The organism is uncultured Gulosibacter sp. (assembly GCF_963509965.1).
Classification (GTDB): Bacteria; Actinomycetota; Actinomycetes; order Actinomycetales; family Microbacteriaceae; genus Gulosibacter.
The window spans coordinates 1-57,671 of record NZ_CAUPDE010000002.1 but is presented as its reverse complement, the minus strand read 5'-3'; the positions used below and the strand labels follow the sequence as shown (position 1 = coordinate 57,671).

Annotated in this window: 49 protein-coding genes and 1 CRISPR repeat array (1 of these 50 running past the window's edge); of the genes, 25 read left to right on the top strand and 24 right to left on the bottom strand. The window is 62.5% G+C overall.

What is annotated here, in order from left to right:
• Both RQ865_RS02250 and purM read right to left on the bottom strand, forming a co-directional pair.
• Positions 1-471 carry the start of an FAD-dependent monooxygenase gene (locus RQ865_RS02250; RefSeq protein WP_311477145.1) on the bottom strand. The gene continues 678 nt to the left of window position 1, outside the view, so 471 of the gene's 1,149 nt are visible here — the first part of the coding sequence; the start codon lies at positions 469-471; its stop codon lies off the left edge, out of view.
• Positions 472-655: 184 nt separating this feature from the next.
• Entirely contained in the window at positions 656-1,759 is a 1,104-nt protein-coding gene (purM, locus tag RQ865_RS02245; RefSeq protein WP_311477143.1) for a phosphoribosylformylglycinamidine cyclo-ligase, read from the bottom strand.
• A 516-nt stretch (positions 1,760-2,275) separates the two neighbouring features.
• Here purM and RQ865_RS02240 point away from each other — a divergent pair.
• Together RQ865_RS02240 and RQ865_RS02235 are read left to right on the top strand one after the other, a co-directional pair.
• Entirely contained in the window at positions 2,276-3,055 is a 780-nt protein-coding gene (locus RQ865_RS02240) for a DsbA family protein (RefSeq protein ID WP_311477141.1), read from the top strand.
• 6 nt (positions 3,056-3,061) lie between these two features.
• Positions 3,062-3,898, top strand: coding sequence for a cytochrome c biogenesis CcdA family protein (locus tag RQ865_RS02235; protein WP_311477139.1), 837 nt, complete (start codon positions 3,062-3,064; stop codon positions 3,896-3,898).
• Between the two features lie 32 nt (positions 3,899-3,930).
• Here RQ865_RS02235 and RQ865_RS02230 read toward each other — a convergent pair whose 3' ends face one another.
• On the bottom strand, positions 3,931-4,758 hold the full coding sequence (locus tag RQ865_RS02230) for a hypothetical protein (protein ID WP_311477138.1): 828 nt from the start codon (positions 4,756-4,758) through the stop codon (positions 3,931-3,933).
• Positions 4,759-4,762: 4 nt separating this feature from the next.
• On the bottom strand, positions 4,763-5,560 hold the full coding sequence (locus RQ865_RS02225; RefSeq protein WP_311477136.1) for a tyrosine-protein phosphatase: 798 nt from the start codon (positions 5,558-5,560) through the stop codon (positions 4,763-4,765).
• A 145-nt stretch (positions 5,561-5,705) separates the two neighbouring features.
• Between RQ865_RS02225 and purF the strand changes: the two genes are divergently transcribed.
• Positions 5,706-7,169: an amidophosphoribosyltransferase gene (gene purF, locus RQ865_RS02220; protein WP_311477134.1), complete on the top strand. Its 1,464-nt coding sequence runs from the start codon at positions 5,706-5,708 to the stop codon at positions 7,167-7,169.
• Between the two features lie 304 nt (positions 7,170-7,473).
• Here purF and RQ865_RS02215 read toward each other — a convergent pair whose 3' ends face one another.
• The 6 genes from RQ865_RS02215 to RQ865_RS02190 all read right to left on the bottom strand — a co-directional run bounded on the left by RQ865_RS02215 (position 7,474) and on the right by RQ865_RS02190 (position 13,206).
• Positions 7,474-8,244, bottom strand: a complete 771-nt coding sequence (locus RQ865_RS02215; RefSeq protein WP_311477132.1) for an amino acid ABC transporter ATP-binding protein — start codon at positions 8,242-8,244, stop codon at positions 7,474-7,476.
• Between the two features lie 19 nt (positions 8,245-8,263).
• The gene (locus RQ865_RS02210; protein ID WP_311477130.1) at positions 8,264-9,211 is read right to left on the bottom strand and encodes an amino acid ABC transporter permease; all 948 of its coding nucleotides are present in this window, start codon (positions 9,209-9,211) and stop codon (positions 8,264-8,266) included.
• Positions 9,212-9,237: 26 nt separating this feature from the next.
• On the bottom strand, positions 9,238-10,209 hold the full coding sequence (locus RQ865_RS02205) for an ABC transporter substrate-binding protein (protein ID WP_311477129.1): 972 nt from the start codon (positions 10,207-10,209) through the stop codon (positions 9,238-9,240).
• Positions 10,210-10,211: 2 nt separating this feature from the next.
• Positions 10,212-11,804 (bottom strand): amidohydrolase, encoded by a 1,593-nt coding sequence (locus tag RQ865_RS02200; RefSeq protein WP_311477127.1) that lies wholly within the window; start codon positions 11,802-11,804, stop codon positions 10,212-10,214.
• 546 nt (positions 11,805-12,350) lie between these two features.
• On the bottom strand, positions 12,351-12,815 hold the full coding sequence (locus tag RQ865_RS02195) for a hypothetical protein (protein WP_311477125.1): 465 nt from the start codon (positions 12,813-12,815) through the stop codon (positions 12,351-12,353).
• 28 nt (positions 12,816-12,843) lie between these two features.
• The gene (locus RQ865_RS02190) at positions 12,844-13,206 is read right to left on the bottom strand and encodes a sterol carrier family protein (RefSeq protein WP_311477123.1); all 363 of its coding nucleotides are present in this window, start codon (positions 13,204-13,206) and stop codon (positions 12,844-12,846) included.
• A gap of 108 nt (positions 13,207-13,314) precedes the next feature.
• Here RQ865_RS02190 and purD point away from each other — a divergent pair, with 108 nt between their 5' ends.
• Positions 13,315-15,573, top strand: a complete 2,259-nt coding sequence (gene purD, locus RQ865_RS02185; RefSeq protein WP_311477121.1) for a phosphoribosylamine--glycine ligase — start codon at positions 13,315-13,317, stop codon at positions 15,571-15,573.
• 239 nt (positions 15,574-15,812) lie between these two features.
• Here purD and RQ865_RS02180 read toward each other — a convergent pair whose 3' ends face one another.
• Positions 15,813-16,994, bottom strand: a complete 1,182-nt coding sequence (locus RQ865_RS02180; RefSeq protein WP_311477119.1) for an AI-2E family transporter — start codon at positions 16,992-16,994, stop codon at positions 15,813-15,815.
• A 146-nt stretch (positions 16,995-17,140) separates the two neighbouring features.
• Between RQ865_RS02180 and purS the strand changes: the two genes are divergently transcribed.
• Positions 17,141-17,497 carry a phosphoribosylformylglycinamidine synthase subunit PurS gene (gene purS / locus RQ865_RS02175; RefSeq protein WP_311477118.1) on the top strand — a complete coding sequence of 119 codons (357 nt, stop codon included), beginning with the start codon at positions 17,141-17,143 and terminating at the stop codon, positions 17,495-17,497.
• Positions 17,497-18,192 (top strand): phosphoribosylformylglycinamidine synthase subunit PurQ, encoded by a 696-nt coding sequence (gene purQ, locus RQ865_RS02170; protein ID WP_311477117.1) that lies wholly within the window; start codon positions 17,497-17,499, stop codon positions 18,190-18,192. The genes purS and purQ overlap by 1 nt, the downstream gene beginning before the upstream one ends.
• A gap of 49 nt (positions 18,193-18,241) precedes the next feature.
• Here purQ and RQ865_RS02165 read toward each other — a convergent pair whose 3' ends face one another.
• Positions 18,242-19,213, bottom strand: a complete 972-nt coding sequence (locus tag RQ865_RS02165; protein WP_311477115.1) for a helix-turn-helix transcriptional regulator — start codon at positions 19,211-19,213, stop codon at positions 18,242-18,244.
• 53 nt (positions 19,214-19,266) lie between these two features.
• A complete protein-coding gene (locus tag RQ865_RS02160) occupies positions 19,267-19,596 on the bottom strand; it encodes a hypothetical protein (protein WP_311477114.1) in 330 nt (109 codons plus the stop codon).
• Positions 19,597-19,890: 294 nt separating this feature from the next.
• Here RQ865_RS02160 and RQ865_RS02155 point away from each other — a divergent pair, with 294 nt between their 5' ends.
• The gene (locus RQ865_RS02155) at positions 19,891-20,325 is read left to right on the top strand and encodes an OsmC family protein (protein WP_311477113.1); all 435 of its coding nucleotides are present in this window, start codon (positions 19,891-19,893) and stop codon (positions 20,323-20,325) included.
• A gap of 172 nt (positions 20,326-20,497) precedes the next feature.
• Here the strand turns inward: RQ865_RS02155 and RQ865_RS02150 are convergent, their stop codons facing one another.
• Complete coding sequence (locus RQ865_RS02150) at positions 20,498-21,202, bottom strand: peroxiredoxin (RefSeq protein ID WP_311477112.1); 705 nt, start codon at positions 21,200-21,202, stop codon at positions 20,498-20,500.
• A gap of 228 nt (positions 21,203-21,430) precedes the next feature.
• Between RQ865_RS02150 and RQ865_RS02145 the strand changes: the two genes are divergently transcribed.
• Entirely contained in the window at positions 21,431-21,925 is a 495-nt protein-coding gene (locus RQ865_RS02145) for a DUF3817 domain-containing protein (protein WP_311477110.1), read from the top strand.
• A gap of 127 nt (positions 21,926-22,052) precedes the next feature.
• Entirely contained in the window at positions 22,053-24,350 is a 2,298-nt protein-coding gene (gene purL / locus RQ865_RS02140) for a phosphoribosylformylglycinamidine synthase subunit PurL (RefSeq protein WP_311477108.1), read from the top strand.
• Between the two features lie 516 nt (positions 24,351-24,866).
• Here purL and RQ865_RS02135 read toward each other — a convergent pair.
• Positions 24,867-26,021 (bottom strand): heparan-alpha-glucosaminide N-acetyltransferase domain-containing protein, encoded by a 1,155-nt coding sequence (locus RQ865_RS02135; RefSeq protein WP_311477106.1) that lies wholly within the window; start codon positions 26,019-26,021, stop codon positions 24,867-24,869.
• A 113-nt stretch (positions 26,022-26,134) separates the two neighbouring features.
• On the opposite strand from RQ865_RS02135, the gene RQ865_RS02130 reads away from it, so the two are divergent.
• Positions 26,135-26,983 (top strand): aspartate dehydrogenase domain-containing protein, encoded by an 849-nt coding sequence (locus RQ865_RS02130; protein ID WP_311477105.1) that lies wholly within the window; start codon positions 26,135-26,137, stop codon positions 26,981-26,983.
• Here the strand turns inward: RQ865_RS02130 and RQ865_RS02125 are convergent.
• A complete protein-coding gene (locus RQ865_RS02125) occupies positions 26,980-27,987 on the bottom strand; it encodes a LacI family DNA-binding transcriptional regulator (protein WP_311477103.1) in 1,008 nt (335 codons plus the stop codon). The genes RQ865_RS02130 and RQ865_RS02125 overlap by 4 nt on opposite strands.
• A gap of 110 nt (positions 27,988-28,097) precedes the next feature.
• Here RQ865_RS02125 and RQ865_RS02120 point away from each other — a divergent pair, with 110 nt between their 5' ends.
• The 11 genes from RQ865_RS02120 to cas2e all read left to right on the top strand — a co-directional run bounded on the left by RQ865_RS02120 (position 28,098) and on the right by cas2e (position 40,481).
• Complete coding sequence (locus RQ865_RS02120) at positions 28,098-28,337, top strand: hypothetical protein (protein WP_311477101.1); 240 nt, start codon at positions 28,098-28,100, stop codon at positions 28,335-28,337.
• The gene (locus RQ865_RS02115; protein WP_311477099.1) at positions 28,334-29,857 is read left to right on the top strand and encodes a sodium:solute symporter family transporter; all 1,524 of its coding nucleotides are present in this window, start codon (positions 28,334-28,336) and stop codon (positions 29,855-29,857) included. Before RQ865_RS02120 ends, RQ865_RS02115 begins: the two co-directional genes overlap by 4 nt.
• The gene (locus tag RQ865_RS02110; RefSeq protein WP_311477097.1) at positions 29,854-30,972 is read left to right on the top strand and encodes a class II histone deacetylase; all 1,119 of its coding nucleotides are present in this window, start codon (positions 29,854-29,856) and stop codon (positions 30,970-30,972) included. The genes RQ865_RS02115 and RQ865_RS02110 overlap by 4 nt, the downstream gene beginning before the upstream one ends.
• A gap of 408 nt (positions 30,973-31,380) precedes the next feature.
• Positions 31,381-34,191, top strand: coding sequence for a CRISPR-associated helicase Cas3' (cas3, locus tag RQ865_RS02105; protein ID WP_311477095.1), 2,811 nt, complete (start codon positions 31,381-31,383; stop codon positions 34,189-34,191).
• Positions 34,192-34,365: 174 nt separating this feature from the next.
• Positions 34,366-36,003 carry a type I-E CRISPR-associated protein Cse1/CasA gene (gene casA, locus RQ865_RS02100; protein WP_311477094.1) on the top strand — a complete coding sequence of 546 codons (1,638 nt, stop codon included), beginning with the start codon at positions 34,366-34,368 and terminating at the stop codon, positions 36,001-36,003.
• Positions 36,000-36,647, top strand: a complete 648-nt coding sequence (gene casB / locus RQ865_RS02095; protein ID WP_311477091.1) for a type I-E CRISPR-associated protein Cse2/CasB — start codon at positions 36,000-36,002, stop codon at positions 36,645-36,647. The genes casA and casB overlap by 4 nt, the downstream gene beginning before the upstream one ends.
• 23 nt (positions 36,648-36,670) lie before the next feature.
• The gene (gene cas7e, locus RQ865_RS02090) at positions 36,671-37,789 is read left to right on the top strand and encodes a type I-E CRISPR-associated protein Cas7/Cse4/CasC (protein ID WP_311477089.1); all 1,119 of its coding nucleotides are present in this window, start codon (positions 36,671-36,673) and stop codon (positions 37,787-37,789) included.
• Positions 37,782-38,480 (top strand): type I-E CRISPR-associated protein Cas5/CasD, encoded by a 699-nt coding sequence (gene cas5e, locus RQ865_RS02085; protein ID WP_311477087.1) that lies wholly within the window; start codon positions 37,782-37,784, stop codon positions 38,478-38,480. Before cas7e ends, cas5e begins: the two co-directional genes overlap by 8 nt.
• Positions 38,477-39,157 (top strand): type I-E CRISPR-associated protein Cas6/Cse3/CasE, encoded by a 681-nt coding sequence (cas6e, locus tag RQ865_RS02080; protein ID WP_311477085.1) that lies wholly within the window; start codon positions 38,477-38,479, stop codon positions 39,155-39,157. The genes cas5e and cas6e overlap by 4 nt, the downstream gene beginning before the upstream one ends.
• Entirely contained in the window at positions 39,154-40,080 is a 927-nt protein-coding gene (gene cas1e, locus RQ865_RS02075) for a type I-E CRISPR-associated endonuclease Cas1e (protein ID WP_311477083.1), read from the top strand. The genes cas6e and cas1e overlap by 4 nt, the downstream gene beginning before the upstream one ends.
• Entirely contained in the window at positions 40,077-40,481 is a 405-nt protein-coding gene (cas2e, locus tag RQ865_RS02070; RefSeq protein WP_311477082.1) for a type I-E CRISPR-associated endoribonuclease Cas2e, read from the top strand. Before cas1e ends, cas2e begins: the two co-directional genes overlap by 4 nt.
• Positions 40,482-40,498: 17 nt before the next feature.
• A CRISPR array of direct repeats spans positions 40,499-43,394; the repeat unit is 28 nt; unit sequence GTGCGCCCCGCGTAAGCGGGGATGAGCC.
• A 193-nt stretch (positions 43,395-43,587) separates the two neighbouring features.
• On the opposite strand, the gene RQ865_RS02065 is transcribed toward cas2e, so the two are convergent.
• The 8 genes from RQ865_RS02065 to RQ865_RS02030 all read right to left on the bottom strand — a co-directional run bounded on the left by RQ865_RS02065 (position 43,588) and on the right by RQ865_RS02030 (position 53,336).
• Positions 43,588-44,484, bottom strand: coding sequence for a HAMP domain-containing sensor histidine kinase (locus RQ865_RS02065; RefSeq protein ID WP_311477080.1), 897 nt, complete (start codon positions 44,482-44,484; stop codon positions 43,588-43,590).
• A 146-nt stretch (positions 44,485-44,630) separates the two neighbouring features.
• A complete protein-coding gene (locus tag RQ865_RS02060; protein ID WP_311477078.1) occupies positions 44,631-44,840 on the bottom strand; it encodes a hypothetical protein in 210 nt (69 codons plus the stop codon).
• A 164-nt stretch (positions 44,841-45,004) separates the two neighbouring features.
• Complete coding sequence (locus RQ865_RS02055; RefSeq protein WP_311477077.1) at positions 45,005-47,044, bottom strand: D-alanyl-D-alanine carboxypeptidase; 2,040 nt, start codon at positions 47,042-47,044, stop codon at positions 45,005-45,007.
• Entirely contained in the window at positions 47,037-47,882 is an 846-nt protein-coding gene (locus tag RQ865_RS02050) for a serine hydrolase (protein WP_311477076.1), read from the bottom strand. The genes RQ865_RS02055 and RQ865_RS02050 overlap by 8 nt, the downstream gene beginning before the upstream one ends.
• Positions 47,879-49,549, bottom strand: a complete 1,671-nt coding sequence (locus RQ865_RS02045) for an ABC transporter ATP-binding protein (protein ID WP_311477075.1) — start codon at positions 49,547-49,549, stop codon at positions 47,879-47,881. The genes RQ865_RS02050 and RQ865_RS02045 overlap by 4 nt, the downstream gene beginning before the upstream one ends.
• Positions 49,549-50,460 carry an ABC transporter permease gene (locus tag RQ865_RS02040; RefSeq protein WP_311477074.1) on the bottom strand — a complete coding sequence of 304 codons (912 nt, stop codon included), beginning with the start codon at positions 50,458-50,460 and terminating at the stop codon, positions 49,549-49,551. Before RQ865_RS02040 ends, RQ865_RS02045 begins: the two co-directional genes overlap by 1 nt.
• Positions 50,457-51,500, bottom strand: coding sequence for an ABC transporter permease (locus tag RQ865_RS02035; protein ID WP_311477073.1), 1,044 nt, complete (start codon positions 51,498-51,500; stop codon positions 50,457-50,459). The genes RQ865_RS02040 and RQ865_RS02035 overlap by 4 nt, the downstream gene beginning before the upstream one ends.
• A gap of 9 nt (positions 51,501-51,509) precedes the next feature.
• Positions 51,510-53,336: an ABC transporter substrate-binding protein gene (locus tag RQ865_RS02030; RefSeq protein WP_311477072.1), complete on the bottom strand. Its 1,827-nt coding sequence runs from the start codon at positions 53,334-53,336 to the stop codon at positions 51,510-51,512.
• Between the two features lie 447 nt (positions 53,337-53,783).
• Between RQ865_RS02030 and RQ865_RS02025 the strand changes: the two genes are divergently transcribed.
• Genes RQ865_RS02025 through RQ865_RS02010 form a run of 4 tightly spaced genes read left to right on the top strand, consistent with a single transcriptional unit; the run spans position 53,784 to position 57,584 of the window.
• Positions 53,784-54,449, top strand: coding sequence for an SIS domain-containing protein (locus tag RQ865_RS02025; RefSeq protein WP_311477070.1), 666 nt, complete (start codon positions 53,784-53,786; stop codon positions 54,447-54,449).
• Between the two features lie 53 nt (positions 54,450-54,502).
• Positions 54,503-55,591, top strand: coding sequence for a dipeptidase (locus RQ865_RS02020; protein ID WP_311477068.1), 1,089 nt, complete (start codon positions 54,503-54,505; stop codon positions 55,589-55,591).
• 2 nt (positions 55,592-55,593) lie between these two features.
• The gene (locus tag RQ865_RS02015) at positions 55,594-56,310 is read left to right on the top strand and encodes a type 1 glutamine amidotransferase (protein WP_311477066.1); all 717 of its coding nucleotides are present in this window, start codon (positions 55,594-55,596) and stop codon (positions 56,308-56,310) included.
• Positions 56,307-57,584 carry an FAD-binding oxidoreductase gene (locus RQ865_RS02010; RefSeq protein WP_311477064.1) on the top strand — a complete coding sequence of 426 codons (1,278 nt, stop codon included), beginning with the start codon at positions 56,307-56,309 and terminating at the stop codon, positions 57,582-57,584. The genes RQ865_RS02015 and RQ865_RS02010 overlap by 4 nt, the downstream gene beginning before the upstream one ends.
• Positions 57,585-57,671: the final 87 nt, after the last annotated feature.

Genomic DNA, 57,671 nt, shown 5'->3' with positions numbered 1-57,671 from the left:
GCTGCGAATACCGTCGGCTGCAACTACAAGGTCGAACTGTTCATCGCGATCGTTGGCTGTCACTTGCGGCGTGCCGTCAGCCGCGACGAGCGCGGCAGAACCGGTGCGCACCGTGCCTGGCCGAAGATGCACCAATAGTTCATGGTGCAACGCCGCGCGATGCACACTGCGCATCGTCGCCGCCGCGGTTACGGGCACCGATAGCAACCAGGATGCAGTCGCCTCGCCTTGCGAGCGACGCAAGACGGCGATTGAGCCGCCGGTGATGCCATCCCGCGCGATGTTACGAACCGCATCACCCAGTCCCACCAGGTCAAGCGCCTCGAAGGCGTTATTGAAGAGCGTGAGCCCAGCACCTGCCGGATTCGGTTCATCCCGGCGCTCAAACACCGTGACCTCGTGGCCGTCGGCCTGCATCCCGGCTGCAGCGACCAGCCCGGCAATCCCGGCGCCGATTACAGCGATACGCATCGCCACCCCTTTCACACGCATGTATCTATCTCCGCAAGCACATTCGCGCGCGCTTCACACGCACTCACACGCATTTGTATGTCTCCGCGTCAATTGTGTGTGTTCTGCCACATACAAATGACGCGAACCCACACACGAAGCGCGGGTAAGAGCGCGCGGGACACCGAGCGCGTGGCGCGGCGAACTAGTTGGCGTAACTGCCGACGAGGCGCACCGCGCCGCCGTCGACACCCTTGGCGCCCTGAATAAACCCGTCAAACGAGCGCTCGGCGAACGAAACCTCACCGGCGATCCAACCGTCAAGTCCCTCGTCCCGGCAGGCCGCAAGCACCGCATCCGCCTGCGACACCGAGACGACCGCGAACATCCCAACCCCAAGGTTCCAGGTGCCCTCGACCGACTCGAGCGATGCATCCGCAAGATCACAAAGCACGCGGAACACCGGCAGCGGCGACCAGCGTGACCGATCGAGCTCCACCCACGAGCCCTGCGGCAGCACGCGCGCGAGATTCGCAGCGATGCCACCACCGGTCACGTGCGAAAGCGCGTGAATAGCACCGTCAAGCTCGGGGCGCGCCAGCACCCGCACCAGCTCGCCGGTGTAGAGGCGGGTCGGTTCAAGCAGTGCCTCACCCCAGCTGGTGCCGAAGTCGGCGGCGTGATCGCGATAGTCGATGCCGCGGTCGGCGATGATGCGGCGGATGAGCGAGTATCCGTTCGAATGCGGGCCGGATGCGCCGAGAGCGAGCACCACGTCGCCGTCGCTGACGCGCTCGGCACCGATCACGCGATCGGCCTCAACCACACCCGTTGCGGCGCCGGCAACATCGTAGTCGTCGGCGCCGAGGAGACCCGGATGTTCTGCGGTTTCGCCGCCGGTGAGCGCGGTGCCGGTGGCGGCGCAGGCCTTGGCGATTCCCTCAACGATCGCGGCGATGCGTTCGGGAACCACACGCCCGCACGCGATGTAGTCGGTCATGAATAGCGGCCGGGCACCAACCACGATGATGTCATCGACGACCATGCCGACGAGGTCTTGCCCGATAGTGTCGTGCTTGTCGATCGCCTGCGCGATCGCCACCTTGGTGCCCACCCCGTCGGTGGATGTGGCCAGTAGCGGGCGACGCATCCCAGTGAGCGCTGACGCGTCGAACATGCCGGCAAATCCGCCGACGCCGCCAAGCACTTCTGGCCCGTGGGTAGCCTTCACCGCCGCTTTCATCAGCTCAACTGCACGGTCGCCCGCGGCAGTGTCAACACCGGCCGATGCGTAGAGGTCGTCGCTCATGTTCTCTAGCCTAGGCGGTTTGCGCGGCGGTCGGCGGCTGCTGCCGGCGCGCATGCCCTGCCTAGCCTGCCTGCATCCCTGCCCCGCCGCATCCCTGCCCGGCCGCATCCCTGCCCGGCCGCATCTCCGCTGCCTGCATCCCTGCCCCGCCACCCCCTGCTGCTGCAGATTTTTGTTTCCTGGCCTCAGATTTTTGTTTCCTGTTTTTTGTTTTTTGACTGCAAAATCGGGCTTTGAAACGTTTCACCTCAGAGAAACCCCCGATTCTGCAGCCAGGAAACAAAATTCCGCAGGGCGCCTGCAGCCAGGAAACAAATTTCGCAACGGGGATGCAGCCAGGAAACAAAAATCGGCAGGGGATCTGTAGGCACGGGGCAGGCCCAGGCAGAGACAACAGAACAGGACCCGGCCAGGCAGGCACAGCAGAACAGGGCCCGGCCGGTGGGGCTGGGCTTGCACTGATGCGGCTGCAATAATGCAGGTTGGTTTGGGTCGGTACCTGGAGTGGATGCGAGCGTGAAGTTCTCGAATCGTGAAAAGTGGCTGGTCGGCGCGATTGTGGCGGTGGCACTCATCGCCGTGTTCGCGATTTTTGCTCGCCCCGCTGGGCCCGGCAGCGAAGTCGCGCAAGAACGCGCCATCAACAACCAGCAGCCCACAGTCGCCCAAACCGCACCGCAAGACCAGGCAACAGGCCAAGATCCGGCCGACCAGCAAGTGCAACAATCCGACCTGTCTGCAGGCCTCGCCCGCCGCGATGCCGACGACTACACGGCAATCGGCGACGTGGATGCACCGCTGGTGATGATCGAATACAGCGACTACCGCTGCCCCTACTGCGCGCTCTACGCCACCGAAACCCAACCCGAACTCATCAAAAAATACGTCGACACCGGCAAACTGCGCATCGAATGGCGCGACACCCCCATCTTCGGCGAGCAGTCGCTCGACGCCGCGGTAGCCGCCCGCGCCGCCGGCGAACAGGGCATGTTCCTCGAATACAACCGCGCCATCTTCAACGAATCGACCGGCAGCGGTCACACCGAGCTACCCCGCGAGCGCCTCGTCGAAATCGCCAAAGAGGTCGGCATCCCCAACCTCGAAAAATTCGCAGCCGACCTCGACTCACCACAGCTGCTGCAGCTCGTGCAGGCCGACTACGAAGAAGCCGTGATGATCGGCGTGAACTCAACTCCAACGTTCCTGCTCAATAGCGGGGCGCTGCGCGGCGCCTATCCGCTTGAAACTTTCGAGCAGGTCATCGATGAAGAGCTCGCACGGCTGGGTGTGGAGTAGCACTGGATGATCGACATCGGTTTCGCAGGCGCGCTAGTTGGCGGTGTGCTGTCGCTGCTGAGCCCGTGTTCGGTGATGCTGCTGCCCGCGTTTTTCGCAACCACCTTCGCCGATCCGCGCACGCTGCTGGCGCGTGCGGGCCTGTTTACGCTGGGCTTGCTCACCTCGCTCGTGCCGCTGGGATTGTTCGCGGGGGCGGTTGGCGGCCTGCTGCTGCAGCATCGCGGTAGACTGATCGCGGTCGCAGTGTTCATTTTGTTGGCGCTCGGGCTCGTGCAGGTGCTCGGCATCCAGCTGCCCGGGTTCAGCCGCGGCGGCACCGATTCGACCTCGGGCGCGGCGATGTTTCTGCTCGGCGCGGTGTACGCGGTTGCGGGCGTGTGTGCGGGCCCGATTCTCGGGTCGGTGCTGACCGTCGCCGCCACCGGTGGGTCGGCAATCTATGGCGGGATGCTGCTGGCAATTTACGCGCTCGGGATGGCGTTGCCGCTGATTGTGCTTTCGCTGTTGTGGCGGCCGCTCGGCCCGCGGCTGCGCCGCTGGCTGCGCCCGCGTGAGCTGCGCATCGGTAAGTGGCGCAACGACTGGGCGTCGATCATTTCGGGCTTGATCGCGATCGGTTTCGGCGTCTTATTGTGGTGGTCGAACGGCACCGCGAACCTGCCCGCCTTCCTGCCGATCGGCACACAGCAGCAGATCGAGGTTGGTGCGCTGGATGCGACCGCGGGTGTTTCGGATCTTGTGGTCGTGTTGGTTGCGGCGGCAGTGGCGTTTGGTGCGGTGCTTATTGCATCCCGAACCCGGCGGGCTGAAGCGGTTGCTGAAGAGTCGACGGATGCGTAACACCAGCCGGCCATCAGCAGACCGGGCTACCGCTAGCTGGTTAGACCCGCGAGGTCGCTTTCGGTTGCGAGCCGGATTTCGGTGACCTGCGCCCGCACGTCGCGCGTCCATCCGGGAAGCGTGACTTCGTGGGGTGTGCGCAGCCGCAGCGCGTGGGTGCATTCGCCCCGCATCGGAAGTCGAAGCACACCGCCGCGCACCTCGTTACTGGTAACCGACGTGTCGAGCTGTTTTGCTACGGCGCTGATATTCCTGAGCGGGATGCGCGCAATCTCGCGCGTGCCCGACCGCAACACGAGTTCATCCCGCGTGACATAGTGCGGAAATTGGCGCGGTACGAGCATTTGCCCGAGCACGAAGATGATCGCGTACGCCTCAAACAGGTGGATGATCAGGCGCAGCTGTAACCACGGCACCACCAGTTCAATAACGGCGGCTTCGATCGCGACGACCACAATCATGGCGGCGAGAAACACATCCACCCCGCGGCGAGGATGCACGGGCGTCGCGGCTGCGGGGACGATCGGTTGTCGCCGCAATATTGTGCCCGCGAGGGCGCGCAGGCCGGTGAATTCGAGCAAAAAGAAGCGACGCACACTGCCCGGGATGACTCGCCTGACCACCAGCTGCCATGACTGTCGCACGGTGCGTCCGCCCTCGCGGGTGCGCACAAAGTAGATGCTGATACCGGCGGCGGTGAGCCAAGCCACATCGAAGACGAAGGCTTCTACGATGAGCGCGCGCGGGCCGAGGTCGGTGGTCGCGAGCAGTGTGAGCGTCACCGCACTGAGCACGCCAGCGAGCAGCAGCGCGGCACGAACCACGCCGGTGGCCCGGTCGATAGTGCGCAGATTGCTCATGATGTCATGATGCCGGATGCGACAGGTAGTCGCCAATTAGCGGCGCCGCCAGCCGCTCGAGTTCAGCATCCGTGAGGCCAGCGCGACGCATGACATCCCAGGCATCAAACCCGTCGAGCTGTTCGAGCACGGCCGATTCGACCGTGAACCCGAGCTCGGCGAGCCGCTCGGCAATGTGCGGGCCGTGATCGGGAAACCCCATGCGCGCGAAAAACGGCGCCAGTTCGGATGCGGTGAGCGCGTAATCTGCGGCGATCGCCTCGGGTTCGACACCGGCGAGCGACAGCAGCACCGCGGTGATGAGCCCGGTGCGATCGCGGCCGATGGCGCAGTGATACACGACCCCGCCGGGCGCGGTCGCCATTGTGCGCAGCACAGCAACCACCCGATCGGGTGTTTCTTCGAGCACCGGGCGGAAAAAGCGCGGGGTCCCGGCACGGTGTTCGGCGCGCATCCGATGCCAGAACTTGCTCGCCCGGATGTCGTCAAGCGGCACCCGCACCCCGAACATCCCCTCGGGCAGCTCAGCTTCGGGGCTCGGTGGCACCCGACCGGCGTTAGCGCGCTCATCATCCGGGGATCGCGGCTCGAGGCGAGTTTCGAAGTCGTTGCGCAGATCGAGCACCGTGCGAAATCCCTCGTCGTAGGCCGCGCCGAGGCCCGATTCGGTGGCGTAACGCAGATCGGCTGAGCGCACGTAGGCGCCGAACCGGGTGGTGCCACCATCGCGCAGCGGCAGCCCGCCAAGGTCGCGTGCGTTGTAAAAACCTTCCCAATTTCGGATGCGTTGCTGGTGCGCCATGCCGACATTGTCCGGGATGCAGTTAGCCGTGGCCTGGGTGCGCGGCGCGGCGATGCGTGCATCCGCGCGCGGCAAAGGTGACAGAATGGTGAACGGCGTTTCGCTGAATCTCTGAATCTCTGACTTCGAGGGAGCACCCCCTACCGTGTGTGGCATCGTCGGTCACGTTTCGACCAGCCCCGTCAACCAGCAAATCTACGACTCGCTACTGCTGCTGCAGCACCGTGGGCAAGACTCGACCGGGATCACCACCCTCGAGGGCAACACCCTGCACAGTGTGAAATCGAAGGGGCAGGTGCGTGAGGCATACCGCACCCGCGATATGCGTTCGCTGCTGGGCGACATGGGGCTGGGCCATGTGCGCTACGCCACCAGCGGCTCGGCCTCGCGCGAGGATGAAGTGCAACCGTTCTACGTGAACGCCCCCTACGGTGTGGTGCTGGTGCACAACGGCAATCTGACGAACACTCGCGAGCTCAGCGACGAACTGTTTCGCATCGACCGCCGCCACCTCAATAGCGACTCCGACACCGAGCTGCTGCTGAATGTGCTCGCCAATGAACTGCAGCGCACGATGAGCTCGGTGCACGCCGACCTCACCCCCGACGACGTGTTTGATGCGGTCGCGGGGGTGCACCGCCGCGTTGAAGGTTCGTATGCCGTGATCTCGCTGATCGCCGGGCGCGGGATGCTCGCCTTCCGCGACCCGTTCGGCATCCGCCCACTGGTGCTAGGCCACCGGCTCGACGATAACGGCCGCGACGAGTGGGTGGTTGCATCCGAGTCGCTCGTGATTGATGCCGGCGGCTACGAGCTGGTGCGCGAGGTGCGGCCCGGTGAGGCCGTGTGGATCACCACCGCCGGCAAGCTCTACAGCCGCGAATATGACGGCCCCACCCAGTTGGCGCCGTGCTCGTTTGAATATGTGTATTTGGCGCGCCCCGACTCGACGATGAACGGTATTTCGGTGTACAACTCGCGGTTGCGGATGGGTGAAAAGCTCGCCCGCAAGGTAGAGCGCGAGATTCGGCTTGACGATATCGACGTGGTCATGCCGATTCCCGATTCGGCGCGCCCTTCGGCGATGGAGCTCGCGCGGGTGCTCGGCCTCGACTATCGCGAGGGTTTCTACAAGAACCGCTATATCGGCCGCACGTTCATCATGCCCGGCCAGAAGGTGCGCAAGAAGTCGGTGCGCCAAAAACTGAACGCGATGCCGGTCGAGTTCGAGGGCAAGAATGTGCTGCTGGTTGACGACTCGATCGTGCGCGGCACCACATCGAAAGAGATTGTTGAGATGGCGCGCGCTGCCGGCGCGAAAAAAGTGTATTTTGCTTCGGCTGCGCCGCCGGTTCGTTACCCGCACGTGTACGGCATCAATATGCCCACCCGCGGTGAGCTGGTGGCGTCGGCCCGCACGGTTGAAGAGGTGCGTTCGGTGATCGGGGCGGATGCGCTGGTTTACCAGGATGTGGACGATCTGTTCGCGGCGATCACCGAGGGCACCGATATTCAGCAGCTCGATATGTCGTGCTTCACCGGCGACTACGTCACCGGCACGGTGACCCCGGAGTATCTCGCCTGGCTCGAGAACTCGCGCAAGTCGTAGCGCGGGCGCGCGCGGCGCGCTGGATGCGCTGGGCACGGGGCGCCCCGGCACTCCGGGCGCCCCGGCATCTGTGTGGCTTAGCGTCATTTGTATGTGGCAGAACACACACAGATGACGCTAAGCCACACAAATCCCGCTGATACGCGGCCCCAGAGGCCTGCATCCCGACGACACGGACACACAGCACACGGCAGCGGTGCCAGAACCCGCAACACCGCGAACAACTGGCACCGCCACACACTTCTGGCACCCGCATACCGGTGCCATTTGTCAGCCACGGTGCCAGAACCGCGGAGGCAGCGAGTTAGCGCACCGCTTCGATGAAGTTTTGGATGCGAATCGACTGCGTTTGTGTCAGCAGCTCTTCCGGCGAGCGCTTTTCAACCACGGTGCCCTCATCAAAGAACGCGAGCGAGTCTCCCACCTCACGCGCGAATCCGATTTCGTGGGTGACCACGACCATCGTCATCCCGGCAGCGGCGAGCTCCTTCATCGTGCCGAGCACCTCATCCACCAGCTCGGGGTCGAGGGCACTCGTGGGCTCGTCAAACAGCATCAACTCAGGATCGAGCGCCAGCGCCCGGGCAATCGCCACGCGCTGCTGCTGACCACCAGAAAGCTGATGCGGCATCTTCTCGGCGTGCGAGCCAAGCCCAACGCGCTCGAGTTCCTGCATCGCCCGCTCACGGGCCGCCGACTTGCTCATCTTTTTCACGTGGATCAGGCTCATGGCCACGTTCTCCAACGCATCCACGTGGTTGTAGAGGTTGAAGCGCTGGAAAACCATGCCGATCCGTGAACGGAAATCGGCAAATTCCCGGTCGCTCCACTCTCGGGCCCGCCCATTTTCGAGCGTGTAGCCCACCTCTTGGCCATCGACAGTGATGCTGCCCTCATCAATGAATTCGAGTCCATTGATGGCGCGCAGGAAGGTTGATTTACCCGAACCCGAGGGGCCGATGATCACGCTCACCTCGCCGCGGTGCACATCAAAGTCGATGCCGCGCAGCACTTCCACCTCGCCAAAGCTCTTGCGCACACCCCGTGCGCGCACCAGAACCTCATTTGCAGTCATGGTTATTGTCCTCTCGAGGTTATTTCACGTTCCGAGCCGGCATCTTGATGGGGCCGGTCACCAGGTCGATGAGGCGCCCCTGGGTGCCGTTGCCGCGCGCAATCCGCACGCGATCCTTGCCGAAGCGCCGCTCGAGACGCGACTGCAGGTAGGTGGCGATGGCGGTCATCAGCATGTACCAGAGGCTGGCCACGATCAGCAGCTCAATAATCATGTTGTTCTGCTTGTAGATCTTGCTTGCCTCCGACATGAGGTCGTTGCCGGCCACCACGATGATGAGCGAGGTGGTCTTGAGCATCGAGATGAACTCGTTCGCCGTCGGCGGGATCACGATGCGCAGGGCTTGCGGCAACACGACCAGGCGCATCGCTTGACCACGGGTCATTCCGCCAACGAGTGCGGCTTCGGTCTGCCCCTTGTCGACGGCGAGGATACCGGCGCGCACGGTTTCGGCGAAGTAGGCCGCCAGGTTCAGCCCCAGGCCCAGCACCGCTGCGGTTGCTCCCGAGATGACGTCGTTGGTGTCCCAGCGGTAGCCGATCAGGGTCCACGGAATTTGGATGGTGATATACGGCAGCAGGAACGCCAGGTTGAACCAGAAGATCAGCTGCACCAGCACCGGGGTGCCGCGGAAAAACCAGATGTATGCCTCGGCGATCCACTTCAGCACCGGATTGTGCGAGAGCTTCATCACGGCAATGACCACGCCGAGCACCAGGCCGAGTGCGGTAGCCGTGATGCTGATCCAGATCGTGACGCCAATACCGCGCAGGATGCGACCGTCGAAGAGGTACTGGCCCACCGCATCCCAGTGGATACGTTCGTTAAAGAGAATGATCGAAGCAACCCAAATCACCACCAGGATGGCAACAATTGCGGTTACCCAGCGCCAAGGATGCGCGCGGCGTTCGATCGCGAATTCGGAGCCGTCATCAGTAGTGAACGGCGCTGTGCGTCGATTCGGCATGAGTGCCCTTTCTGCCACGGATGCGGCTAGTTATTGCCGCCGTTGATGGTTGCGGTTTCGATCGCCATTTCGTCGACTTCCCAGGCGGCGAGAATTTTGGCGTAGGTGCCGTCGTCGATGAGTTCCTGCAGCGCTTCCTGCAAAACCTTTGCGAACTCTTCGTCATCATTACCGACACCGATACCCCAGATGCTCTCGTCGCCCTCGATGGCAACCGAGTCGAGCTTGTTCTCGGGGTTGGATGCGTGCCACTGCGCCACCGGGTAGTCGGTCACGGTGGCGTCAGCGCGGCCACTCTTCAGCGCCAGGTTGACGCTCTGGTCGCCGTCGAAACGCAGCACCTCGTAGGCGGGTTTACCAGCGTCTACGCATTCCTGTGACATTTCATCAACGAGCGCGGCGCTCGAACCTGCATCAACCACGGCGAGGGTCTTGCCGCACAGGTCCATCGGGCTTTGCACGCCCAGCGGATTACCCTCAGCGACGAGGAAGGCGTTGCCCGACTGCACATAGTCGACGAAGGTCATGCTCTGACGGCGTTCTTCGTTGTCGGTCATCGAGCTGATCACCGCGTCGAAGCGGCCGGCGAGAATACCCGGAATCTGCGCGTTGAACTCCTGGTCTTCAATGCTCATTTCAAGGCCGAGTTTGCGCATCAATGCCTGGGCGATCGCCGGGTCGACCCCGATGATGTCTTTGCCATTGTCGGTAAATAGCTCCATTGGCGGGTAGCCCACCGACGTGGTCCACTTCACGCCGTTTGCGCGGTACTCCTCGGGCACCTTGGCGCGCAGCTCTTCGTTGGGTTCAATACCCTCAATGATCGACTTGGCTCGTTCGTCGTCGGGCACCGGTAGGTAATTGACCTGCGAGAGGTCTCTCGAAGCGGCCTGTTCCACCTCCCACAGCCACTGTCCACCGCATCCGGTGAGCGCAGTGGTGACCGAGAGCATTCCGGCGGCCGCCACGAGCGCGCGGGCACGCATCCTATTCATCATTTTCACTCCTCATTGAGTTGGTAAACGACCTCACCATCCACCACGGTCTGCTGCACACGGATGCGCCACAAATCGCCGGGTGAACAGGTGAACGGGTCAGCGTCAAGCGTGACGAAGTCGGCGTATTTGCCCACTTCGAGAGTGCCGAGCCGGTCGCCGAGGCCGAATGCGTCGGCTGCGCGGCCGGTGTAGCTATCAACCGCATCCGCAACACTGACGCGCTCTTGCGGTTCGCGACCCTCGGGAGGTTCGCCGTCGCGGCGCTGTCGAGTAACTGCCGCGTGGATGCCGTACAGCGGCGCAACCGGCTCGATGGGCGCATCCGAACCGAATGTCACCAGCGCCCCGCGCTCCATGAGCGTGTGCCAGGGATAATGATGCGTGGCCCGATCACCTAGCAGGGTGACACTGAGCGGGTAGTCGCCGGTGCAGTGAATCGGCTGCATGGATGCAATGACATTCAGCTGCTTGAAGCGGTCAATATCCGAATCGATGATGTGCTGGGCGTGTTCGATGCTGTTGCGCAATCCGTGCTGCCGCGTGATTTCGGCCGTGGCTTCATAGGCGTCGAGCACATTGGTGTTGGCGCGGTCTCCGATGGCGTGGGTGCTGACCGCGATGCCGTTGCTATTGGCGCGGGCCACATCCACTGCCAGATCGGTCGAGCCGGTCACCTCGACACCGCAATTGCATTCATCGCCCTCATAGGGCGCGTGCATGAGCGCGGTGTGTGATCCGAGAGCGCCGTCGCTGAAAAGCTTCACCGAGCCGGTCACCACCCAGCGGTCGCCGTCGCCAGTGCGGCGTCCCTCGGCGATGGCGCGGTCGAGGGCGGTTACCGGGATGCCCTTACGCACCCGCACGCGCAGGCGATCTGCGGCAGCCAACTGCAGGTATCCATCCCGCACCTGTTCGCCATCGAGGTCGGTGATCGCGGTCACGCCATAGCGGTGCAGATGCTGCTGCACCTGGTCAAGCAGTTCGGCACAGTCGTTGAGCAGCAGTTCAGTGACGCGGCTGCGCGCCACATCGCTGTTGTTTTCGCGCAGCACGCCGGTGAGCTGGCCGTTTTCGTCGCGCTCGATCACACCGCCGGGAAGCTGCTCGGTGCTGTCGTCGATGCCGAGCTGTGCGAGGGCGCTACTATTCAGGCACACCGAGTGGCCGTCAACGGTGTTGAGCGCCACGGGGCGATCACCGAACACTTCGTCGAGGTCGCGGCGGTGCAGTGATTCGCCGGCAAGCCAGCGGTTCGCGTTCCAGCGCCCACCAACCACCCAGCCGGTGCCGGGGTTTTCGGCGTTCCATGCCCGCAGCTGGGCCAGAGCCTCCGCCAGCGAGTTGGCTTCGCTGGCATCGGGCGACTGGAACTGCAGCGCCATGGCACCGGAGTGCAGGTGGGTGTCAAAAAAGCCCGGAAGCAGCACGGCGCCGCCGAGTTCGGTGACCGGTGCATCCATACCGGCGATTTCGCGGCACTCTTCAAGGCTGCCGATCGCGGCGATATCGCCGTCAACCACCGCGATTGCGCCGCTGAATGGCGTGGCATGGGCACTGGTCAGGATGCGCGGATGAACAAATACTTTGGCGGTCACCTAATTCCTCCTTGAATTGGCACGTAGCGCTGCGGCGAACCTCTCGCTATCGACGCTGAGGAGAGTCTTCATTGACTCGCCCAAACTTCAGGTCGCAGAACTCTCGGTGATTACGACTCTAGAGCTGTGTTCTGGTGGATTAACAGTGTCAGTTACAAGAACTCGTTCGCTGACTGCTCCGTGCCGCCTCGTTCGCGCGCTGCACGGTGCATCCGCCCTGCGCCCAAGCGGCTGCACGCCGCAGCTCCCGCGACGCTGCATTCACACATGCGCACCTCGGGATTTGTGTGCCTTAGCGTCATTTGTATGTGTTCTGCCACGCACAATTGACGCTAAGGCACACAAATCCGGTAGAGGGGAGCCGTGCGTGCGGCGAGAGCGGTGCGTGAGCGGCGTGGCGCGCGAGCGAGAACGCGCAGCGCACGGCAGCGGTGCCAGAACCGGCAACATCGCGAACAACTGGCACCGCCACACACTTCTGGCACCCGCATACCGGTGCCACTTGTCGGCGCCGGTGCCAGAACCGCGGATGAGGGTGCGGCGCGGCTACTGCTCCGAGCGGCCGCCGGCCGCGTCCGCACCATCGGCACCATCCGCATCCTCAGCAGCCCCCGCGCCAGGCACGCGACGCACCGTCACTTTGCCGCGCTTACGCGACACAATGGCGTTGATAATCAGCCCAATCGCTGCAAACAAAATCACGCTCAGCGCGGTGATAAACACCAGGAAGAACCCCAGCGCCTGCTCGGGCGTGTGCACCTGATACCCCGCGTACAGCGACTCTGGCGGCGGAAAACTATACGCGCAAATGATCGACGCGATCACACCCACCACGACACCAATCGCGATGAACAGCGGCAGGTTCACCTGCCGCCGCACCGTGAGCTGCAACTCATCCGGCAGCTGTCGTTCAGTTGGTTGCTCAGCAGCGGCGGGCTCTGGCTGAGCTGATTCGCCGGCATCGGATGCAGCGGCTTGCTCGGGCGAGCGGTCATTATTCGCGACAGACATGCGAACCATTGTCTCCCATCGGCCACCGTTACTGCAGCCGCAGAACCGGCAGCAGCGCATCCAGATTCGCTCGACTACCGGATGCGAGAACGGCACCGGATGCGTGCGCCGCCTCCCAGCCCAGTGCGCCGGTAGCCAACCGCAGCCAAGTTTCGGCATCGGTTTCGATCACGTTCGGCGGGGTGCCGCGTGTGTGCCCCGGGCCCTCGATGCACTGCACGGCGCCGTAGGGAGGCACCCGCACCTCAACCGATTTTCCGGGCACCCGCTCGGCAAGCGCCTGCAGTGAGTAGCGCACCGCTGTCGCCACCGTATTGCGATCGGTTTCGCCCACCTGCCACCGCTGCACTGCAGCCATACCAGCCGCCTCATCAATTCGTTTCCGCGCCATATTTCCAGTGTCTCGCAACACCGGGCCGCCTTGCATCCACACGGCCGTTTCTGTCGAAGTGCCCGCTCACTGGCCGCAGAATGGCCAAGTGCCGGTAACCTGACTGACGTGAAGATTCTGGTTTTGGGGTCAGGCGCCCGTGAGCACGCCATCATCACCGCGCTCCACCGTGAGGGCGGTCACGAAATTGTTGTCAGCCCGGGCAATGCCGGAATGACCGACGTCGCACAACGCATCCGAATGAGCATCACCGACCCCGAACTGGTGGCTGACTTCGTCAAAGAAGAGCAGTTCGATCTCGTGGTCATCGGGCCCGAAGCACCGCTGGTTGCCGGTGTCAGCGATGCGGTACGCGCCCTGGGTGTGCCCGTGTTCGGCCCGTCGCAGTCGGCCGCCGCGATCGAAGGATCAAAAGCGTTCGCCAAAGACATCATGCAGCGGGCGAATGTGCCCACCGGCCGCGGCAAACAGTGCCAAGACATTGACGAACTCATCAGCGCCATCGACGAGTTCGGTGCGCCCTACGTGGTGAAAGCCGACGGGCTCGCTTCGGGTAAGGGTGTGATTGTCACCGAAGATCGCGGTCAGGCAATCCGTCATGCCGAACAGTGGATCGTTTCGGGGCCGCTGCTGGTAGAAGAGTTTCTCGATGGCCATGAAGTGTCGCTGTTTTGTTTCAGTGATGGCGAGGCCGTGCGTGCCCTGCCCCCGGCTCAAGACTTCAAGCGGCTGCACGATGGCGACCACGGACCCAACACCGGAGGCATGGGTGCCTACACTCCGGTGCCGTTCCTCAGCGACCGCTTCGGAAGCGAGCAGGAGTTTGTCGCCGAGGCCGTGCGCACTGTGGCGCAGCCGGTAATCGACACGCTGCGCGCCGACGGCAACCTGTTCCAGGGGCTGCTTTACTGCGGCCTGATCGTCACAGCCGCGGGTATTCGCGTGATTGAGTTCAACGCGCGCTTCGGCGACCCCGAAACCCAGGTGGTGCTCGAGCGTCTGGGCGAACCACTTTCGGCGCTGCTGCTCGCATGCGCCAACGGCACGCTTCACGAGCATCCCGAACAGCTCGCGGTGCGCGACAATGCCGCCGTCACCGTGGTGATCGCGGCCGAGGGATACCCCGAGCATCCCGTCACCGGACTCCCCATCGGCGGGCTCGATGATGCTGCCGCTGCCGGTGCTCTGGTGCTGCACGCCGGCACCGCAACCGACGACAACGACGAACTGGTAGTCAGCGGCGGCCGCGTGTTGAGTGTGGTTGCCACCGGCGACACCATCGCGGATGCACGCCGCGTCGCCTACACGGCAGCCGGCCGCATTGAGCTCGAGGGCGCGCAATACCGCAGCGATATCGCACAGCTCGGTGCCGCGCTACAAGACTCACAGCGCGCCCTCACTCAGATGACGCAACCGGCCGCCGAGACCGCTCAGTTCAGCGACACTCCGATCGCTGCGGCAACCGCGCGCGCGACCGGGTTTGAACCCGCCGCCGATCCGCTCGCCGACTACCGCCACGTGTATTCCGGCAAGGTGCGCGAGATTTACGAGAGCGACGACGCGCTGCTGCTGGTTGCATCCAATCGTGTCTCGGCATTCGACCACCTGCTCGAACCCGAGATCCCCGGCAAGGGGGCGATGCTCACGCAGCTGAGCCGATGGTGGTTCGACCGTCTCGACGTGCCCAATCATCTGCGTGAGCCCGAGGGCTGGGATGCGCAGCTGAGCACCTGGGATGCGGCCCGCACGATGCGCGTCGCCAAACTCGAAATGTTCCCAATCGAGTGCGTCGTGCGCGGCTATCTCACCGGTTCGGGGTTGAAAGAGTATGAGGCCACCGGCGCGGTGTGCGGGGTGCCGCTATCCGAGGGATTGCGCGACGGCGACCGGCTGCCCGAACCGATTTTCACCCCGGCCTACAAGGCACCGCAGGGTGAGCACGATGAGAACATCAACTTCGAGCGTGTAGTCGAGCTGATCGGTGAGGATGATGCGCGCGCACTGCGTGAGCTGTCACTGCAGGTTTATCGCACTGCTGCCCAGATCGCGCTCGAGCACGGGCTGGTGCTTGCCGACACTAAGTTTGAGTTTGGTCGCGACCCAGAAACCGGTGCGATCACCCTCGCCGACGAGGTGCTCACCAGCGATTCTTCACGCTATTGGGATGCGGATGCTTATGCCGACGAAACGGCCGGGCTGGATGCGCGGCTGGCGTCGTTCGACAAGCAAATTGTGCGCAACTGGTTGCGTGACAACTGGGATGGGGAGGGCACCCCGCCGGTGCTGCCCGCCGAGATCGTCGAGCGCACCCGCGAGCGCTACGCCGAGCTGCTGCAGCGCCTGGGAGTGCCCGCCGCCGCGCAGTAGGAGCGGCGGCGCGTCACGCGCCACAACAGCACCACCCCGCCCCACCCACAACTGACCCTCTAACTCGCAAGTGACCCTCCTACAACAGGGTCACTTGCCGACAACAGGGTCACTTGCCGGTAGGGGCGGCCGGATGTGCGGGGCAGGCGGCCGGCCGGGCAGGACGGGCGGATGCGCGGACGGGACGGGCGCAGCGGCGCGCAACCAAGGAGCGGCCCGCACCCACACGGCAGCTCAGCCTAGGCTGTGCGGCGGCGTGGTTTCTTCTTGGCTTTTTCGCGCAGCTCGCGCAATCGCTCCGACATCGTTGATCCGTCGGGGTCGGCTTCCAGATCGGGCAGCGGCTCGTTCCACGCTTTGATGAGCGCCCACGCCACCGCCGTCAACGGCACCGCAATCAGTGTGCCGATGATGCCTCCGAGCACGGTACCCACCGTGAGGGCGAGCATCACCACCAGTTCGTGCAGCGCCAACTGTTTACCCAGCACGATCGGCGAGAGCAGGTTGCCTTCGGCCTGGTTCACGATCACCACGATGATCACCACTACCACCGCGGGCCAGAACCCGTTAGTTACGAGCGTCACCAGCGACGCCACCACACCGGCGAGTGTGGCACCAACCACTGGGATGAACGCACAAATAAACACCACCACGGCCAGCGGCAGCGCGAGCGGCACCTGCAGCACCGCCAAGCCAACACCGATCAGCAGTGCATCCACGAACGCAACGATGACGGTGCCGCGCACATAGCCGCCGAGCACGGCGACGGCACGCATCCCCATCAGTTCGGCGCGCAGGTGCTGCGCATCCTGCAGCGGGTGAATTATGAACCGCCAAATCTGCGGCCCGTCTTTCAAGAAGAAGAACAGGATCACCAGGAACAGCACCAGTCCGGTGACAAACAGGCCCACCGTGCCGATGCTGGCGGCAACTCCGCTGCCAACGGCGCCGTAGTTGAGGTTGCTCAGCCACTCGCGCGTAGCGGCCCATCCCTGTTCAATGTTGGCGTCGTTGAGCGCGAACTGCGGGAAGGTTTGGTTCCACCATTGCACCAGGTGGGTTATGCCTTCGACGGCCCGCTCAGTGAGCAGTTCCCACGAGCCGGCGATCTGCGCCACCACCAGCCACATGGCGCCAGCAAGAATCAGCAGGATGCCCAGCAGCACTGTGATGGTGCCAAGCACCCGCGGCCAGCCCCGGTTCTCGAGCCAGCTCACCACGGGGCCGAGTGCGGCCGAAACGATCAGTGCGAGTAGCAGCGGCGTCATCACCAGCGAAACCTGCAGCAGCGACCAGATCACCACCGTCGCCGCAGCGAGAATCAGCATCCCCTGTAGGGCGCGGGTGGCGACGATGCCGATGCTGTCTTTCCACAGCGCCTGCACGGTCTCGGGCTGCCTGAGTCGCCCTTGGTCGGCCATGAGTCCTCCTGCTTGCGTGGCGCGCATCCCGCTACTCGGGTATGCGTACAGTATTCGAACTTACACAGCCGCACTGTGGTCGCGTGTCATCAACGCACTGCCGGGATAGGATGGGCGTCAGATTGAGTGGGATGAGAGGAACCTCGATGCCGAAGATCATCGTGCAGGTAATGCCCAAGCGTGAGCTGCTTGACCCGGCCGGTAAGGCAGTGCAGCGTTCGCTGGCTGCGGGCGGTCGGGGTCACTTCACCGATGTTCGCATTGGTAAGCGTTTTGAGATCACCACCGACCGCGAGGTCACCGCTGAGCTCATGGAAGAGGTGGCGGCGCTCGCCGACAATTTGCTGTCGAACGGTGTGATTGAAGATGTGACTTCGATCGATGTGGTCGAGGATGCCGGCGAGGTCGATCCTGCCGACACCGAAACGGTGACCGACGATGGTTTTCTGCCCACCGGCGCGGCGAGCGACGGCCAGGCACTCGCGAATGAGGCGGGCAACTAATGCGGGTTGGCGTTGTTACCTTCCCCGGCACGCTCGATGATCGGGATGCGCAGCGCGCCATCGAGATCGCGGGCGGTGAGCCGGTGGCACTCTGGCACCGTGACGAGTCGCTGCGTGAGGTGGATGCGGTGGTGCTGCCGGGCGGTTTCAGCTACGGCGACTATCTGCGCTGCGGGGCAATTGCCGCGCAGGCTCCGGTCATGAAAGAAGTCGTTGCTGCCGCTAGTAAAGGCATGCCGGTGCTCGGTATTTGCAATGGTTTTCAGATGCTCGTTGAGTCGCATCTGCTGCCGGGTGGTTTGATTCGCAACGCGCACGGCCGGTTCGTGTGCCGTGACCAGCGGCTGCGGGTTGAGAACATCGACACCCCCTGGACTAACGCCTATGAGCAGGATGAAGAGATCATCATCCCGCTTAAAAATGGCGAGGGTGCCTATATTGCCGACGATGAGACGCTGAATCGCATTGAGGGTGAGGGGCTAGTGACCTTCCGCTATGTGGGGGTCAACCCGAACGGTTCACTGAACGATATTGCGGGGCTGCGCAATGAGCGCGGCAATGTTGTTGGGTTGATGCCGCACCCCGAGCACGCGGTTGAACCCGGTTTTGGCCCGGATACTCCCGAGCGGATGCGGTCGGGTATCGATGGTCTGGGGATGTTCGCTAGCGTGCTGCGCTCGATGGCGCAGGCTTAGCGCGCAGTTTGATCACTGCGGCGCGCTTGGGCATAGCTGAGCGGTGCCGCTACAGCAACCCTTTCGCGGCCGCGAGCGCCCCAGCCTGAAACCTGCTGTCGGCACCGAGCAGCTCGAAGATTTGCGCGATGTGTCGCCGACAGGTGCGCACGCTCATCCCGAGCCTGGATGCCAGCGCTTCATCGGTGAGTCCGGATGCGAGGCCGCGCAGAATCGTCCGCTGCGTGGCGCTGAGTTGCTGCTCGGTTGTCGCGTCGTCGACGGTGAACGGGTCCGCAAATTCCCACACCGCATCAAAAAGTGCGCCGAGCAATCGCACGAGGTCTGCATCCCTGGTAACAATTGCAGCGCCGTCGTCGGTTTCTCGCCCGCGCGAGAGGATGGCGGCGTGCCGGTCAAACATGAACAGGCGCCACGGCACTACCGGTAGTGTGCGAAACTCGGCTCCGGCGGGCGTGAGCCGGGCCACCGAATTACGGGTTGCGACGTGGTCGCGGCGACGCTCGTGGTAGAGGTTTTTGCGAATGACCCCGCGCTCAAGCAACTCGAGGTCTTTCGCGTCGCTTTCTTCATGCATTTCGACGGTGGAGCCACGGCCGGGAACTACCATCAGCACTTCTTTGTTGACTCTGCGCCCGAGGTCAAGCAGTAACTGCTGGGCGGTAGTGGCATCCTCGATGACCTCGAACTGCGACGCACTGCTGACGCGCGCACGTGTTTCGAGATATTTCGGCACGAGTGGCAGCATGGTGGCGCGCCGCTCGGCAACCTCGCGCTGCAAGTTGAGAATCTCACGTTCCTGCGCATCCACGAGCCCGGCGAGCGCCACCTCAGGCGGCACGGCAACATAGACACCCTCGACGGTTTGCACGAGATGTAGGGCAATGAGCTCGTCGAGAGCTTCTTGCGCATCGCGTATCCGCAGCGCCAGCCCTTCAGAGACCGAATCGACTGACGCCTCCGGCAGTGCACTGATGAACTCGTACACGTGCAGGGCGTTCGCGGTCAGCATCGATCTCATGCCCCCTGAGCGTAGCGGCCAGATCGCCTATCTTCAGCCGATGGGATGCGGTGTTACGCCGCGCGTCGCGCGTCGGCGGCCGCGAGTGCTATGGTGACCACCGCAAATGTGCCGGCAAGCACACTGAGTGCGAACACCGGCTGGTTCGCATACAGCGGCACTGCGGCCGAGCCGACGATGGCGGGGGCCACGAGCAGCCCGACGAGTTTGTTGCGCTGCGCCTTGTCGGCTTGGCGCAACAAGCGAGCGGCAACGAGTGAGAAACCGATGATGCCGATTACAAACGGCACCATGAGCCACGCGGTCAGCTGTTGAGCCAGCACCGCGATGGTGATTGCAGTGATCCAGGATGCGGTTGCGACTGTGGCGGTGATGCGAGTCATTTTGTGTCCTTTCGCTTGGGATGCACAGCCAGACTCGCCCGGCTGATGGCCGGTCACAAGTGGAACTTCGCGTCAAGGCAGGATGCTGTCAATACCGGCAAGCTGTGGCGTAATTCCACGCCCTGAGCCGGCTGTTGACAACTAGTGGAGACGGCAGGAAGTTGCCATGTAGAGCATCCAGCTCGAACCGCGACGGCCCGATATGAACCCCGATGACGGCAGGTTCGGGCGGGTTTGGCACGGCTTGCTACTGTGCGGAGCGACACCGCAACCACCAGTCGGAAGGAACCACCTATGGCAGTGTTCAATGTCACCTCGAAAGCAACCGGCGAAACTCAGCTCGAAGTCACGGCTCGCCAGTTCAAGTTTGTTGTCGACGAACCGCCTACTCTCGGCGGCGAAGACCAGGGCCCCAACCCGGTCGAGTATGTGCTCGGCGCGCTGCTGGGATGCTTCAACGTGGTCATTCACATCGTCGCGAAAGAGCGCGGCATCACCATCAATTCGCTCACGCTCGACGCCGAGGGCGACCTCGACCCGTCGAAGGTGGTTGGCCAGCCCACCGAGAACCGCGCCGGATACAGCGACATCCGCGTCACCGTGCGGCTCGACAGCGACGCCGACGATGCCACCGTGCAGTCGATCATCGATGAGGCGAAGTCGCGCTGCCCCGTCTCTGACAACCTCGCGAACCCCACCCCGGTGTCGTTCGCGTTCGAGCGCGCCTAGTGCATCCCTTTAAAGCCGTAGCTTGCTGACTGCCCTCGGTTTCGCCGGGGGCAGTCGCGCTTCAAAGCCACCGAAACCACTGAGGGACACCGCTATGGCGGTATCCCTGTGGGTTTTCGGTGTACCCGAGCGGTGCCTGCGGCGCTGGGCCACGCTCGCGTCGCGAAGTCAGCTACTTCGCAACCTCGTTCTTGTCTTTGCGGAAGCAAAGGAACCAGTCGAGGCAGTACTCGTCTTCGCTCTGGTTCAGCATGCGCTCAGCAGCCACACCGCATGAACCGGCGGTGGGCACGATCACGTCGTCGCCGGGGCGCCAATCGGCGGGGGTTGCCACATCGTCGCGGTCGGCGGTCTGCAGCGCGATGATGATGCGCTTAATCTCGTCGAAGTTACGACCGGTCGACAGCGGGTAGTAGAGGATGGTGCGGATGATGCCCTCGGGGTCGATGATGAACACCGCGCGCACCGCCTGCGTGTTCGACTGACCGGGCTGGATCATCCCGTATTTCTTCGAAATATCCATGCGGATGTCTTCGATGAGCGGGAAGGTCACGTCGATGTTCTTCATGTCTTTCCACTCGAGTTCTTGAATCTTACGCAGCCAGGCGATGTGTCCGTACAGCGAGTCGACCGACAGGCCAACGAGTTCGGTGTTGAGCGCCTTGAACTCGCCCATCATCTTGGCGAAGGTCATGAACTCGGTGGTGCACACCGGCGTGAAGTCGGCCGGGTGCGAGAAAAACACCACCCACTTACCCGCATAGTCGGCGGGAAAGTTGATGTTGCCCTGCGTGGTTACGGCCTCGAACGCCGGTGCGGGCTCACCCAGCATCGGCATCGGGGTACGAGTTTCAGTAGTTACGATCTGCTCGGTCATCTGAACCTCCGGAAGAGCTCAGCGGCATCTGAATCCGTTGCCGCACTACGGCTGTATGTGCCTCCATTTTACGAGCGCGAGGCGTACAGATTGATGTGAGCTTTTCGCCCTTCACAACACTCAAAATATGCCCTTGACCGGCGATTGTGTGCATCCAATCACCACCGCCGCACACTCTCTGCGCGGCTGTTCGACCAGCAACCACCCCCGCGCAAGTAGGCTGGCTGGGTGATCCCTCGCCGCGTTCTTCGCACCACCTCCATCATCGAAGCCTGCACCTGGGCGTTCTTGCTGGTAGCGATGCTGTTCAAGTACGTCATCAACCCCGACGTGGGCGGCTTACTCGTGCCGTTCGCGGGCGCGGCACACGGCACCGCGTTTTTGGCGTACCTGTTTTTTGGCCTCGTGGTGGGTGCGAACGCGCGCTGGTCGTTCGGGCTGATGCTGGTGGGCGGGCTGGCGTCGGTGCCGCCGTTCGCGACGCTGCTTTTCGACTGGTGGGTTGAGCGTTCGGGTCGGCTGCCAGCCGATTGGGTCAGCGAGGATGCGGATGCACGGGGCCGCGGGTTACGTGCCGACTACCGGGGTGCGGGGATGTTCGCGGCGCGACTTGACGGCCTGGTGGCGTGGACCCGCTCACATCCGGTGACCCTGGCGCTCATCGCGGTCGCCGCATTCGTGTTCATCCTCGCCCCATCGCTTGGTGCAGCTTTGCGGGGGTAGCTCGCGCCGCAGCGAATCCCAACGGATGCGCTGTCCCACCGTGAACGAGCACCGCCGACTAGACTCGGAAGCAGACTTTGCTCGACCGGCCGTGTCGGGCATCCTCACCCCGTCTCTAGGAGCGAATTTGAGCATCCGTCACGTTCCCGACACCGTCGAAAACGCCAAAGCCACTCCCGAAAAAGAGCAGCCATACGAGTCGCTCGGCCTGAAGGCAGACGAGTACGCGCTCATCCGCGAGATTCTCGGCCGTCGTCCCACTTCGGGTGAGCTGGCCATGTATTCGGTGATGTGGTCGGAACACTGCTCGTATAAGTCGTCGAAGAAGTACCTGCGCCAGTTCGGTCAGAAACAAAACGACAAGATGCGCGAGCACCTCATGGTGGGCATGGGTGAAAACGCCGGCGTGCTCGATATTGGCGACAACTGGGCCGTTACCTTCAAGGTCGAGTCGCACAACCACCCCAGCTACATCGAGCCGTTCCAGGGCGCTGCCACCGGTGTTGGCGGCATTGTTCGCGACATCATTTCGATGGGTGCTCGCCCGGTTGCGGTGATGGACGGGCTGCGTTTCGGTGACATCGACGACCCCGACACCGCGCGCGTGGTGCACGGCGTTGTGGGCGGCATCTCGTTCTACGGCAACTGCTTGGGCCTGCCAAACATCGGTGGTGAGACCTGGTTCGACAAGACCTACCAGGTGAACCCGCTCGTGAACGCGCTCGCCGTGGGCGCCCTCAAGCACGAGGATCTGCACCTGGCGAACGCTCGCGGTGCCGGTAACAAGGTGGTGCTGTTCGGCGCCCGCACCGGCGGCGATGGAATTGGTGGCGCATCCATTCTCGCTTCCGATTCGTTTGACGAGGGCGGCCCCACCAAGCGTCCCGCGGTGCAGGTTGGCGACCCGTTTGCCGAGAAGGTGCTGATCGAGTGCTGTCTTGAACTGTTTGCTGCCGGTGCCGTTGAGGGGATTCAAGACCTCGGCGCGGCCGGTATTTCGTGCGCCACCAGCGAGTTGGCTGCGGCGGGCGATGGCGGGATGCACATCTCGCTCGACAATGTACTGTTGCGTGACGACACCCTCACCGCCGAAGAGATTTTGATGTCGGAGTCACAGGAGCGGATGATGGCGATCGTCAGCCCCGAAAAGCTCGACGAGTTTCTCGCGATCACCGAGAAATGGGAGGTCGAGGCGAGTGTGCTCGGCGAGGTGACCGACACCGGTCGCCTGATCATCGACTGGCAGGGTGAACGCATCGTGGATGTTGACCCCACCACTGTCGCGATCGATGGCCCGGTTTATGACCGCCCGGTGGCCTATCCCGAGTGGATTGCCGCGCTGCAGGCCGATCGCGCTGAGGCCCTTCCCCGCGCGGCCAGCGGCGACGAGCTGCGGGCGCAGCTGTTCGCGGTGCTCGGCCACCCGAATGCGGCCGATCCGGCATGGATCACCGACCAGTTTGACCGTTACGTTGGCGGCAACACGGCGTTCGCCTATCCCGAGGATGCGGGTGTGTTGCGGATCGACGAAACCACCCGCCTGGGTGTGGCGCTGTCGATGGATGCGAACGGCCGCTACGCGCAGCTCGACCCGCGCACCGGCGCGCGGCTGGCGCTCGCCGAGGCCTACCGCAACGTTGCAACCACCGGCGCCGAGCCGATGGCGGTGAGCGACTGCCTGAACTTTGGTTCGCCCGAAAACCCCGAGGTGATGTGGCAGTTCTCGCAGGCGGTTGAGGGGCTCGCCGATGGTTGCCTCGAACTGTCGATCCCGGTGACCGGCGGCAACGTCTCGTTTTACAACCAGACCGGTGATACGCCCATCCACCCCACCCCCACTGTTGCGGTGCTCGGCCGCTTCGAGGATGTCGACCTGCGGGTTGCTGGTGGCTGGCAGGATGAGGGCAACAACATCTACCTGCTGGGTGTGACGCGCGAAGAGCTTTCGGGTTCGCTGTGGGCCGATGTAGTGCACGACCACCTGGGCGGGATGCCCCCGGCAGTTGATTTCGAGGCCGAGATGGCGCTCGCTTCGGTGCTGCAAGCGGCATCGAAGGAGGGGCTGCTGTCGTCGGCACACGACCTTTCTGAGGGCGGGTTGGCGCTGGCACTCGTGGAGTCGTGTGCCCGCTTCGGCATCGGTGCGCGCATCGTGCTTGATGAACTGTTGCAGCGCGATGGCGTGGATGTGACCACGGCGCTGTTCTCAGAGTCGCAGGCGCGCGTGATCGTGTCGGTGCCGCGCGAGGACGATGTGCGGTTCACGCTCATGTGCGAGGCCCGCAAACTGCCGATTCTGCGTATCGGCGTGACCGACGGTGATGCGCTCGAGGTGCAGGGACAGTTCACAGTGCCGGTTGCTGAGCTGCAGCAGCTGCGTGCCGCGACACTGCCGTCGCGTTTCGGTGACCGCGTGACCGAGTAGCTGCGCGGGGTGCCGAGCATCCCGCGCGCTCTTCCTCGGACATGGCACCGCCACTGCGCGCCTTTTCCCGGAGATGGCACCCCCACTGCGCGCCATCTCCCTGAAATGGCACCGCCACCGACAAATGGCACCCTCATACCGGTGCCACTTGTCACTCAAGGTGCCACTTCCCGAAGAATAGGACAGTTCTGGCACCCCCCACCGCGCGAAAGGTGAGAGCCAGTTTGTCGCGATAGGTGCCGTTCGCCAGAGAGAAAGTGGCTACCCGCCCCCGACGCCACATGACGCCAGAGGTGCCATTTGCCGCAGACTAGGGCGCTTCTGGCACCGCCACCGACAAATGACCCTCTTATACCGGTGCCACTAGTCGGTGGCGGTGCCACTTCGTGTGAGCGCGGGATGCATATCTCGACACCGGTGCCACTTCGCGTGAGCGCGGGATGCATGCCACGACACCAGTGCCACTTGTCAGTGGCGGTGCCATTTGCGGAAAGTAAGGGCCTCAGCCTCCACCCACTACCTTGCGCGCAGCTCTCCCGAGGCGGCGAGCCCGGCGGTGCGCATCAGCGACTCGAGCGGGCCGCGACCAACCGTGAGCGCCCACGCCGTGCATCCCACCAGGAACGCGAGCGTGACAATCAGCGCGGTCGGGTCGCCCTCAACCGGGCCGACCCAGTCGCTGAGGTTGGTGTTGCCGTACACCGCGACGTAGATGGCGACGTGCAGCGAGTACACCGTCAGCGGCATTGATCCGAGCGCCGCCAGCGGCAGGGTGACCCAACGCATCCGAGTGCTGCCGATGAGCAGGCACAAACCGGCCACGGCCAGACTCACCCCCACCCCGAGGAATATTTCGAGGCCGCCGCCGGTGTGCGGCTGACTGTTGGTGAGGCCCGTAAGCATGTCGGCAAGCGGCGTGAATTCGAAGTCGTCGTCGGGAAGATAGTCACCGTCCACCGACCACGAGCTGCTGCTGACCGAGTAGATGACTTCATCCGCCGGCTGTCCGGCACCGCCCGGAATAAGTGAGGCGAGTGCGAATCCGATGGTGGTGATGGCGATGCCTACGAGCACCGCGATGCTTGCCAGTTTGCGGCTGCGCAGGTCGAAGCGTCCGAGCGCCATCCCAAACAGCGCCATCGCCAGCCATGCGTGCAGCGGATAGTTGCCGTAGAAGACGAACGCGAGCGCTGAGGCGTAGGGGGCGCTCAATTGCAGCAACTGCACGAGCATCGGCGCGAACACCATGATTGCCGCACCCCAGATGATGAGGTAGCGGGGTCGCATCGAAATGAACGGCAGCATGGCGATGTAGAGCAGGCCGAAGATTGGCAGGATGATCGCGATCGGGGTGCCGAGCGATTCGAGGATGAGGCCGATCGCGAAGATTACTGCGCCTCGGCCAACGAAACGCAACCGAATTGTGGGGAGCTTCTCGGCGGCGGGGCGTGCAGTGCCGCCGGTCATGAGCGCGACAGACACGCCAGCGAGGAATGCGAAAAGCAACGAGGTGAACCCGTGGATGATGCCGGGCCAGGTTTCGGGTTTCGCGAGCTCGAGCGGTGGCACCAAGGCCATGTGGGCGAAGATCATGCCGATGATGGCGAGCGCGCGAGCGAGATCGAGCCCGGTGATGCGGGGTGGGTCGATCAGCGAACGAATTTTTTGCATGGCGTTTATCTTGCCTGAATGTGGCGAAAAATGTATGCGATTTACTGAGATCGGTTCGCAACTGCTGGGAACTTGTTGCGATCGATGATGGCGCTGCCCGTTAGGGTGAACCTATGACGAACGTTCTGCTGCTGGGTCACGGCACTATCGCCCACGATGTTATTCGCCTGCTGGCGCCCGAGATTTCTCGCGGCGAGGTGCACATTTGCGGCGCAGTGGTGCGTGATCCGAGCAAGCATGGCGATCCGGCGTATCGGCTGTATGTTGCCGAGAGGCTCGACGAGGCGCTGGCCGGGGCGGATGTTGTGGTGGAGTGCGCCGGGGTTGCCGCGGTACAGGCGCTGGGGCCGCGGGTGATCGCATCCGGGCACGATTTGATTCTCACCAGTGTTGGCGCGCTGGCGCACGAGGATGCGCGGCGCGACCTGTTCGGCGGCCCCGGCAAGCTTGTGGTGACCAATGGCGCTATTGGTGGTTTTGATGCGCTGGCTGCGGCGGCGCAGGCTGGCGGGGTTGATGAGGTGACACTGCGCACTTCGAAGCTGGCGCGGGCGCTCGTGCAGCCGTGGATGAGTGAGGCTGAGGCTGAACGGCTGGAGATGTTGACCGAGGCGGATGGGCCGCTGGAGCTGTTTGTGGGAACGCCGACCGAGGCGATTAAGAAGTTCCCGTCGAATGTGAATGTGTCGGTGGCGTTGGCGTGGGCGACGCAGGATTTGTTGCCGAAGGATGCGTCACTTGCCGATCGGGTTACGAACCTCGAGCGCGCGCTTGAGCGGGTGCGGGTGACGATTGTGGCGGATGCGGCGGCGACGCTGAGCGAGCATCTGATCCGCACTTCTGGTCGCGCCGGCACCTGCGAATTTCACTTTCTGAATGCGCCGTCACCCACCAATCCGCGCACCAGCGGCTTCACCGCGATGTCGGTGGCGCGCGATCTGCGGGAGTGGCTGCGGGGCTAGTGGCGCGGTTGCGCCCAGTGCTGCCCCCAAATAATTTTCGCGCGGTGCTCCCGCATTTTTGGGAACTCTGCGCCGCCCAGAATTTCAACGATACTTTTCCCGCACCGTTCCCCGAACTTCCAGGGCGCAGCGCTGATTGAGGTGAGCGCATCGTCGCTCAGTTCGCTGAGCGGGTCACCGGCGCACGAGGCTAGATAAGGCACATTGCTGCCGGGCACACCCCAGCCAAGGTGGAGTTTGGCGATGCCGGCGAAGCGCTGCGGGCCAAAGATTACGCAGTCGGGAGTCTCGGCTTCGCACAACGAAAGTGCGGTCTCGATGATTCTTGCGGGGGATGCCGTCACCGGTATGTTGATCACTTGCCCGGGCAGTTCTAATTCTTCGACGGCCCGGTTGAAACCATCAACGATCGACACCGCCCAATCTGAACGTAACGAGTCATCCGGAGCGATCATCGCGAATCGTTTCGCCCCCGACTTTGCGGCGGCCGTAACGATCTGCGAAACCATGGGTGCATAGTTCACCCAGATGGTTTGTGCGGGGGTCGACTCGATGAGGTCGGAGGCCTGGCGTCCAGCTGCAAGAATGGGCACGCCCGCGTCATGCAGGAATCGTGGTGCGTGAAGTTTGGGGGTCCAGTCGACGACAATTGCGCCGTCAACACGCACTGGCGTGGTTTTGCTCTTGCGGTCTGAGCTAACAAGCACCAGGTCGAAGTCGGCTTTCGAGATCGCGTGTTCGACTCCGAAGGTGAACTCCATGTAGAAGTTCAGCGAACGAACCGATTCGGGAAGGTGCAGGCTGACAGCCCCGTAGCGGCCGGTGCGCAGTGCCGCAGCGGCGCTATTGCCTCGATATCCCAACCGGTTGGCGGCGGTCACCACTTTTTCAATTGTGCGCTCTGACACCTGGGGCCGACGGCGATTGAGGGCGTTCGAAACGGTACCAACTGACAAGCCAACTTCTCGCGCAATATCGGCGATTGTCACCCGTTCATGTGCCATGTCGGGAATCTTATGCCCTCCGCAGCGGGGGTTGCGCAAGGGGCGCACGCATGCCAAACTTCAACCAATCTGAATCGATTCAGATTAGTTCTTGCACAAGGAGGTGCCAGATGTCCAAACTTCATCGCTCATCCCGAACTCGCCAGAAAATCATTGGCCTCATCGTCGCAATCGACGCGTTCCTGCTGCTGTTTCCGCCACTGCACTGGTGGTTGCTGGCTGGTTCGCCAACGACGGCGCTGCTGTATGTGATCGGCGTACCTGTGCTGCTCGCACTGTCGCTCCTCTTGCTCGACCGGATTACGCACCAGTCGACGCAGGTCGAGCCAGAGATTGGAGCTGAGGTATGAACACGTCAATGGTGGTCGGCTATGGCAGCGTGGTTGTGCTGCTCATCGCCATCGGAGTTGTTCTCGAACGGCGCTCCAAATCATCCAGCTCGATGTCTGACTATGCGACCGGTGGCCGCTCGTTTGGCCCCTGGTACTCTGCGATGGCGTTCGTGAACACCTGGCTGCCAGGCACCATTTTGATTAGCTTTGCCGGGCTCACCGCCGCAGCCGGAGTAATTGGGTTTTACATGGTGTTGTACTCGCTGTTCGGTGCGGTTCTCATGTATTTGCTCGCACGTCCGGTGAGTATTTGGGGCCACTCATTCGACCTTCGCACCCAGGCCGACCTCATGGGGCTTCGCTATAACTCGACCACGGTTCGGGTGACGGCCGCAGTGATTGGTTTCTTGGCATCGCTGCCCTGGGTCGTTCTCGGTATGCAATCACTGGCGCTGGTTTTCGAATATCTATCATTCGGCGCTGTCGCACCTATTGCTGCCCTCATTATCGGCACGGTTGTCATTGCGGTTCGTCAGATTTGGACGGTTCGTTACGGTGCACGCGGCGTCGTCATTGGCGATATGGTGCAGGGCATCGTTGCCTACCTCTTTGGTGGGCTCTTGCTGTTGGGGCTCACGGTCTGGATGCTGGCCACTGGCTTTAATCTCTCGGGCATCCCATCGACGTTCTTCGTTGTGCCCGGTCTCGGGTCGGATTTGGGCCCGCTATATTTCTTCTCACTGATACTTGCCGGTGCGCTGGGAGGCTGGTGCTGGCCAGATATCTTCGTGCGACTTTTCACTTCCAAGTCGGAGCGAACAATTCAGCGTGCGGCGCTGCGCGCAGCACCGATCTTGCTCGTGTTCAGCCTCACGTTGATGGTCTTTGCGTTGCTGGCGTCACAGTTCCCTGGCGTCGCAGAGAAACCCGACCACGTGTTCTTCATCGTCGCTTCAGCCGGTGGTGTGCTCACACTCACCTTGGCTGGGTTGGCGGTGATTAGCGCGACCTTCGGCAATGTCGGCGCGAACCTACAGGCTTTGGGCACCATCGCAGCAAACGACATTGCTCCAAGAACTGTGGAAGCGGGACGCCGCAGCCCACGGCTCGCGCAAACTATCGTGGCGGCGCTCACCATCTTGTGCGCTCTGGCAACGGTGCTGACCGTCAACATCACTGGCGGCTTGATAAGCCTCGCGATGATGTCATATGAGGGGATCGTGCAACTCGCACCGGCGCTATTCCTCGGTATTTTCTGGCGGCGCGGTACGGCGCTCGCAGCTACTGCCGGCATGATCGGTGGATTGCTCGCTGCCGTTGGTTTCTATCTGATCGATTCAACTTCGATCACCTGGCTTGGAGGGGTCGTACCGGGAGTGGCTGGCCTGATGGTGAACACGCTCATTTACGTCGTGCTGACCGTGCTCAAACCCAACTCTCGCACAGAGCAGCACCGCGTCGATCAACTATTCGAAAGCGTTCGACTGCGAACCGAAGCTATTGAACTACCCAAGGAAACTGAAGGAGCAACCTCGTGAAATCTGCAACTCGCCGTACTGGCTTTATGTGGGAAGAGCGATTCGCTTGGCATGACACCGGCACCGCGGCGGGAGTCTGGCCCTCGGGTGGCTTCATCCAGCCACACCAGGCGTTTGAAAGTGGTGAATCTAAGTCAAGATTTGCGGGCCTGGTCGAGGTGAGTGGGCTTGGCAAAGAGCTGGTTCGTGTCCCCGCCCGAGCCGCTAGTGATGAAGAGATACTTCGTGTTCACACGGCCGACTACTTGGCTCGTCTTGCTGAATTGAGCAGTGAGCGTGGCGGTGATGCCGGTGACGGAGCGACCCCGTTTGGGGCGACGTCGCTTGATATTGCCCGGCTAGCGGTTGGTGGCCTTATTCATTCGGCTGAGGCCGTGGTTAGGGGTGAGGTTGACAATGCTTACGCGTTGACGCGACCACCGGGGCACCATGCCGAACCAGACCTGGGCCGTGGCTACTGCCTTTTGTCGAACGTGGGGATTGCGATCGAGCATTTGCGGGCCACGACGGGAATTGAGCGGATAGCGATTGTTGATTACGACGTTCACCATGGGAACGGTGCTCAGCGAATCTTTTGGGATGACCCGAATGTGCTGCATATTTCACTGCACCAGCACCGGTTATTCCCGCTAGAAAGCGGTGAGCTCAGCGAGATTGGTGGCGAGTCGGCGGAAGGGTACAACATCAATGTCCCGCTGCCCTCGGGCACCGGTAACGGCGGGTACATTCACGCGCTACAGCAGGTGGCGACTCCCGCGATCCGGCGATTTAAACCCGAGATCATTTTTGTTTCGAACGGTTTCGACCCGAGCGCATTGGATCCGCTGGGATGCATGACGGTGACCTCGGATGGGTTCAGGATGTTTGCGCACGAGATTCTTGGGGTTGCAGATGAGGTTTGTGGCGGACGAGCAGTTTTTGCGCATGAGGGTGGCTACTCACCAGTGCACGTGCCGTTCTGCGGAGTGGCGGTGCTCGAGGAGCTCAGCGGCGCCCGCACTGATGTGGTCGACCCGTTCGGGGTGAATTTCGATAACTCACCAGCGCACGAACTCTTGCCTCATCAGGCGCAGGTGGTCGAGGCGGCTGCGGCGGTGGTGCAGCTCATCAAATGAGTTAGCTGGGGTGCTCTGAGCTTAGGTGCCGGAATGTACACGCGGCCGGGTTCAGAGCACTCCGCTTTCCGCAAGCGCACACGCAGCGCAGCCTCTGCACGAGAGCGCCCTTGGATGAGGCGGTGGCAACGGCGAGCGAGTTCTTGAGGTCGAGTTAGAGAACTAAGGCAGGCAGCTCGAGCTGCCGGTAACGCTGAGTGAGCATCTGATCCGCAGTTCGGGGCGCGCGGGCACTTGCAAGTTTCATTTTTGAATGCTCCGTCGCCCACTAACCCGCGCACCAGCGGCTTCACCGCGATATCGGTGGCGCGTGATTTGCGGGAGTGGTTGCGGGGTTAGTGGCGCGGTTGCGCAAGAATGTCGGAGGCTCATGCGACAGTTGCCTTATTCCTTTGAGAAAGGATTCCGATGGCAACTCCCTTTGATACGCTCTCTGCCGCTGCGAAATCACTGTGGGCGAAGTCGGGCGATGAAACTGGTTGGCTGACGCTCCCGCAACATATGCGCGACTCGGCAGATGTTGCCGCTTTGCTCTGGGATGAGTGGGCCTCCCTACAGGTTCGAGCTGCGTGTAGTTGTGCGCTCAGCCTCGAACCTCCAGCGGCCCGTGCGCTGTTTCGATGGCTTGCCTGTGTGCATGACATCGGCAAGGCGAGTCGCCATTTCGCTGGCCAGCTCGATCAACGTGGCGAGCAGTTCTCAGTTTTCAGCTCACGTATTCGAGATGCGGGGCTTCCGATGCGGATGCCGGCGATGGAGGCCCAGGAGAAAATCTGGCATCCAACGGCCGGTCGGGCAATCACGATTAGGTGGCTTACTGAGAAACAAGGTATGACGCGATTTTCAGCCGTGTCGCTGGCGAGCGTCATTGACGCACACCACGGACTGCCTTCTTTCACAACTGAGTTTCGTCACGCTGACGCCTGCATCAATGGCGAATACGAGGAGCCGTGGCGCGAGGTCTGGGACGAGTTGCTGAAGGCTGCCCTCGAGTATTGCGAGGCAGCAACGCCAATCTCGAGGCTGACCGACGATCGATTCTGGCAACTGCCGGTTACCGGGCAGATGCTGCTTACCGGCTTGGTCATTATGACCGACTGGATCGCTTCGAACAGCGATGCCTTTCCTATGAGCCCCTCAGGAGATCAGCTTCGGCGAGTAATTGAAGGCTACGCCGCAATCGACCTCCCCAACGCATGGCACCCGGCACCAATTGATGACATCGCCAAGCTCATGCGTCAGCGGTTTAGCTGGCCAGATTCTGCGTCGCCCCGTCCCGTACAAGTAGCCGCCAGTGAGCTCGCAGGTACCGCGCCAATGCTCATGATTATTGAGGCTCCCACCGGCGAGGGGAAGACTGAAGCTGCCCTGGTGGCAGCAGAACGACTCGCAGCCCTGTCGGGCGCCGGAGGTGTCTTTTTCGGCGCGCCAACAATGTCGACGAGCGATGCATTATTCCGTCGTATTGAGTCGTGGGCTCGACACGCCACTCCGTCTGGAGAAGTCAACTCACTCTTCCTGGGTCATTCAAAGGCCTCGCTAAACGCCGATTACCAGCGACTACGTTTTGATGACATCGGTCTCGACTGCGGTCACGATGACTATGGGGATGTCGTGGCAACCCAGTGGCTTTCGGGCCGCAAAACGGGGATGCTCGCGAATATGGTCGTCGGCACAGTAGACCAACTACTGATCATGTCACTCCAGTCGCGGCACGCCATGCTGCGTCATCTCGCGCTTGCTGGAAAAGTCGTTGTCATCGACGAGGTTCACGCCTATGACACCTACATGAGCGGTTACCTCCACGAATCGCTTCGTTGGCTAGCAGCCTACGGTGCCTCCGTGATCTTGCTGTCGGCAACTTTGCCGGTGACTTCAAAACGCAAGTTGCTCGAGGCTTACCAAGGTGGATTGCCCCTTCAGCCTGATGGTCGAGAGATTGAGTTCCCGGGCCAGTTGAGCACCGCCTACCCGCTCATTACGACGCTCGATGGCGCCAATGGGCTGACTGAAACAGAGGTTGCGTCACGGCCGCCCGATGCGCACGTGGCCGTAGAGATTCTCGAGGACACGGTTGACGCCCTCGTGGATTGTCTCTCCACAGAAACGAGTGAAGGTGGCTGCGTCCTCGTTCTCTGCAACTCAGTTGTTCGAGCGCAGCAAGTTCTTAACGCTCTCCCCGCCGACTTGGCTGCTGACGCAGAGCTGTTGCATGCGCGGTTCATCGCTTCAGACCGCGCTTCTCGCGAGCAGCAGCTCGTAGCGAAACTCGGACCAGATGCCAGGCGCGGTCAGGAGCGCCCCTCGCGACGGATCGTGATTGCGACACAGGTTGCCGAGCAGTCACTCGATATTGATGTCGACTTGCTCATTACCGACATCGCTCCGGTAGACCTCTTGATTCAGCGCATGGGACGTCTACATCGACACGCCCGGCCGGAATCCGACCGACCTGAACGCCTGCGTCAGCCCAGGATGCTCGTTCGCAGTGTACTCGACAATTCGCCCACGGCCGTACGGTTTGACCAACATTCCGAGTTGGTTTACGAGCCAAAAACACTGATCGCCTCGCTGCATGAGCTCAACACACACGCGATCCCGCATGGAATCACTCGACCTAACGATGTCGCAGGTTTCGTGCAGCGTGCATATGGCGACGAACAGTCCCTGCCCGCGGGTTGGCAGAAGCGCTGGCAGGAAGCGTGCGCGACATGGGAGAGCAACCAGCAGCGCGCAGAACAGCGTTCTAAGACATTCCGGTTTCGCGCGCCTAACGATTCGACCAGCATCCTCGAGCTATTCGACGCCCAACGAACAGACGTTTCGAAGAATACCGCTGCGGAGGAACAGGGCTTTGCGCAGGTGCGCGACTCAGAACCCAGCCTGGAAGTAGTGCTGGTAGTCGGAGACGCGGACGGGTATTCGCCGTTGCCATGGGTGGTTGATGACGTCGGTGTGATCCCTAACGATGCCGAGGTTGACCGGGTAACCGCACATGCGCTCGCTCGCTCCACTGTTCGACTACCTCGACGGTTCGGTACGTATCACTTCGAACAGGCGTTGACCGAGCTAGAGTCGTCAACCCCTGCCGCATGGCAACGTGACCCACTGCTGAGAGGCATGCTTGCACTCCGTCTCAATAGCAATCTGTGCGGCAGCATCTGTGGAATCGAACTGCAATATAGCCGAGAACTCGGGCTCAGCGAGGTGTCTAAATGAATCACTCCTTAAACTGGAACCGCCTCGCACCTGGCGGGGATGAGCCCTTATTTTTTCAGGGGCCAGCATTGGCCCCGCGTAAGCGGGGATGGCAACCCGCTTCAGCATGCCTCACATTTGCTTTGAACTTATTGTTTCATGTAGCCTGATGAACGCCGATGCGGAGGAGTACGAATGTCCGACCCAACCTTCCACCTTCTTGATGACCCCTGGCTTGAGTGCGAGATGCTTGACGGCACTGTTCGCACACTGTCGCTCCAGGAGATTGCTTCACAGCTAGGCAGCATTCGCGACCTACGGGGCGACTGGAAGCCGCAGCAATACGCGCTCCATCGCGTACTACTCGCCATGTTTTGGCGAGCCCACCGCGACGACCAGCCGTTGCAGAACCAACGAGACGCGTCGCGGTTTGACAGGTGGTGGGTCACTACCCGCGAGTTGTTTCAGCAGGACCCTGCGGACACCCCCCTCAGGGACTACCTCGAGCAGCACCGCGATCGATTTGCGTTGTTCGGCCCTACCCCTTTTATGCAGGTAGCGAATCTCGAAACCAGTAAGGGCATCTATAGCGAAGTACGTCGCCTTGTCCCCGAAGTTAAATCCGACTTCTTCACAACAGCTGCTGGTGAAGGCGCAACTCGGATTAGCTTCGCCGAGGCTTCACGTTGGGTGGTTTCACTTCAGGCCTTCGACTACAGCGGAATTAAGTCCGGAGCTTTGGGAGATCCGCGCGTCAAGGGTGGGAGAGGCTACCCGATCGGTACCGGCTGGTCAGGTATGACCGGCGGCGTCCTAATCAAGGGCTCAAACCTCGCAGAAACGTTACTACTCAACACCGATCCACGAACAGTTTTCGCGCCAGACACGGCAGACGATCTACCAGCGTGGGAACGCGAACCTGGTTCTGCTGCCGAGCGGCCGCTCCCCCATCCAACCGGCCCTTGTGATCTGTTGACCTGGCAGTCGCGGCGTATTCGACTCTTCACCGAAGGTGACATGGTCACTGGGGTATTGGTATCGAATGGCGACCAGATCCCTGACGCGGGTGCCAATATCCTCTCCGACCCAATGACTCCCTACCGCTTCTCAAGTAACAAGTCGAAAGCGGGCAAACCGGTGTTTTATCCACGGCCGCATGATGCAGAGCGCACCATCTGGCGAGGGTTGACGCCGCTTCTCGCTCGCGAAGGCTTTGTCTTCGAGCTCAAAAAGAACGAACTGCCGCCAAAAGCACCGAAGACAATCGAGTACCTCGGCCAGCTGAACGACTCGGGGCAGCTAGATCACGACCTGCGCGTCGGCATCGAACTCATCAGCGTTGAGTACGGGCCGCAAAGCTCCTCAATCGTCGACACCGTATACGCCCAGCTCGAGCTACCACCTAATAGTTTTTCGCAACAAGACCTGCGGGTCGGCAACGCCATCATCGCGGCAAGCAAAGCCACGCAGGAAGCTGCGCTCGCACTCGGTCGGTTTAGCGGCGAACTCGACGTCGCAGCCGGCGGCGAATATGCGTTTGACGCCGCAAATACAGGTAGTTTGCTCGACTCATTGAGCCCAGCGTTTCGCGAGTGGCTCACCACACTCGATAGTGGACGAACTGACCAAGCGCTCACCGGCTGGTTCGCCCATGTCCGACGAACCGTGCGTGCGTACGCGGATGCACTCCTCACCGGCGCCGGAGCTCGCGCCCTCGTCGGCAGAGAAAAGGATGAGCGCTTCGTGTCCGCCGGTACTGCTCATCAGCGTCTACTTCGAAACCTCAGCTCTATCCTTCCCATCCCAGAACCGCAGGAACAGGCAGCATCATGAACACCGTTGGACCAACCGAAACGCAACGCAAGACCATCTCTGGCGTAGTCGGTGGCGCACTCAGCCGCCTCCAGCACGACTACCTGAGCAGTGACAATCACGCTTCTCAGGCTCGGGCCCGCGGCGTCCTGGCGACACTTCGCCGCGGCGCAGGCACCGCACCCGAACAGGATCTCGTGACCTGGCAGCAAACGCTTGAACTCGTTGTGCCCGACCTGCCTGAACAGTTCCAGGGCAAGGGCAACGACCCCTCTCCCTCTGAGCGCGCAGTCTACGACGCGCTAACGCTTTACGCATTGCACATGCAGTCACAGCAAAAACCAATGCATGACCGCAGTCGATCATTCGCGCGAGCCGCTGGCATCCTGGTCGCTAAACGTGACTCTGAATCGATCAAGCCGCGGTTTGATGCCCTGCTCATGGTGAAAAACCCCAATACTCGACGCCACCACGCTCGAGGTTTGATCACGCTCATGCGCAGCGAGTCAATCGGATTTGACTACGGACGTTTTGCAGAAGACCTCTACCGGCTGGACAGTCCACGCCGCAATTCAGTGCTGCTGGCGTGGGGCCGAGATTTCGCAAACGGACGCTTCCGCCAAGACCAGACCACTGTTAACGATTCCGCTCAAACCACTAACTAGCACCTTTAAAAGAAAGGCTGACCATGTCGATTACCGTTGATTTCCACGCCCTTCACACTCTTCCGCCGAGCAACATTAACCGCGATGACACTGGAGCACCTAAATCGGGGCTCTTCGGTGGGGTTGTTCGTCAACGTGTGTCTTCGCAGGCGTGGAAGCGTGCAATCCGCAAGGATTTTGAGACCTACCTTGATCATTCACAGCTTGGTGTACGTTCAAAGCGAACGCCACAACTCATCGCAGAACGAATGACAAATCTTGCACCTGAACTCGATCCCGCAGAAGCGAAAGCTCGAGTCGACGCGCTTTTCAAGGCAGCCAAGATCAAGCTGCACGACGAGAAACCCCAGGATGGCGAGGAAACTGCCGGTAAGGTGACCGGATATCTGCTTTTCCTTTCTGAACAGCAAATCTCCCGGGCAGCAGAGTTCCTCATCGAGAATGGCCATGAGAAGGTCAGCAAGCGCGAAGCCGATGCGATCCTCGACGCTTCACACAGTGTCGACATCGCCATGTTTGGTCGTATGGTCGCCGATGCACCTGATTACAACGTCGATGCAGCTGTCCAGGTGGCTCATGCACTCGGAGTCCACGAGTCGGAACCCGAGTTTGATTTCTTCACTGCCGTCGATGATGTCGTCGAAGATGCTGAGGAGACCGGTGCTGGGATGCTCGGAACCGTGCAGATGATGTCATCCACGCTGTACCGATTCGCGTCAATTGATTTCGAATCGCTCGCAAAAAACCTAGGCTCTCGCGAGGCCGCCGTCGAAGCAGCCACCGCCTTCGCCAAGAGCTTTGTCCGCTCGCTCCCCACTGGCAAGCTCAACACTTTTGCGAACTGGACGATGCCTGAGCTCGTCTACGTCACTGTTCGAGACGATCGCGCAGTGTCACTGGTAAATGCCTTCGAAACTCCCGTCGATGCTGCACCTGGAAACAGTCGCCGTCAGGCAGCCGCCGAGGCACTAGCTGCTGAGGCATCTCAGATCGAGGCAATGTACGGTTTGGCTCCCGCAGCTTCGTGGATCTTGGCTCAGGACAATCTCGCATCACCGTTCGCAGAGCAAGCCACCCGCGTCAACTTCGATGGTCTGCTGGAGCAGCTCTCGCAACGGCTCACGGAGATGACTCGTGACTAGCACACTCCTGCTAAAGCTGTCCGGGCCGCTGCAATCGTGGGGCACCGACAGCCGATACTCAACCCGTAACACTTCACCCCATCCGTCAAAGTCCGGCGTAGTAGGGCTGATCGCTGCCGCGATGGGACGTCGCAGGTCTGATCCGGTTGAAGACCTGGCGTCGCTGCGGTTCGGCGTGCGTGTTGACCAACCCGGGTCGATGGCAAAAGATTTCCAAACGGCAATTGACTGGCGCACCGGAAAATCGCAGCCGCTCATCAGCCGCTACTACTTGGCTGACGCAGTTTTTATTGCCGCGATCGAAGGGCCCGGCCCGATCATTGCCGGAATCGAGTCTGCGCTGAAATCGCCTCGCTTCCCGCTCTACCTAGGACGTCGCTCTTGCCCAGCGGGAGCTGACCTCGTGCTCGGCATACGCGAGGGCAGCCTTGAATCGGCCCTGCTGCACGAACCGTGGCACGCCTCGCGAGCGCACCGAAGGACCCGCGCACAGCAGGTGAATCTTGCTGTGATCCGTGATGCGCATCCGGGCGAAGCTGGGCTACAAGTCCGTGACCGTCCGGTGAGCTTTGCGCAAGAGCATCGGCAATATTCTTGGCGCGAAGTAGTGCAGGACACACCAGTCACGGTAGAGAACCCAGACGGTCGGCCACTGAATGACGACTTCTTCGAGGCGGTGATGTCAGCGTGACGAGCTTTACAAGAATGTTTATCAACCCCTCAAAAAGGCAGGGGAGAAAACTACTCCTGAACCCACAGGCAATGCATGCTGCCGTGCGTGGAGCATTTCCTCCGGATCTGAATACTTCTGAGGGGCGGGTTCTGTGGCGTATCGACTCTGATCGAGACGTGCATACGCTCTACATCGTTGGACCCGAAGTTCCCGATATGACGGCGCTCAACGAACAAGCAGGTTGGCACACCCGACCGGCGCAGACAGCTGACTATCAACCCTTTATTGACGGGCTGCGTATCGGCCAAGAGTGGCGCTTTCGCCTCGCGGCCAACCCAGTTAGGTCGGTCAAGGGTAAGGCTGATCGAGGCGTGGTAAAACCGCACGTGTCTGTTGCTCACCAAACCGAGTGGCTACTTGACCGTGCCGAACGCATGGGCGTTGAGTTCCTGGCCCCGGAGGGTGCCGAGGCAGGCGAACTCATCACCGTGTCGAGCCGGTCATCGCTTGAATTTGATCGATTTGATCGAGTTCGTGAACAGCGCGGCCGCGTCAACCTTCGCAGGGTCCAGTTCGACGGCATGTTGCGCGTGACCGACCGAGATGCCCTGTCTGAAACACTTGTTAAAGGCATCGGCAGGGGCAAAGCCTATGGAATGGGGCTCCTGACGCTGACGAAAGCACAATCGCAATGAGCCCGACCGGCGCTCGACCGCCCGAGCGAAAAGAGCTCGGGCGGTTCGAGAACCGCATGTCTTTTCTGTATGTAGAACAGTGCGTCATCCATCGGGATGCAAATGCATTGACTTTCACTGATGACAGCGGAATTTCTCACCTGCCTGCGGCATCAGTTGCGGCACTCATCATCGGCCCAGGGGCGCGAATTACTCATGCCGCAATGGGTCTGCTAGGTGTCTGCGGGGTGAGTGTGGTCTGGGTCGGAGAACAGGGCGTGCGCTATTACGCACACGGTCGCCCGCTATCGGGTTCGAGCCGGATGGCTGAGACTCAAGCAAGACTCGTTTCTAACTCGAGATCCCGAGTACAAGTCGCACGTGCAATGTATCTGCGAAGGTTCGATGAACCAGGCATTGATGAACTGACGATTCGTGAGTTGCGGGGTCGCGAAGGTACCCGCATGCGTCGCCTCTACCGTGAACATTCCGAGCGAACCGGTGTTCCATGGAGCGGTCGACAATATGATCCAGATGACTTCGATGCAAGTGATCCGATCAACATGGCGCTCACAGCAGCCAGTGTCGCGCTCTACGGTATAGCCCACGCAGGAATTGTGGCGCTCGGCTGCATCCCCAGCCTGGGGTTCGTGCATCGCGGAACTGATCGCGCTTTCGTATTTGATATCGCCGATCTCTACAAGGCTGAAATTTCTATCCCCGCTGCTTTCGACGTTGTTGCTTCCGGATCAACCGACATAGCTGGTGACACCAGACGTGCCGTGCGCGACGCGATCGTGAAGTCGAAACTGATGCGACGGATCCCTCGCGATATCTCCGAGTTGTTAAATGTGGAGGATGACGGACACGATGACTCCCTTCATCTTTGGGACACAACTGGGTCGGTATCGGCTGGACTGAACTACGGGGCTCACCACTCATGATGACGCTGGTACTTACGGCTGTGCCAACCGGTTTGCGAGGTGATTTGACGAAATGGCTCATGGAAATTAGTGCGGGGGTTTTCGTGGGCGATCCTGGAGCCAGGATTCGCGAAGAGCTCTGGCGACGCGTGGTGAATGAGTCTGCGAGGGGGCGTGCGATCATGGTCTACAACGCTGCAACCGAGCAAGGATTTGCAGTTCGCACCCACAACCACGACTGGCAACCACTTGATTTTGATGGAGTAGTGCTCATGCATCGGCCCTCGTCAAAACCGGAAGGTCATGACTCGAAGCCACCTGCATGGAGCTTGGCTCGCGCGCGTCAAAAATCGCTCCGGCCGTCATGGACGGAGCGACGGGATGACGCAAGTCGGTATGAAAACGGGTCTGGTCTAGGATAAACTCCTGATCAACAAGAGTGCGCCCCGCGTAAGCGGGGATGAGCCCAGTTTTTCATCAACCTGTTTTTGAGCAAGGAGGTGCGCCCCGCGTAAGCGGGGATGAGCCCCGTGGTTCGTGCTCGGCGACCTCGCCAACGTCGTGCGCCCCGCGTAAGCGGGGATGAGCCCAGCAAAAGATCGTGCAGCCGCCGCGCTGGCCGGTGCGCCCCGCGTAAGCGGGGATGAGCCCGCCGCCGGTGTCTCGAAAGGCGTGTTCTTTGAGTGCGCCCCGCGTAAGCGGGGATGAGCCTTCACCAGCGCAGGCTTCGGCACCCCATTCGAAGTGCGCCCCGCGTAAGCGGGGATGAGCCCGAATTCACCGACGACAACGAAAGTGCCGAAACGTGCGCCCCGCGTAAGCGGGGATGAGCCCGCGGCAGCCAGCGGCGATTTACCGGATTTCTGGTGCGCCCCGCGTAAGCGGGGATGAGCCTGTGCACTACGGATTCCTTTCAGTATGAGGTCGGTGCGCCCCGCGTAAGCGGGGATGAGCCCCCAGCCCATGAGTTCGGGCCGAGGATTCCGTCGTGCGCCCCGCGTAAGCGGGGATGAGCCCATGTTTAATTCGTTCTATTCGACCGTTGACAGGTGCGCCCCGCGTAAGCGGGGATGAGCCCAGCATTTCGGGATTTACGCTCACCTACCTCGGGTGCGCCCCGCGTAAGCGGGGATGAGCCCCAGACTCCAGGAACTCGATAGCGTCACCCGCGGTGCGCCCCGCGTAAGCGGGGATGAGCCTGGTGGTTCGCCTTCGGCTGCGCCGTCGGTACGGTGCGCCCCGCGTAAGCGGGGATGAGCCCCGACTGCCGCAAAATCACGGCCTGTTCCTCGAGTGCGCCCCGCGTAAGCGGGGATGAGCCCGCCTTACGCAACGCCAACATTTCCGAGCACTTGTGCGCCCCGCGTAAGCGGGGATGAGCCCATACGCGGCCTCACGCCGCCGCAAATGCTGCGGTGCGCCCCGCGTAAGCGGGGATGAGCCCTACATGATCTGCCCACACGTGGCGACGGTTGAGTGCGCCCCGCGTAAGCGGGGATGAGCCCGTTTCGGGGCTGGGTTTGGGGTCGCTGGCCGTGTGCGCCCCGCGTAAGCGGGGATGAGCCCCTTTCTCGATCACCGTCGGCTAGAACGGTGGTGTGCGCCCCGCGTAAGCGGGGATGAGCCCTTACCAATTACTAGTGAGGCTGGTTGAGAGGCGTGCGCCCCGCGTAAGCGGGGATGAGCCTCAAACTATGAGCAGCGTATGCTACATCATAAGGTGCGCCCCGCGTAAGCGGGGATGAGCCCGGATGATTGCCCACCGGTGGGAAGAGCACGCCGTGCGCCCCGCGTAAGCGGGGATGAGCCCGGGTTGACTTCACGCGCACACACCCCATCTTGGTGCGCCCCGCGTAAGCGGGGATGAGCCCACATCGACACAGGCGCGGGTGGCGTGGTACTCGTGCGCCCCGCGTAAGCGGGGATGAGCCCCCGTAGACGTGCCAGGGTCAGGGTCACCAATCGTGCGCCCCGCGTAAGCGGGGATGAGCCCGGTTAGAGTAATTCCCGTTGGAGACCAAGGCGGTGCGCCCCGCGTAAGCGGGGATGAGCCCACGACCACAGCCTCGGACTCACTCAACTACTCGTGCGCCCCGCGTAAGCGGGGATGAGCCCAGCCTTATCGATCTGCTCCTTAGTGAACAGCGGTGCGCCCCGCGTAAGCGGGGATGAGCCCTCGCTTGGCGAGGTCGATATGAAAACGGCGGTGTGCGCCCCGCGTAAGCGGGGATGAGCCTCCTCGACCGCGTACCAGACGCACAACTTGAATGTGCGCCCCGCGTAAGCGGGGATGAGCCCGCTACTCCACCATCCAAACGCAGCTCGCAGCCGTGCGCCCCGCGTAAGCGGGGATGAGCCCGGGGCCGGCGTCTCCGGCTCCTCAAGCGAAATGTGCGCCCCGCGTAAGCGGGGATGAGCCCCATCCGGCGCGCATGACGCATACAAGACCGGTGTGCGCCCCGCGTAAGCGGGGATGAGCCCGCAACCACTAGCGGCATCACCACACCAGAAAGGTGCGCCCCGCGTAAGCGGGGATGAGCCCGCGTCTGGCGGGCATTTGGCGCTAGCGTAGTAGTGCGCCCCGCGTAAGCGGGGATGAGCCTGACACCTACCCTACCGATGTTCGGTAGGGTAGGTGCGCCCCGCGTAAGCGGGGATGAGCCCGTGGTTCTCAACGCTTCACCGAGACTAACCCCGTGCGCCCCGCGTAAGCGGGGATGAGCCTCATCCCAATAATCGAAGCGTTTTTACCATTTGGTGCGCCCCGCGTAAGCGGGGATGAGCCCGGGGCAATTGGCCAATTAGCCGGAGTAGGTGGGTGCGCCCCGCGTAAGCGGGGATGAGCCCCTGCTTGACCAGTATCGCCACCGAGCACGCAAGTGCGCCCCGCGTAAGCGGGGATGAGCCTGCGTACCCCATCTGGCGGCCAAGAGATGACAGGTGCGCCCCGCGTAAGCGGGGATGAGCCCTTATCGGTGACCACGATCCCGCTCGAGGCAGGGTGCGCCCCGCGTAAGCGGGGATGAGCCTCGACATAGCGTTGAGTGGTGTCCAAGCTGGCGGTGCGCCCCGCGTAAGCGGGGATGAGCCTCACCTTGAACGGAATACCGGTAAGGATCTGCCGTGCGCCCCGCGTAAGCGGGGATGAGCCCACAAGCCAGTAATCCATGGCGTTCATTTACAGGTGCGCCCCGCGTAAGCGGGGATGAGCCTAAATTCGCTCAAGCCATTTTCGTTAAGGAATGGTGCGCCCCGCGTAAGCGGGGATGAGCCCAAGTCGCCGAGTACCTCGGCCTCTAATCTCGAGTGCGCCCCGCGTAAGCGAGGATGCTGCCCGAGACAAGTAACAACGGTTGCCCGGACTAAAGCAGGCAGCCCGGACACCATCCGATAACACCCACCAACCCGCGCACCAGCGGCTTCACCGCGATGTCGGTGGCGCGCGATCTGCGGGAGTGGTTGCGGGGTTAGGGCTTGCCGCAACTGGCAGCGCCACCGGCATCAATCACGACCGGCGCCAAACCCCACCTAAAACCCCAACCGCGCCAAACACCCATCCCCGGCGTTTTCAACCGTCACGGCACCGCCGTGCAGTTCCATCACCATCTGCACAATCGGCAGGCCCAGGCCGGTGCCGGCGAGCGCACCCGGGGTGCGCGCCGCATCCCCTCGCCAACCGGTGTCAAACAGGCGCGATAATTCCTCGTCACGCAACCCGCCGCAGCCATCACGCACCTCAACCACGGCGCGACCATCCGCCACAAACGCCCGTGCCTGCACCGTCGTCCCCGGTTTCGTGTAGGCGATCGCGTTCACCAGCACATTTTGCAGGGCCCGCGAAATCAAACCCGCATCCCCCACAACCTCAACGGCACCATCAACACTGCCCGTCACTCGCACATCCCGCTGCTGCGCGAGCGGCGCGAGATGCGCAACCAAATCCGACAGCGCATCCCCCACCGAAACCGGTTCGGCCACCGACTCTGCCGACCCGCTACTCAACCGGGTGAGCGCCAACAAATCATCCACAATTCCAGACGTGCGCTGCGCCTCAGCCGCAATCGCCCGGTAATACTCCTGCGGGTCGGCCACGATCCCATCTTCCAGCGCCTCGGCCATCGCCCGAATCCCCGCCAACGGCGTGCGCAAATCATGCGACATCCCCGCCATCAGCTCACGACGCCCCTGTTCCAGCTCACGTGCCGAACGCTCGCGCTCAAGCGCACTCTCCGACTCGGCCGCCCGCCACTGCGTGCTCATCGAAATCACCACACCCACCGCGAGCGCCACCGGCGCCGTCGCCAACAGCATCACCATCGGCACCTGCGCATCAACCAGCATCTGGTCGACACCCACCAGCATCCCCGCCGCAACGGCCAGCAGCACCGTAATCGGCCCCAGCACCGCCGCCCAGCGCAGCGTCAAATCCAGCTCGCCCTCCCTCTACAGAAATGGCACCGCTAGCGTGATCAGCTGGCTACTCGGTGCCTATGTGGCGCCAAGGCGGCGCTCGATAGTGAGCCGGCGCCCGGCGGTTGGGTGGCGCGCGACCTGCGGGATTGGTTGCGGGGTTAGTGCTGAAATAGCAGTCCCAGGCGAAATACCAGCCACCACGCCAACGCCACGAAAGCAAGCACGGCGGCTACCCACCAGCCGATTGCCGCACGTGTCACGCCGGCATTCTTAGCCGCTGCGAGACACCCAACGACAACCGCAATGAGTGCGAGACTCACACCAAAAGTCCAACTAGACCACTGCTGCAGAGATTCGAAGACGTCCATTTTTCTCCTTCATCAGTCGAATATTTGAGTGCGTTGAATCGGCACTCACTAATAGTTCGCACCTAACGGAGAAAACGGCACTCACTCGACGCGATCGCCGACGCTACTCGAGCATTTGATCAGTGATTAACGTTGCGCCGGCACCCTCATTAAGCGTGACGGCGCTACCCCAGCGCGTCACCGTGCAGGTGCAGCGCCGTCACCAGGCGCTCTACTGCGAGCCGAGCCTCACGGTCTACCGGTGTGTCTAGATCACACGCAAACACGGCAAACACGAGGTTGCGCCGACCCCGAGTGGTCACGATGCCGGCGAGTGAATGCACCGAATTAATAAAACCCGTTTTCGCGCGCACCGAGTTACCAACCACGCGGTTGGCCCCGGTAAACCGAGTCGGCGCCATGGTCTGACCCGAAACCGTCAACCGCGACACCATCGACGCAAACGGTTCCTCACCGAGATACCCGCGCCGCAGCAGTTCAGCCACAAATCGTGGGGTCAGCCGGTTGTCCTCGCTCAGCCCCGAGCCGTCCACAAATTCGCAACCGGATGCATCCAGGCCCAGATCTGCAACCGCGGCCCGGATCTCGCGCTGTATCGAACTCCACGACGCATCCCCGCCACGGGCAAGCGCTACGAGCCGCGCGAGCGCCTCCGCGAGCGCATTATCTGAGCTGCGCAGCACTTCGCGCACCAGCTCAGTCACCGGCGCCGACTCCGCCCGGGCTACCTCGTCTGCCACGCCTTCCGGAGCGCTCCCCCGGGCAATTTCCACATCCCCCAGCAGCGCTCCCAGCGCGGCAGCCACTCGCCCCACCGGGTTTTCGCTGCGCGCACTGTCATCCATGAGCGGATCGTCACGGTCGCCGTCCACCTGCAGCGCGCTAATAAAGGGGATGTAGTTTTCGGGCGATCGGCCCGCAGGGTCCCACGTGGGGTGCCACTGGGATGCGGCAAACAGCCCATCGTCGAGCAGCAACCGCTCCAGCCCGGGCATATTCGTGCGCAGCTGATCGGCCAATGCATCCAAGTGGGCCGGATGCGGATAGAACGTTGGCTCGTCCGTTGGGGTGCGCGAGAGCGTCACATCGCCGCCACCGATCAGCACCGCCTCAGAGTCGCTAATGCGCACCACGCGCGTGGGGATGCGGTGGTCGGCACCCAGGTTCGCGAGCGCGAGCGTGCCGGTGACCGTTTTCATCACGCTCGCCGACGGGCTCGGCTCATCTGGCGACCGCTCTAAGAGGGGCGCGCCGCTGTCACCGTCAAGCACCAGATAGCGCACATCGCGCAGCGCGGCATCGTTCGCGGCCACCGCAATCGCGGCCCGCGCATCCGCCACCGGCGCAGGCCTCACGGCAGGCACCGCCGCAGCCCGGGCCGCCGAGCGCTTCGGTCGCGGATCTTGCCAGCCAACCGCCTCACCGATCAGCAGCCCCACCTCGGCCATCGTTTCAAGCACCGTGCCGCGCGCATCCGCACCCGCAACCCACTCGGCAAGCACCGCGTAGGCGACGCGTCGCCGCCTCCCCATCACCACACCAACATCGGCGCGCACGGTCGAGATGGTGCCGGTTTTGTTCCACAGCCACACTCCCCCGTCGAAACAGTCGTGGTCGAGGCCATCAAAATCAAACACCGACGCCACCATCGACATATCGGCCCCGGCGCCGAGCCACTTACGGAAAATATCGCCGCTGCTCGGCGAAAGATCCCGGTCGAGCTGCAGACGCGACACAAAATCGACCATCTCGCCCGCGTTCGCCTCCGAAAGCCGCGAAGGATGGCCGGGCGGAATCGGCCAGCGAATCGCGTCGTTCAGGCGCGAATGCTGATAGCCCAATTCGCGGGCGTGCTCACGCACCGCGTCGATTCCCACCACCCGCAGCAGCGCGTTCGTGGCATCGTTATCGCTCACCGCACCCACAAGCGCCGCCAGGTCATAGATCGACAGCGCATCCTGCTGCAGTTTTTGCCACAGCCCCGACCCGCCGATCACATCGCTCGGCAAGCGCGTCACGAGCTCATCGAGCGAGCGCGTGCCGGCATCCACCTCGTGCAGGATGCGGTGCAGCAAGAAGAGCTTGCCGATGCTGGCGGTGCTGAGCACCCGTTCGGGGCAGTGCTGCAACAACACCTGTTCGCTGTCGATATCACGTACCAGCACCGACCAGCGGCAACCATCATCGGTGGGGAAATCAATCACTGGGGTCTTCTCCGGGGTCATCACGGTCAAGGTCGGTCACATAGTGGCGAATCTGCTCACCAATTTCGCGCATCACATCCAGCGCCAGCGCGCGTTGATCGGGCAGCTCTTCGGCCCAGTTCGCGGCCACCGCATAGGCCACCGAACGCCGCGGCCCCCGCAACACGCCAACATCGATGCGCGCCTGCGCGATCGTGCCGGTTTTGTGGCGCAGCACCATCGACTGATAGTCGGCGTCAACATGCGCGAGCGGGTCGAGCAGCAGCGCATCGGCAACCATCGAGGTGTCGGCACCCGAGGCGAGCCAGTCGAGCACCCGACGCGAAACCTCGGGCGAGAGCACCTCGCCAATCGCCAGCCGCCGCATCACATCCGCGAGTTCTGCCGCGGTGCCATACGAAGGGGTCCAGGGATGCTCGGGGCCACGATCGTCACGGATATAGTCGAGCTGCGCGGTGTGGGTATAGCCGAGCTCCTCGGCGATCGCCCGCACCCGTTCGAGCCCGCACACATCGATGAGCGCGTTCGTCGCCAGATTGTCGCTCATCGTGCCCACCAGCAGCGCCGCATCCGCAACCGCAATCGACGGATTCGTGAACCGGTAGGCAAGGCCCGAGTCGGCAACGTAGAGCGTTTTCGACAGGTCGATCAGCGCATCCGCCGCCACCGCACCGTCGCTGATCTGCCGCGCGAGTTCAATGAGCACGAACACCTTGCCGACGCTGGCGGTTTTGCTCACCCGGTGCGGTTCGTGCTCGGCAAGCACCTCCCCCTCGAGGGTGGTGATACGGATGCCCCACGCGATCGGCCCGGGCAGCTGCGGTAATACGATGCTCATTGCTGCGGTTCCGGCTTCACATCACCAATGCTCGGAGCCGCCGCCAGCAGTGTCTTCGTGTAGCTGTGCTGCGGGTTCAGCAGCACCGCCTCGGTGGGGCCATACTCGACCAGCTGACCGCGGTGCATCACGGCCACCGAATCGGCGATATTCCACGCCAGGCCAAGATCGTGAGTGATCACCAGCGCCGCGAGCCCCAGCTGGCGCCGCAGCGACAGCAGCAGGCCGAGAATCTCGCCGCGCACCGATGCATCCAGTGACGCAACCGGTTCATCGGCAATCAGCAGCTCAGGTTGTAGCGCGAGCGCCCCGGCAATCACCACCCGCTGACGCTGCCCGCCCGAAAGCTCCTGCGGAATCGCACCGAAATAGTCATCGGGCGGGGTGAGCTCGGCCTCGAGCAAACTCTGCCGCACACGCTGCTGTTCATCACCGTCGAAGCGCTGCACTCGAAGCCCCTCGGCAACCGACTCGTAGACGGTCATCTTCGGGTTGAGTGCCGCCGACGGGTCTTGAAACACCAGCTGCACGCGCTTGTGAAACTCGCGCAGCTGCGCCGGTTTTGTGGGAATCGGAGTGCCGTCAAACAGGATTTCTGCACCCGGATCGGGCTGCTGCAACCCGATCAACGTGTTCGCCAGGGTCGTCTTACCCGAACCCGACTGCCCCACCAGCGCCACGATCTCGCCGCGGCGAATCTGCAGATCAACCTCGCGAATGGCCGGCACTTTCCGGCCGCCGGTGCGGTAGGTGACGCTCACCCGGCGGGCATCCAGCAGCACCGGTGCGTCTTCGGGCACGCCCGTCCACTCGCGCTCATCCCGATCATTCTGTTCGTGGCGGCTCACCGGCCGCAGCCGCGAAGCCGAGTCACCGATAGTGGGGAACGCGTGCGCGAGTTTCTGGGTGTAGGGCTCGCGGGGAGCGTGACAGATCTGCCCCGACGGGCCCACCTCGATGAGCTCACCGTTGCGCATCACCGCGATGCGGTCGCATGCGGTGGCCAACACCGAAAGGTCGTGGCTGATCATTACCAGCGAAATGCCGCGCTCGACCACGAGCTTGGCGATCATGGTCAAAATCTGCTCTTGCACAATCACGTCGAGTGCGGTGGTTGGCTCATCGGCAATGATGATCTCGGGGTTGCAGGCCAGCGCCATCGCGATCATCACACGCTGACGCTGCCCGCCAGAAAGCTCGTGCGGATACACACCCGCTTTCTCGGCCGGCAGATCAACGCTTTCGAGCAGTTCGACGACGCGGGCTTTGCGTGCCGCCTCGGTTTTCCATTCGTCGGTCACGTGCAGTTCGAGCGCCTCGATAATCTGCTGCCCAACCGTGCGCACCGGGTTGAGCGAGTGCATCGCGCCCTGGAAGATGATCGACGCCGAAGTCCACCGCACCGCACGCAACTCACCGAAACTCAGCTCGGCCACATCGGTGTTGTCGAGCAGCACCCGGCCGGTGAGTTTCGAGGTTTTCGGCAGCAGCCGCAGCACGCTCATCACCAGCGTCGATTTACCCGACCCCGACTCGCCCGCAATCCCGAGCGTCGAACCCGCCGGCACCTCGAGGGTGACGTTTTTCACCGCGTGCACCTCGCCGCGATCATTCCGGCCCGAGGTGCGGTAGGTGATCGATACATCCTCAAATTTCAGATCGGCCATTATCGCTTCCTCAGAGTCGGGTTCAGAATGTTTTCAACCGCGCGGCCAATGAGGGTGAAGGCGAGCACCACAAACAAAATCGCCAGGCCCGGGATGAGGATGTACCACCAGTAGCCGTTCGAGGCGCTGGATGCATCGGTGGCGTTTTTCAGCACGGTGCCCCACGATTGCGTGAGCGGATCACCAAGCCCCAAGAACGCGAGTGTCGACTCGGCAATAATCGCCGAACCCACCATCAGCGTCGTGTTCGCCAACACCAACGGCAGCACACCCGGCAGCACGTGCTTCGTCAATATGTGCCAGTGCCCGGCCCCCAGCACCCGTGAGCGCCGAATATAGTCGCGCGATTCGACGGTGAGGGTCTGGGCGCGCACCACACGCGCCGTACCGGCCCACGAGGTGAGCCCGATCGCGATGATGATGGTGAGCGTGCCGCGCTCAAGCACACTCGACAACACAATGGCCAGAATCAGCGACGGCAGCACCAGGAAGAAGTCGATGACGCGCATCAACAGGCCACCAACCCACCCGGTGAAATGCCCGGCCGCCATCCCCACGATGGTGCCGATAACCATCGACATCGCAGTGGCGGCAAGCCCCACCAGCAGTGACGATTGGGCGCCCCACACCATGCGCACCCACAGCTCACGGCCCTGGTTATCGGTGCCAAACAGGTGCTCGGCCGACGGCGGCGCGAACTTATCCGGTTCGCCGATCTTGGTGACATCGAGCATCCAGGATGGGGCGATCACCGGCGCGAGAATCGCGATGATGCCCACCACCACGAGAAAAATCAGACCGACCATCCCGGCCCGATAGGTGGTGAAGTCGTGACAGAACTGCCGGAATGCCTTCCAGCGGCGAGCCCGAGCAAACTGTGCCGGGGTGCGCGTGGCGGTCGCGGTGGTCATGCGCGCCTCACTCTCGGGTCGAGCTGGCGATAAACAAGATCGGCCAGCAGGTTCATGACGATGATGATGGTTGAGAACACCACGAAGCTGTCCTGCAGCAGCGGCAGGTCGGGGCCCTTAATCGCCTCGAAGGTGAGTTTGCCCAGGCCCGGCCACGAGAACACCGTCTCAACGGTGACGGCCCCGGCAATCAACCCACCGATGTGCATAAACACGAGCGTCACCGTTGGCAGCAGCGCATTGGGCACCGCGTGCCGTTCGCGCACGAGATTCTCGCGAAGCCCCTTGGCGCGCGCGGTGGTGAGATAGTCGGCGTTCATTTCTTCAATGAGCGATGACCGCATCACCATCAGATACTGCGCAAACACCACCGCCACCATCGTTAATACCGGCAGCACGAGGTGCGACACCACATCACCAACCGCGCCAAGCGGGTCGGCTGGTGGGTTGGCCGAACGCATCCCGCCGGTTGGGAACCAGCGCAGGGTGCCACCAAAGAACATCAGCAGCAACAACCCCAACCAGAAGGTGGGCACCGACCAGAATACGAGCGAGACGCCACTGGCGATGCGGTCGAACAGTTTCCCGTGCCGCCACGCGGCCCGCTGCCCGAGCCACAGCCCGAGCGAGATAGCGATGATGGCGGCGGTGCCGGTCAGCAGAATGGTGGGCCAGAAATATTGGCCGATGAGTTCAGCAACGGGGCGGCGATACACGTAGCTCTCACCAAAGTTGAAGGTGAAAACGTCGTGGATGAACTTGATGAACTGTTCCCATAGCGGCTTGTCGAGGCCGTATTGGGCGCGCAGGCTCGCTATCTGTTCGGGGCTCATCATCCGCTCCCGGGCGATCTTGGCGACCGGATCGCCCGGGAGCAGTTTGAACGCGAAGAACCCGAGCAGCACAACCATCACCAGGCTGATCGCCGCACCGCCGAGCTTGTTCGCCAAGTAGCGCCAAAACGACGAGTCGCGCTGCGGTTCCTCTGCATCAGCGGAGGTCTGGATCGCGGATGTTGACGGTGGTACTGAATTGGTCATGGTTTTTCGCTATTCGATATCAGCCGACTTCTTGCGGCGGTTGATCGCCACCCCGGCGCCCACGGCACCGGCGACGGCAACGCCACCGAGCACCACCCACAGACCGGTCTGCGGGCCGCCCGTGGCACCGCCCTCACCGACGGGCTTCACCGTGCGGAATCCCCAGTAGCCCGACTGGTTGGCGATGATGCCGGTTTCGGTGGGCATTTTCGCGAAGCCTTCAAACCGGTCGGAGCGGTACGCTTCGAGCTGGTTCGGGTAGTAGAGCACCACGCTGACGCTGTCTTCGTAGTTCATGGCGAGCATCTCGTGCACGATGTCGATGCGCTTTGCCTCGTCGAGTTCGATCTGCTGTTGCGCGTAGAGCTTGTCGAACTCTGGGTTGCAGTAGCCGTCTTGGGTTGTGCCGCCACTACCGTCGGGTTTGGTGGGCAGCTGACCGCAGGTGTTGATGCCCAGCTGATAGTCAGGGTCGGGGCCGAGCGACCAGCCCGAGAAGTACATGTCGTAGTTCGCGGCGTTCGCCTCAGTGCTCAGCGTGTCGCCATCGGTCGAAACCACTTTCACGGCGATCCCCACATCACCCAGCCACGGTTTGATGTATTCGGCGAGCGCCTGCTCGGTGGCCGAGCTGCCGTCGATCTGCAGCCTGAGGTTGAGTTTCGTGCCGTCCTTTTCGCGCACCCCGTCGCTGCCGAGCTTCCAACCGGCCTCGTCGAGCTTCTTTTTAGCGGCCTCAGGGTCGAAATCAACAACCACCGGATCGTCTTCGGGCAGCATCCATTTTTCGTAGGATGCGGGCACAAAGCTCGTCGCCGGGGTGGCCTGCTCTTCCATCACGTTCTTGATGAGCGCGTCGGTGTCGATGGCGAGGCGAATGGCCTGCCGCACCGCCACATCGTGCAGCGCCGGGTTGCCGTTACCGTACGCTTCGCCGCCGCGGGTGTGGAACCCGGGGTTGAGGGCAAGCGAGGTGTACCGGCGGCCCACACCTGAGTTGAGGGTGATTCCCTCCTCGTTCTCAAGCGCCCGGTACTGCGTCGGGGTCAGGCCCGAAATGAAGTCGATCTGGCCCGAGCGCAGCGCCTGAATCGAAGCGTCGGCATCGGTGTAGTAGACGTACTGAATCCGATCAATTTCGGGCTTACCGCGCCAGAAGTTCGGGTTGGCTTCGAGCACATATGTTTCGTTCGCCGAATATGACTTGAGGATGAACGGCCCCGAACCAACCACATCCTTATCGTTGGCGAACTTGCCCGGGTCGTCAATCTTCGACCAGATGTGTTCGGGCACCACCGGAATTTCGGTGCCGGGAACAGCCGCCTGTGCGTGCTTGAGGTTGATGACGAGCGTGTGCTCGTCGGGAGCTTCAACCGACGCGAAGTTCGCGACCAGGCTGCCGTTAGCGGTGGCCATGACCTCATCGGTCATCATCTGCTCATAGGTCCACTTGACGTCTTCACTCGTGATGGGTTCGCCGTCCGACCATTTCATGCCGCCACGGATGGTGTACACCCATTTGGCGCCGCCGTCTTGCGACTCCCATTTTTCGGCCAACCCTTCGGTGGGCGAGCCGTCTTCTTGCGAGTACTGCACGAGGTTCTCGTACATGTAGCGCAGCGCATTGGTGGGGGCGAGGTAAATCGAGGTGAAGGGGTTAAACGAGTCGATAAAACCCGAGGTCGAGATGCGCAGGGTCGAGGCAGTGGCCTGTTCGACACTGTCGGTGGTTTCGCTCGCGAGCACCACACTCGCCGGGGCCGCGGCGAGCCCCACCGCTGCGGCAATTGCGATTGCAGTCGTTCGGAAAAAGGGATTTCTGGATGCGGTTCGCATGGTGGTCCTTCCACTTCAGCTGGCACCATTGCCACCTGATTGGGAATGATTATGAACACTCGGTCGAGTCTGGTCAAGTGATATGTTTCACATCATGCGAGCCTGGCGCCCGTAGCCGCTGGCATCGTCGCCCTGGTTGCTTACGGCCAGGCCGAAGTCACGGCACCCGCGGGGAGTTTTCACAGTGCCACACCCGGCAGGATGCGTGACAAATAACCACCGTTTAGCGGCGCGCGAGCTGCCTACCACACCGCTGATCAGGCAGATTTCGTGCCTGCCGCCAGCCGTCGAGAAGCTGCTCGCGAAGGCTCAGGTTAGGAAACGTATCTTTTTCTTGCATCCTTCAGAACCCCCGGTTATGCTCACGAGCAACCTCGGTTCGAGGCAAACATACGAGACGGATACCGGCGACGGTGAGGTCTCATGACTCCAACGGGAGGAATCCCGATGACCGATACCGAACAGCGCAGTTCGACTCGGGAACGATACGACCGCAGAGTGCCGCAAAACCTCAGCGCGGCCACTCTTGAAGAACGCATTATTGCCAGCGACACACTGGCGCTCACCCACACCTACGAACAGGTCGCCGCCACCGAATCGGCGCGTCAAGCAGCAGCCCTGGTGCTCAAGTCGCGCCGCAGATTCATCGCCGGTGAGGGCACCAGTTCGGCCTTCGCGCTGCTGCTTGCCACCGAGCTTTCGGGCACCCTCTCGAACACTCACCTCATCGAGTCGCACGCGCTACCACCGCTGGTAGCGCTCACCGATGTGCGCTCGGCAGACGTGCTGCTGCTGTTTTCAATGCGCCCCTACCGCTCGATGATGCTGCGGTTGGCGCGCGAGTTTCACCACAGCGGCGGAAAAGTTGTGGTCGTCACCGATAGTGCGGATGCACCGGCTGCGAAATATGCTGATCGGCTCGTGATCGTCGACACCGGCGCATCGCCGTTCATCGACTCACCCACCCCGATCGCCGCGGTCACCCACCTGCTGGGCACGCTCATCTCGGCAAGCGCGAAAGGTGCCCGCCGCCGCCTCAACGAACGCGATCGCATCGCCGAGCTGCTCGAACTCTACGAACCCGAAAACGAGCCGACTCGCGGCAACTCATGAACCAACCAACCGTGCAACCCCGCAACGACGCGGAAACCAACCAGGGAGACCGAATGACCAAATACCCGGTTTTTGACGGCCACAACGACTTCGCGTGGGAGGTACGCAAACAGTTCGGCTATGCCACCGAACATCTCGGCGGCAGCATCCCAACCACCCAAACCGACTTTGAACGCATCCGCACCGGAGGGCTCGCGGCGCAGTACTGGTCGGTGTGGGTGAATCCCGACCGCATTCACGGCGCCGACCAGGTGACCGCAACCCTCGAACAGATTGATTTCATCCACCGCCTCATCGCGGCCTACCCCAACGAGCTGGGAGCCGCACGCACCGCCGCAGAAGCCCGCGAAGTGATGGCCTCGGGGCGGGTGGCGTCGCTCATCGGTATCGAGGGTGGGGCGCAGATTGGCGGTTCGCTCGCCGTGCTGCGCAACTACGCCCGGCTCGGTGCCCGCTATATGACCCTCACCTGGTCGCGCACCATCGACTGGGCCGACTCGGCCACCGACGAGGCACACCACGGCGGGCTCACCGACTTTGGCCGCGATGTGGTGCGCGAAATGAACCGCATCGGCATGCTCGTTGATCTGTCGCATGTGGCCCCGACAACCATGCGGGATGCGCTCGAGGTCGCCTCGCGGCCACCGATCGTGACGCACTCGGGCGCGCTCAGCCTCTGCTCGCATCCCCGCAATGTGCCCGATGATGTGATCCGCGAAATCGGGGCGCGCGACGGGGTGCTCATGGTGGCGTTCGTGCCGTCGTTTCTGCGGCAGGAGCGCCGCGACTGGGATGTCAACGGCGGCTCGGGCGAGGCGCCGGCGGTCACCGTGAAGGATGTGGCCGATCACATCGAATATTTCCGTGACCTTGCCGGTGTGCACGCGGTGGGGATCGGGGCCGACTATGACGGCTCGGATGAGATGCCCGACGGACTTGAGGATGTTGGCTGCTACCAGGCACTCTTTGCCGAGCTCGCCTCGCGCGGCTGGAGCGACGCCGACCTGCGAGCACTCGGCACCGAAAACGCGCTGCGAGTGCTCGAAGCCTCGGATGACGACTACACGCGATTCATGGCGGGCGAGGCGGGCGAGGCGATCGGTCGCACCGCGGCGCTCATCGGCTCGGTCGAGGAGGAATAGCCGTGAGCAAAGTATTGCTGGTGATTAATTCGACCGAGTCGGGCCCGCGGCGTGCCGGCGAATGGTTGCGCGAGGCGGGAATCGAAACCGTCGAGGTGGTGGCCGAGAACACTCCCCTGCCCGTGAACCTCGACGGGTTTGCAGGCCTCGTGATGCTGGGCGGTGGGCTGCTGCCCGATGAAGACGAAAATGCCCCGTGGCTTGCAGCCGAGCGAGAATTGGCGCGGCAGGCGATCGCTGCCGACCTACCGACGCTCGGCATCTGCCTGGGCGGGCAGCTGCTCGCGCATGTGGGCGGTGGTGAGGTGCGTGGCGAGTACGGCACCCCTGAAAGCGGTGCCGTACTCATCACCACCACCGCAGCCGGCCGCGCCGACCCGGTGCTTGGGGTGCTCGGTGAGGGCGCGCACATGATCGAAAACCACGTCGACCAGATCACGCAGCTGCCGGCAGAAGCGGTGCTGCTGGGCAGCTCGGCGGATGTACAGAACCAGGCTTTCCGCATCGGTAAGCGAGTGTGGGGGCTGCAGTTCCACGCCGAAGTGAACGCCGAACGGATCGCGCAGTGGGACGAAGCGGCACTCGGTAAAAAAGGCTTCGACCGCGAACAACTCGTCGCCGACGCTCGCGCGGTCGACACCGAAAACACGCGTGCCTCGAAGGCACTGATCGACGCGTTCGCCGAACAGGTGGCGCAGTTTGCAAGGGAGCAGCAATGAAACAGCAACACGTTGTCGTGGCCGGAGGCGGCCTGATCGGACTGTGCACCGCCTACTGGTTGCTTCGCGACGGGCACCGGGTGACGATCGTCGAACGCGACAGGCTGGGGTCGGGCGCCGCAACCGGTAACGCCGGCGAACTCACCCCGCAGATGGTGGCGCCGCTGGCCTCGAGCAACACCGCGCGCGACATCATCCACGGGGTGTTCTCGCACCACCACTATCTGTCGATTGCGCCGCTGCGCCTGCCGCAGCTGGCGCGATTCGGGATGGGTTTTCTCGCCGCATCCTCGGGCGCGTTGCGGGCACGAGGCGATGCGGCACTGGCGCAGTTCACGCCGCATCTGCTCGCCTCGCTCGAAGAGATGACCGCCGACGGCATCGACACTTCGGGAGGTGGCACCGGCTATCTCATGACCGCCGAGACCGAACCCGAGATCCTCGCCGCCCACGCGCTGTATGCCGAGCGTGCCCGCCGCGGCTGGGGCGATGCGCCCGAAGACCCAATGTCGGGTCGCGAGCTGCACGAGGCTGAGCCAACACTGACCGAACGCACCCAGTTCGGTTTCATGCTGCCAGGCGAGGTCTCGATCGACCCGGTGAAGTTCGTGGCGAGCCTGATCGAGCGCATCACCGAGCTCGGCGCCGAAGTGCGGCTCGGTCTGACCGTGCAGCGGCTCGGTGACGGTGCGAGCGTTGTGTGCGTCGACGAGGATGGGCAGCAGGTCACCGTGACGGGCGACTGGGTGGTGCTGGCCACCGGGGCCTGGACTTCGCAGGTGCTGCGACGTTCACGCATCCCGCACATTCCCGTGGTGCCCGGCAAGGGGTACTCGTTTACGGTGCCGGTTACGACCATGCCGCGAACGCTCGTGCACTCGATGGATCGGCACTGTGTGGTGATTCCGATGAGTGGCCGGTTGCGGGTGGTGGGCATCATGGCGTTCGATGGTGAGCCTGAGCGGTTCCACAGCGATCGCATCGAGGTGCTGCGCGGCTTTGCCGAGGGGCTCATCGAGGGCGCCGATTGGGATGGCCGCACCGATGAGTGGATGGGGCCGCGCCCGATGACCGCCGACGGGCTGCCGCTGATCGGCCCGGCCACATCGCGCGGTGACGTGCTGGTCGCATCCGGCCACAATATGCACGGGCTGTCGCTGGGGCCGATCACCGGGCAGATCATGGCCGACCTGATTGCCGGTAGGCAGCCGGGGGTCGCGAACTGGCCGTTTGATTTGCGGCCGTTCGCGGTGCGCCGCTCGGCTGTGAGCTAGCCACACCCCCTGCAGCGGCCTCCCTTGTGGCCGCCCGTTACATTTATTTATAGGTCCTCACCAGAGGATCTGGTCGCTGGCCCTGGT

Excerpts from the sequence above, each read along its gene's own strand:
- purM (WP_311477143.1), bottom strand. The coding sequence starts at position 1,759 with ATGAGCGACGACCTCTACGCATCGGCCGGTGTTGACACTGCCGCGGGC.
- RQ865_RS02235 (WP_311477139.1), top strand. The coding sequence starts at position 3,062 with ATGATCGACATCGGTTTCGCAGGCGCGCTAGTTGGCGGTGTGCTGTCG.
- RQ865_RS02230 (WP_311477138.1), bottom strand. The coding sequence starts at position 4,758 with ATGAGCAATCTGCGCACTATCGACCGGGCCACCGGCGTGGTTCGTGCC.
- RQ865_RS02225 (WP_311477136.1), bottom strand. The coding sequence starts at position 5,560 with ATGGCGCACCAGCAACGCATCCGAAATTGGGAAGGTTTTTACAACGCA.
- RQ865_RS02215 (WP_311477132.1), bottom strand. The coding sequence starts at position 8,244 with ATGACTGCAAATGAGGTTCTGGTGCGCGCACGGGGTGTGCGCAAGAGC.
- RQ865_RS02210 (WP_311477130.1), bottom strand. The coding sequence starts at position 9,211 with ATGCCGAATCGACGCACAGCGCCGTTCACTACTGATGACGGCTCCGAA.
- RQ865_RS02205 (WP_311477129.1), bottom strand. The coding sequence starts at position 10,209 with ATGATGAATAGGATGCGTGCCCGCGCGCTCGTGGCGGCCGCCGGAATG.
- RQ865_RS02195 (WP_311477125.1), bottom strand. The coding sequence starts at position 12,815 with ATGTCTGTCGCGAATAATGACCGCTCGCCCGAGCAAGCCGCTGCATCC.
- RQ865_RS02190 (WP_311477123.1), bottom strand. The coding sequence starts at position 13,206 with ATGGCGCGGAAACGAATTGATGAGGCGGCTGGTATGGCTGCAGTGCAG.
- RQ865_RS02180 (WP_311477119.1), bottom strand. The coding sequence starts at position 16,994 with ATGGCCGACCAAGGGCGACTCAGGCAGCCCGAGACCGTGCAGGCGCTG.
- purS (WP_311477118.1), top strand. The coding sequence starts at position 17,141 with ATGCCGAAGATCATCGTGCAGGTAATGCCCAAGCGTGAGCTGCTTGAC.
- purQ (WP_311477117.1), top strand. The coding sequence starts at position 17,497 with ATGCGGGTTGGCGTTGTTACCTTCCCCGGCACGCTCGATGATCGGGAT.
- RQ865_RS02165 (WP_311477115.1), bottom strand. The coding sequence starts at position 19,213 with ATGAGATCGATGCTGACCGCGAACGCCCTGCACGTGTACGAGTTCATC.
- RQ865_RS02160 (WP_311477114.1), bottom strand. The coding sequence starts at position 19,596 with ATGACTCGCATCACCGCCACAGTCGCAACCGCATCCTGGATCACTGCA.
- RQ865_RS02155 (WP_311477113.1), top strand. The coding sequence starts at position 19,891 with ATGGCAGTGTTCAATGTCACCTCGAAAGCAACCGGCGAAACTCAGCTC.
- RQ865_RS02150 (WP_311477112.1), bottom strand. The coding sequence starts at position 21,202 with ATGACCGAGCAGATCGTAACTACTGAAACTCGTACCCCGATGCCGATG.
- RQ865_RS02135 (WP_311477106.1), bottom strand. The coding sequence starts at position 26,021 with ATGCAAAAAATTCGTTCGCTGATCGACCCACCCCGCATCACCGGGCTC.
- RQ865_RS02130 (WP_311477105.1), top strand. The coding sequence starts at position 26,135 with ATGACGAACGTTCTGCTGCTGGGTCACGGCACTATCGCCCACGATGTT.
- RQ865_RS02125 (WP_311477103.1), bottom strand. The coding sequence starts at position 27,987 with ATGGCACATGAACGGGTGACAATCGCCGATATTGCGCGAGAAGTTGGC.
- RQ865_RS02120 (WP_311477101.1), top strand. The coding sequence starts at position 28,098 with ATGTCCAAACTTCATCGCTCATCCCGAACTCGCCAGAAAATCATTGGC.
- RQ865_RS02115 (WP_311477099.1), top strand. The coding sequence starts at position 28,334 with ATGAACACGTCAATGGTGGTCGGCTATGGCAGCGTGGTTGTGCTGCTC.
- cas3 (WP_311477095.1), top strand. The coding sequence starts at position 31,381 with ATGGCAACTCCCTTTGATACGCTCTCTGCCGCTGCGAAATCACTGTGG.
- casA (WP_311477094.1), top strand. The coding sequence starts at position 34,366 with ATGTCCGACCCAACCTTCCACCTTCTTGATGACCCCTGGCTTGAGTGC.
- casB (WP_311477091.1), top strand. The coding sequence starts at position 36,000 with ATGAACACCGTTGGACCAACCGAAACGCAACGCAAGACCATCTCTGGC.
- cas7e (WP_311477089.1), top strand. The coding sequence starts at position 36,671 with ATGTCGATTACCGTTGATTTCCACGCCCTTCACACTCTTCCGCCGAGC.
- cas1e (WP_311477083.1), top strand. The coding sequence starts at position 39,154 with ATGAGCCCGACCGGCGCTCGACCGCCCGAGCGAAAAGAGCTCGGGCGG.
- cas2e (WP_311477082.1), top strand. The coding sequence starts at position 40,077 with ATGATGACGCTGGTACTTACGGCTGTGCCAACCGGTTTGCGAGGTGAT.
- RQ865_RS02060 (WP_311477078.1), bottom strand. The coding sequence starts at position 44,840 with ATGGACGTCTTCGAATCTCTGCAGCAGTGGTCTAGTTGGACTTTTGGT.
- RQ865_RS02050 (WP_311477076.1), bottom strand. The coding sequence starts at position 47,882 with ATGAGCATCGTATTACCGCAGCTGCCCGGGCCGATCGCGTGGGGCATC.
- RQ865_RS02045 (WP_311477075.1), bottom strand. The coding sequence starts at position 49,549 with ATGGCCGATCTGAAATTTGAGGATGTATCGATCACCTACCGCACCTCG.
- RQ865_RS02040 (WP_311477074.1), bottom strand. The coding sequence starts at position 50,460 with ATGACCACCGCGACCGCCACGCGCACCCCGGCACAGTTTGCTCGGGCT.
- RQ865_RS02035 (WP_311477073.1), bottom strand. The coding sequence starts at position 51,500 with ATGACCAATTCAGTACCACCGTCAACATCCGCGATCCAGACCTCCGCT.
- RQ865_RS02030 (WP_311477072.1), bottom strand. The coding sequence starts at position 53,336 with ATGCGAACCGCATCCAGAAATCCCTTTTTCCGAACGACTGCAATCGCA.
- RQ865_RS02025 (WP_311477070.1), top strand. The coding sequence starts at position 53,784 with ATGACCGATACCGAACAGCGCAGTTCGACTCGGGAACGATACGACCGC.
- RQ865_RS02020 (WP_311477068.1), top strand. The coding sequence starts at position 54,503 with ATGACCAAATACCCGGTTTTTGACGGCCACAACGACTTCGCGTGGGAG.
- RQ865_RS02010 (WP_311477064.1), top strand. The coding sequence starts at position 56,307 with ATGAAACAGCAACACGTTGTCGTGGCCGGAGGCGGCCTGATCGGACTG.